This window comes from Nitrospira sp. KM1 (assembly GCF_011405515.1).
Taxonomy (GTDB): Bacteria; Nitrospirota; Nitrospiria; order Nitrospirales; family Nitrospiraceae; genus Nitrospira_C.
Genome location: NZ_AP022671.1, coordinates 4,321,082 through 4,378,752 on the forward strand (window position 1 = coordinate 4,321,082; position 57,671 = coordinate 4,378,752).

55 protein-coding genes (2 of these 55 running past the window's edge) are annotated in these 57,671 nt (G+C 55.5%); 31 read left to right on the forward strand and 24 right to left on the reverse strand.

From position 1 onward, the window contains the following. The 5 genes from W02_RS20445 to W02_RS20465 all read right to left on the reverse strand — a co-directional run. Positions 1-610, reverse strand: the 5' portion of a protein-coding gene (locus tag W02_RS20445) for an FHA domain-containing protein (RefSeq protein WP_173051109.1). It extends 98 nt beyond the left edge of the window; only the first 610 of its 708 coding nucleotides appear in the window; its start codon is at positions 608-610; its stop codon lies beyond the left edge, outside the window. Between the two features lie 19 nt (positions 611-629). Next, positions 630-1,445 (reverse strand): Stp1/IreP family PP2C-type Ser/Thr phosphatase, encoded by an 816-nt coding sequence (locus tag W02_RS20450; RefSeq protein ID WP_173051111.1) that lies wholly within the window; start codon positions 1,443-1,445, stop codon positions 630-632. A 9-nt stretch (positions 1,446-1,454) separates the two neighbouring features. Beyond that, positions 1,455-2,690 (reverse strand): serine/threonine-protein kinase, encoded by a 1,236-nt coding sequence (locus W02_RS20455; RefSeq protein WP_197742084.1) that lies wholly within the window; start codon positions 2,688-2,690, stop codon positions 1,455-1,457. Between the two features lie 260 nt (positions 2,691-2,950). Next, the gene (locus W02_RS20460) at positions 2,951-3,799 is read right to left on the reverse strand and encodes a PHP domain-containing protein (RefSeq protein WP_173051114.1); all 849 of its coding nucleotides are present in this window, start codon (positions 3,797-3,799) and stop codon (positions 2,951-2,953) included. Further along, on the reverse strand, positions 3,796-4,731 hold the full coding sequence (locus W02_RS20465; RefSeq protein WP_173051116.1) for a dihydroneopterin aldolase: 936 nt from the start codon (positions 4,729-4,731) through the stop codon (positions 3,796-3,798). Before W02_RS20465 ends, W02_RS20460 begins: the two co-directional genes overlap by 4 nt. Before the next feature lie 190 nt (positions 4,732-4,921). On the opposite strand from W02_RS20465, the gene moaC reads away from it, so the two are divergent. From moaC to recN, 10 genes are all read left to right on the forward strand, one after another. Beyond that, complete coding sequence (gene moaC, locus W02_RS20470; RefSeq protein WP_173051118.1) at positions 4,922-5,413, forward strand: cyclic pyranopterin monophosphate synthase MoaC; 492 nt, start codon at positions 4,922-4,924, stop codon at positions 5,411-5,413. Between the two features lie 8 nt (positions 5,414-5,421). Beyond that, positions 5,422-6,117: a molybdenum cofactor biosynthesis protein MoaE gene (locus W02_RS20475; protein ID WP_173051120.1), complete on the forward strand. Its 696-nt coding sequence runs from the start codon at positions 5,422-5,424 to the stop codon at positions 6,115-6,117. Next, positions 6,096-7,175 (forward strand): GTP 3',8-cyclase MoaA, encoded by a 1,080-nt coding sequence (gene moaA, locus W02_RS20480; RefSeq protein ID WP_370467950.1) that lies wholly within the window; start codon positions 6,096-6,098, stop codon positions 7,173-7,175. The genes W02_RS20475 and moaA overlap by 22 nt, the downstream gene beginning before the upstream one ends. A gap of 77 nt (positions 7,176-7,252) precedes the next feature. Then, entirely contained in the window at positions 7,253-7,942 is a 690-nt protein-coding gene (locus W02_RS20485) for a sulfite exporter TauE/SafE family protein (protein ID WP_173051124.1), read from the forward strand. Positions 7,943-8,017: 75 nt separating this feature from the next. After that, positions 8,018-8,854: an acetyl-CoA carboxylase, carboxyltransferase subunit beta gene (gene accD, locus W02_RS20490; protein ID WP_173051126.1), complete on the forward strand. Its 837-nt coding sequence runs from the start codon at positions 8,018-8,020 to the stop codon at positions 8,852-8,854. A 28-nt stretch (positions 8,855-8,882) separates the two neighbouring features. Further along, positions 8,883-10,175, forward strand: a complete 1,293-nt coding sequence (locus W02_RS20495; RefSeq protein WP_173051128.1) for a folylpolyglutamate synthase/dihydrofolate synthase family protein — start codon at positions 8,883-8,885, stop codon at positions 10,173-10,175. Position 10,176: 1 nt separating this feature from the next. Next, the gene (locus tag W02_RS20500) at positions 10,177-12,633 is read left to right on the forward strand and encodes an LPS-assembly protein LptD (protein WP_173051130.1); all 2,457 of its coding nucleotides are present in this window, start codon (positions 10,177-10,179) and stop codon (positions 12,631-12,633) included. Positions 12,634-12,658: 25 nt separating this feature from the next. Next, positions 12,659-13,198: a hypothetical protein gene (locus W02_RS20505; RefSeq protein WP_173051132.1), complete on the forward strand. Its 540-nt coding sequence runs from the start codon at positions 12,659-12,661 to the stop codon at positions 13,196-13,198. Positions 13,199-13,275: 77 nt separating this feature from the next. Further along, positions 13,276-13,623: a thioredoxin gene (gene trxA / locus W02_RS20510; protein ID WP_197742085.1), complete on the forward strand. Its 348-nt coding sequence runs from the start codon at positions 13,276-13,278 to the stop codon at positions 13,621-13,623. A 26-nt stretch (positions 13,624-13,649) separates the two neighbouring features. Then, the gene (recN, locus tag W02_RS20515; protein ID WP_173051136.1) at positions 13,650-15,335 is read left to right on the forward strand and encodes a DNA repair protein RecN; all 1,686 of its coding nucleotides are present in this window, start codon (positions 13,650-13,652) and stop codon (positions 15,333-15,335) included. Between the two features lie 9 nt (positions 15,336-15,344). Here the strand turns inward: recN and W02_RS20520 are convergent, their stop codons facing one another. The 8 genes from W02_RS20520 to W02_RS20555 form a co-directional block, all read right to left on the reverse strand. Next, entirely contained in the window at positions 15,345-16,496 is a 1,152-nt protein-coding gene (locus W02_RS20520) for an HD domain-containing phosphohydrolase (protein ID WP_173051138.1), read from the reverse strand. 204 nt (positions 16,497-16,700) lie between these two features. Further along, on the reverse strand, positions 16,701-18,116 hold the full coding sequence (locus W02_RS20525; protein WP_173051141.1) for a sigma-54 dependent transcriptional regulator: 1,416 nt from the start codon (positions 18,114-18,116) through the stop codon (positions 16,701-16,703). A 30-nt stretch (positions 18,117-18,146) separates the two neighbouring features. After that, positions 18,147-19,415 (reverse strand): ATP-binding protein, encoded by a 1,269-nt coding sequence (locus W02_RS20530; protein ID WP_173051143.1) that lies wholly within the window; start codon positions 19,413-19,415, stop codon positions 18,147-18,149. Between the two features lie 69 nt (positions 19,416-19,484). Beyond that, a complete protein-coding gene (locus tag W02_RS20535) occupies positions 19,485-23,672 on the reverse strand; it encodes a PilZ domain-containing protein (RefSeq protein ID WP_173051145.1) in 4,188 nt (1,395 codons plus the stop codon). A 304-nt stretch (positions 23,673-23,976) separates the two neighbouring features. After that, positions 23,977-24,975, reverse strand: a complete 999-nt coding sequence (locus W02_RS20540; RefSeq protein WP_173051147.1) for a hypothetical protein — start codon at positions 24,973-24,975, stop codon at positions 23,977-23,979. 77 nt (positions 24,976-25,052) lie between these two features. After that, positions 25,053-25,934, reverse strand: a complete 882-nt coding sequence (locus tag W02_RS20545) for a nuclear transport factor 2 family protein (protein ID WP_173051150.1) — start codon at positions 25,932-25,934, stop codon at positions 25,053-25,055. A 55-nt stretch (positions 25,935-25,989) separates the two neighbouring features. Next, entirely contained in the window at positions 25,990-26,766 is a 777-nt protein-coding gene (locus tag W02_RS20550) for a PP2C family serine/threonine-protein phosphatase (RefSeq protein ID WP_173051152.1), read from the reverse strand. Further along, positions 26,763-27,566: a ribonuclease H-like domain-containing protein gene (locus W02_RS20555; RefSeq protein WP_173051154.1), complete on the reverse strand. Its 804-nt coding sequence runs from the start codon at positions 27,564-27,566 to the stop codon at positions 26,763-26,765. Before W02_RS20555 ends, W02_RS20550 begins: the two co-directional genes overlap by 4 nt. Positions 27,567-27,678: 112 nt before the next feature. Between W02_RS20555 and W02_RS20560 the strand changes: the two genes are divergently transcribed. Genes W02_RS20560 through W02_RS20585 form a run of 6 tightly spaced genes read left to right on the forward strand, consistent with a single transcriptional unit; the run spans position 27,679 to position 30,463 of the window. Continuing rightward, a complete protein-coding gene (locus W02_RS20560; RefSeq protein WP_173051156.1) occupies positions 27,679-28,062 on the forward strand; it encodes a cyclophilin-like fold protein in 384 nt (127 codons plus the stop codon). A 3-nt stretch (positions 28,063-28,065) separates the two neighbouring features. Further along, positions 28,066-28,347 carry a DUF507 family protein gene (locus W02_RS21855; RefSeq protein ID WP_173051158.1) on the forward strand — a complete coding sequence of 94 codons (282 nt, stop codon included), beginning with the start codon at positions 28,066-28,068 and terminating at the stop codon, positions 28,345-28,347. A 28-nt stretch (positions 28,348-28,375) separates the two neighbouring features. Next, positions 28,376-28,651, forward strand: coding sequence for a DUF507 family protein (locus W02_RS21860; protein ID WP_173051160.1), 276 nt, complete (start codon positions 28,376-28,378; stop codon positions 28,649-28,651). Between the two features lie 7 nt (positions 28,652-28,658). Further along, positions 28,659-29,114, forward strand: coding sequence for a tetratricopeptide repeat protein (locus W02_RS20575; protein ID WP_173051162.1), 456 nt, complete (start codon positions 28,659-28,661; stop codon positions 29,112-29,114). 30 nt (positions 29,115-29,144) lie between these two features. After that, positions 29,145-29,612, forward strand: a complete 468-nt coding sequence (gene bcp, locus W02_RS20580) for a thioredoxin-dependent thiol peroxidase (protein ID WP_173051164.1) — start codon at positions 29,145-29,147, stop codon at positions 29,610-29,612. Positions 29,613-29,629: 17 nt separating this feature from the next. After that, positions 29,630-30,463: a hypothetical protein gene (locus tag W02_RS20585; RefSeq protein WP_173051166.1), complete on the forward strand. Its 834-nt coding sequence runs from the start codon at positions 29,630-29,632 to the stop codon at positions 30,461-30,463. An 18-nt stretch (positions 30,464-30,481) separates the two neighbouring features. Here W02_RS20585 and W02_RS20590 read toward each other — a convergent pair whose 3' ends face one another. After that, the gene (locus W02_RS20590) at positions 30,482-31,027 is read right to left on the reverse strand and encodes a hypothetical protein (protein WP_173051168.1); all 546 of its coding nucleotides are present in this window, start codon (positions 31,025-31,027) and stop codon (positions 30,482-30,484) included. 92 nt (positions 31,028-31,119) lie between these two features. Here W02_RS20590 and W02_RS20595 point away from each other — a divergent pair, with 92 nt between their 5' ends. After that, positions 31,120-31,518, forward strand: coding sequence for a DUF423 domain-containing protein (locus W02_RS20595; RefSeq protein ID WP_173051170.1), 399 nt, complete (start codon positions 31,120-31,122; stop codon positions 31,516-31,518). Positions 31,519-31,539: 21 nt separating this feature from the next. Here the strand turns inward: W02_RS20595 and W02_RS20600 are convergent, their stop codons facing one another. Next, complete coding sequence (locus W02_RS20600; RefSeq protein ID WP_173051172.1) at positions 31,540-32,454, reverse strand: hypothetical protein; 915 nt, start codon at positions 32,452-32,454, stop codon at positions 31,540-31,542. Between the two features lie 85 nt (positions 32,455-32,539). Beyond that, entirely contained in the window at positions 32,540-33,340 is an 801-nt protein-coding gene (locus W02_RS20605) for a dienelactone hydrolase family protein (protein ID WP_173051174.1), read from the reverse strand. A gap of 155 nt (positions 33,341-33,495) precedes the next feature. On the opposite strand from W02_RS20605, the gene W02_RS20610 reads away from it, so the two are divergent. Then, positions 33,496-34,482 carry a Gfo/Idh/MocA family protein gene (locus W02_RS20610; RefSeq protein ID WP_173051176.1) on the forward strand — a complete coding sequence of 329 codons (987 nt, stop codon included), beginning with the start codon at positions 33,496-33,498 and terminating at the stop codon, positions 34,480-34,482. Here the strand turns inward: W02_RS20610 and W02_RS20615 are convergent. Both W02_RS20615 and W02_RS20620 read right to left on the reverse strand, forming a co-directional pair. Further along, complete coding sequence (locus W02_RS20615) at positions 34,479-34,658, reverse strand: Lrp/AsnC ligand binding domain-containing protein (RefSeq protein ID WP_173051178.1); 180 nt, start codon at positions 34,656-34,658, stop codon at positions 34,479-34,481. The genes W02_RS20610 and W02_RS20615 overlap by 4 nt on opposite strands. After that, positions 34,627-35,274 carry a hypothetical protein gene (locus W02_RS20620; RefSeq protein WP_173051180.1) on the reverse strand — a complete coding sequence of 216 codons (648 nt, stop codon included), beginning with the start codon at positions 35,272-35,274 and terminating at the stop codon, positions 34,627-34,629. Before W02_RS20620 ends, W02_RS20615 begins: the two co-directional genes overlap by 32 nt. Before the next feature lie 164 nt (positions 35,275-35,438). On the opposite strand from W02_RS20620, the gene W02_RS20625 reads away from it, so the two are divergent. From W02_RS20625 to W02_RS20635, 4 genes are read left to right on the forward strand one after another with little or no spacing between them, the layout of a single operon-like run. Beyond that, a complete protein-coding gene (locus W02_RS20625) occupies positions 35,439-36,194 on the forward strand; it encodes a magnesium chelatase domain-containing protein (RefSeq protein WP_255458543.1) in 756 nt (251 codons plus the stop codon). 19 nt (positions 36,195-36,213) lie between these two features. Continuing rightward, on the forward strand, positions 36,214-36,897 hold the full coding sequence (locus W02_RS21865) for an ATP-binding protein (RefSeq protein ID WP_255458603.1): 684 nt from the start codon (positions 36,214-36,216) through the stop codon (positions 36,895-36,897). 12 nt (positions 36,898-36,909) lie between these two features. Continuing rightward, positions 36,910-37,125, forward strand: coding sequence for a hypothetical protein (locus tag W02_RS20630; protein WP_173051181.1), 216 nt, complete (start codon positions 36,910-36,912; stop codon positions 37,123-37,125). 35 nt (positions 37,126-37,160) lie between these two features. After that, entirely contained in the window at positions 37,161-37,586 is a 426-nt protein-coding gene (locus tag W02_RS20635) for a hypothetical protein (protein ID WP_173051183.1), read from the forward strand. A gap of 12 nt (positions 37,587-37,598) precedes the next feature. Here the strand turns inward: W02_RS20635 and clpB are convergent, their stop codons facing one another. Then, positions 37,599-40,193 carry an ATP-dependent chaperone ClpB gene (clpB, locus tag W02_RS20640; protein ID WP_173051185.1) on the reverse strand — a complete coding sequence of 865 codons (2,595 nt, stop codon included), beginning with the start codon at positions 40,191-40,193 and terminating at the stop codon, positions 37,599-37,601. Positions 40,194-40,318: 125 nt separating this feature from the next. Here clpB and W02_RS20645 point away from each other — a divergent pair, with 125 nt between their 5' ends. The 5 genes from W02_RS20645 to W02_RS20665 all read left to right on the forward strand — a co-directional run bounded on the left by W02_RS20645 (position 40,319) and on the right by W02_RS20665 (position 45,850). After that, entirely contained in the window at positions 40,319-41,140 is an 822-nt protein-coding gene (locus W02_RS20645; RefSeq protein ID WP_173051187.1) for a hypothetical protein, read from the forward strand. Positions 41,141-41,276: 136 nt separating this feature from the next. After that, entirely contained in the window at positions 41,277-42,812 is a 1,536-nt protein-coding gene (locus W02_RS20650) for a cell wall metabolism sensor histidine kinase WalK (RefSeq protein WP_173051189.1), read from the forward strand. After that, positions 42,809-43,603 carry a hypothetical protein gene (locus W02_RS20655; protein WP_173051191.1) on the forward strand — a complete coding sequence of 265 codons (795 nt, stop codon included), beginning with the start codon at positions 42,809-42,811 and terminating at the stop codon, positions 43,601-43,603. Before W02_RS20650 ends, W02_RS20655 begins: the two co-directional genes overlap by 4 nt. 17 nt (positions 43,604-43,620) lie before the next feature. Then, complete coding sequence (locus W02_RS20660; RefSeq protein ID WP_173051193.1) at positions 43,621-45,039, forward strand: sigma-54 dependent transcriptional regulator; 1,419 nt, start codon at positions 43,621-43,623, stop codon at positions 45,037-45,039. A 469-nt stretch (positions 45,040-45,508) separates the two neighbouring features. Further along, on the forward strand, positions 45,509-45,850 hold the full coding sequence (locus tag W02_RS20665; RefSeq protein WP_173051195.1) for a DUF4282 domain-containing protein: 342 nt from the start codon (positions 45,509-45,511) through the stop codon (positions 45,848-45,850). Positions 45,851-45,859: 9 nt separating this feature from the next. Here the strand turns inward: W02_RS20665 and W02_RS20670 are convergent, their stop codons facing one another. Further along, on the reverse strand, positions 45,860-46,153 hold the full coding sequence (locus W02_RS20670) for a hypothetical protein (RefSeq protein ID WP_173051196.1): 294 nt from the start codon (positions 46,151-46,153) through the stop codon (positions 45,860-45,862). Positions 46,154-46,202: 49 nt separating this feature from the next. Here W02_RS20670 and W02_RS20675 point away from each other — a divergent pair, with 49 nt between their 5' ends. Further along, positions 46,203-47,396, forward strand: coding sequence for a substrate-binding domain-containing protein (locus tag W02_RS20675; protein WP_255458544.1), 1,194 nt, complete (start codon positions 46,203-46,205; stop codon positions 47,394-47,396). A 145-nt stretch (positions 47,397-47,541) separates the two neighbouring features. Here W02_RS20675 and W02_RS20680 read toward each other — a convergent pair whose 3' ends face one another. The 4 genes from W02_RS20680 to W02_RS20695 all read right to left on the reverse strand — a co-directional run bounded on the left by W02_RS20680 (position 47,542) and on the right by W02_RS20695 (position 51,954). Continuing rightward, positions 47,542-48,435 carry a response regulator transcription factor gene (locus W02_RS20680; protein ID WP_173051198.1) on the reverse strand — a complete coding sequence of 298 codons (894 nt, stop codon included), beginning with the start codon at positions 48,433-48,435 and terminating at the stop codon, positions 47,542-47,544. Between the two features lie 51 nt (positions 48,436-48,486). After that, positions 48,487-49,281, reverse strand: coding sequence for a hypothetical protein (locus W02_RS20685; protein ID WP_173051199.1), 795 nt, complete (start codon positions 49,279-49,281; stop codon positions 48,487-48,489). Between the two features lie 54 nt (positions 49,282-49,335). Next, entirely contained in the window at positions 49,336-51,114 is a 1,779-nt protein-coding gene (locus W02_RS20690) for a hypothetical protein (RefSeq protein ID WP_173051200.1), read from the reverse strand. Positions 51,115-51,297: 183 nt separating this feature from the next. Further along, positions 51,298-51,954, reverse strand: coding sequence for a hypothetical protein (locus W02_RS20695; protein WP_173051201.1), 657 nt, complete (start codon positions 51,952-51,954; stop codon positions 51,298-51,300). A gap of 305 nt (positions 51,955-52,259) precedes the next feature. On the opposite strand from W02_RS20695, the gene W02_RS20700 reads away from it, so the two are divergent. From W02_RS20700 to W02_RS20710, 3 genes are all read left to right on the forward strand, one after another. Continuing rightward, on the forward strand, positions 52,260-56,552 hold the full coding sequence (locus W02_RS20700) for a filamentous hemagglutinin N-terminal domain-containing protein (protein ID WP_173051202.1): 4,293 nt from the start codon (positions 52,260-52,262) through the stop codon (positions 56,550-56,552). 223 nt (positions 56,553-56,775) lie between these two features. Then, the gene (locus W02_RS20705) at positions 56,776-57,519 is read left to right on the forward strand and encodes a hypothetical protein (RefSeq protein ID WP_173051203.1); all 744 of its coding nucleotides are present in this window, start codon (positions 56,776-56,778) and stop codon (positions 57,517-57,519) included. Between the two features lie 43 nt (positions 57,520-57,562). Next, positions 57,563-57,671, forward strand: the 5' end (the start) of a protein-coding gene (locus tag W02_RS20710; protein WP_173051204.1) for a hypothetical protein. Its footprint extends 1,424 nt past the window's final position; only the first 109 of its 1,533 coding nucleotides appear in the window; it begins with the start codon at positions 57,563-57,565; its stop codon lies beyond the right edge, outside the window.

A 57,671-nucleotide genomic window follows, 5' to 3' on the forward strand; every position in this document is an offset into this window, starting at 1 on the left:
TGGTCACGGCGCCGTTGACGAGCGGAGGCTTCTTCGGCTGAAGAGCAGTGAGATAATATCGGCCTCCACGGCAGGAAATATGAGCGATCGATTTAGGGGCAAACCAGCCCATCAGACGTATGGAGGCACCATTCTCTGAACCGATGACGTTCACAGGTCGTGTTAGCACGTACTCTCGCCTGTCTGTTTTGCCGCTGTTCACGAGAACCTTGGCCTTGGTTGCCGCTGCTCCTTGCGTTTTGCTGATGACGATCGTGTGTTCGTCGGTGGATACCGGTTGCGGTAGGAGGTGATTTGCTATCGCCGCTTCTTGAAAGATCATGCGATGTTTGCCGATCGTGATCACGTCGGTATCGCGCAGTTGATGCCGTGTAATGCGTCTACTGTTGACCGATGTACCGTTCGTGCTCTTGAGGTCTTCGATGAAGTAGACCGATTGAACTTTGACGATCCTGGCATGGTAAGCCGATACCGTATGATCGTCGACCGAAAGATCGTTGTCCGATCGTCTGCCGATCGTGAGTCCGCCGTCCGCGATCTCAAGCGGGTGAGCCGTTTGGCCGTCGAGTTTGACGAGCACAGTGGCGTGAGCTGCGGTCGAAAGACCCATGGCGAACTCCTTTCGGTTGTCACGCGTTCGGAAGCAACCAGTCCTGACGGATTCGCTGCCACAATCGCATAGATTCAACCGAGACGATCAGCACGGTGGTATTGTCGTCGCCGCCTGCTTGATTGGCCATCGCTACCAAGCAATCCGCGGCGTAGGCGATGTTGAGGCAATGGCCGAGTACATCTCCGATCTCTTCGGAGCGTACGCCACGTGTCAGGCCGTCGGAACAACAAAGCAGCCGATCGCCGCTAAGAAGCACGATGTCTCCGATATCAACTTCAACGGCACTCTCGATCCCGAGCGCCCTCGTGATGATATGTCGCTTCGGTGAGCATTCCGCTTCGCGTTCGGTCATTCCCCCGTTACGGACCTGCTCCGCGACCCAGGAATGGTCCTGAGTCAATACTTGTAGAGATCCTTCTCGGAATAAATACAATCTGCTGTCGCCGACGTGTGCGAAGAAAAGCCGCTCGCCAACAATGTACGCCGCCACCACCGTGGTTCCCATGCCTGTGAGGCCGGCTTGGCTCCAGGATTCGTGATGGATGGCTTGATTGGCTGACCGGATAGCCGCTGCGAGTCGGTCATACTCACAGGGGACCGAGCATTGTTGCCCGCTGGATGATGAGGAACCATCGGAGAACAGCGATGTTGCCAGCGTGCGCCTGATAGTGTTGACAGCCATGGCACTGGCAATTTCTCCGGCGTTGCTTCCTCCCATACCATCGCAGACGACATAGAGCCCCAATGCGGGCTCTGCCAGAAAACAATCTTCGTTGGTCGTGCGTTTGAGTCCGATATCCGTCTTGACGCTGTGGGATATTTCGATGGGCAAGAATATTCCTCAGGCGGCAAGACTATGGAGGCAGGCCTGCAGGTCTTGCGATAGCTCTGCGGCCCGGCGATAACGCTGGGGAAGGTCCTTTTGAAGGGCGCGTGTCACGATTTCCTGACACATCGGCGGCAGATCCTTGCGAATCGATTGGAGCGCGGGAGGATGGTGATGAGCAATGGCGAATAGAAGGGCCGGCAAATTATCAGCCATGAACGGCGGTCGTCCGGTCAGGAGTTCGAAGAATACGATGCCAAGTGAAAAAATATCCGATCGCCCGTCGACCTTCTTGCCGCCGATTTGCTCTGGAGACATATAGGTGGGGGTGCCGAGGACCATGTCGGTCTGCGTTCTGCTGCTCGACGCCATCTTCGCAATTCCAAAGTCCATCACTTTGACGGTGCGGTCCTTGGTTAACATGATGTTCGCGGGTTTGATGTCGCGATGAACGACTCCCTCTTGGTGGGCATGGTCCAATGCATCTGCCACGGTGGCGAGCACTTGAATCGTTTCCATTGGGGGAAGCAGATGGGGAGGTCTTGACCATTGTCTGAGCGCTTGACCGTCCAGTAGTTCCATCGCGATGTAGCCCAGATCGTCCTGCTCGCCCGCATCGTAGATTGTCACAATGTTGGGATGGGAGAGCTTGCCCGCAGACTCGGCTTCGCGAAAGAATCGCGCCTTTACTTCTTGCAGCTTTTCGCTGTCGTCGATCTGATCCAGCCGCATCGTCTTGATCGCAACGAATCGCTGGATCGTCGGATCCTTCCCCAAATAGACGATGCCCATGGCGCCTCGTCCCAATTCTTTCAGGACCTTGTACCGACCGAGCATTGCGGGAGCGGAACCGTTGATCGCCAATCCGCTGTTCGAACTTGAGACAGATGGCATGCCGGTGGTTTCTTCCGGTTGGCCGTCGCTTTCCATGGCGGAAGCGATGCCTGTGCGCTGTGCGGGAACCCGAGGTGTAAACACTTCACAAAACGATTCAAAATGCCGAATCCACGTCAGGGTGAGCCAGAGACCGACACCGATCAAGCTGGCCGAATAGGCCCAGAGGTATTGTGCAATGCCGAGGCGGTCGATCAGCGGGAGTCCCACTCCCCTCAGCGCTTTGTCGCCGAAGGTCAGGATCATGAGCATTGTGATGGGGATCACCATGTGTCGAACAAAACGCGATCCACGTGAGGCGTCAGGAAACCGTTGGCAAGCATTCATGGCAAGAGAAAACACAAAGGTCAGCGCCATGAGGTCGGCGCTTAGCCTGATCAGCGCAGCAGGTGTCAATTGGAAGAAGGGAAGTGGAACGGATTGTGCTGAAAAGAAGCTCCCAAGTGTAGGGCCTGCCAGAAGGGAGAGCATTATTCCAGCGAGATGAGGAAGTATCCAGTTCCAGGCGTTCAGCATGTGGATGTCGGGGTGAGATCCGGAGCCGTGTTTAGTGTATCGGAACGGATCGGGGAGTCAACGAATTGGAGGAATGGAACGCAAATGCATCTCTGGAACGATTACACTCGGGCGGCAGCGTTCTTGAGCGGGTCCAGAAGATCGGGATTGACGGTCAGACCCCCGCGTCCGGTCCCGACTGCAATGTCCGGCTTGGTGAGACCGTGAAAATCACTCCCGCCGGTGATGAGCAATCCCAGTTCCCTGGCTAAATTCAGGTAGGTCGAGGTCTGAGACTTCGTGTGGGTACTGTAGTGAACCTCAATGCCTCCCAAGCCGGCATCTTTCAGACCGGTGACGCAGACTCGCAAATCACCTTCCGATTTTTTCGCCCATGTTGGATGGGCGAGTACCGCCACGCCTCCGGCGTTCTTGATCCAATCGATCGCTTCCGAGGGCGGCGGTAGTTCGCGGGCGACGTAGGCAGGCTTTCCTTCGGCGAGATAACGATCAAAGGCCTCTTTAGCCGAGTTGACATATTTCTTTTGCATCAAGAGCTGCGCAATGTGAGGACGCCCGACGGCTTCCGTCCCCGCCAATGTTTTAACCTCTCCATAGGTCACGTCAAGACCTTCGGCTCTCAACCGTTCAATGATCAACGGATTACGGCGATGGCGGCTCTGCCTCAATGTGGCCAAACGCCGATTGAATTGTTCGTCCTTCCAGTCCATGCAATAACCCAGTATATGGAGTTCGTTTTGACCGTCGAAGGAGCTGATTTCGACCCCCGGAATGACTTCGACGCCGAGTGCGGCGCCCGCGGTCATGGCTTCCGGGATACCACTGGTTATATCATGGTCGGTAATGGCCAGGGCCGTGACACGGGCCTTTTGAGCCAGAAGCACGACCTGCACGGGAGGCAGGCTTCCATCAGAGTGTGTGGTATGGAGGTGCAGGTCGATGCGACTCATGAGACCACGTGAGTACCGGCTTTCTGAGCGATCAATTGGGCGGTGAAGGCCGTACCGGAGTCAGGGGTACCCTCATGTTCCCCTTCGTCATAGGCAAGGACCTTTAGGGCGGAGGTCAGGCGCAGAAGTTCATTATGAGCCAAGCAGAATTCCCAGCGTCGGGGATGCCGATGGCGGAAGTAGTTTTCAATGCTGAAGGTTTCGTACACCAGGATGCCATTTGGTTTCAACGCATCGATTATCCATGGAAATAAGGGGCGATAGAGATAAAATGACACCACGATCACGTCATAGCTGTTTGCCGGAAACTCAGGGCGCTCATCTGTCGTGCGCTCCAAATCTATTGGTTTGACGGTCAGGTGAAGATGCCGCAGTGCAGCTGCAGCCGATAATTTCGTCAAAGATTCTGTATCGCGGTCGAGTGCCTCCACGTCAAACCCATGTTCTGCTAGATAGAGGGCGTTACGTCCGGATCCTGAAGCGACATCGAGCGCGCGACCTTTCGTCAATCGATGCAGGTGCTGCGTTAAGAATCTCAAAGGGCGCACGCCTGATTGATCGTGCTGCTGCGCCACTCTTCCCCGTTCGATGTGTATCCCCACTGATTTCACCTTATCCGAAAGCGGCGGCGTGAGCTTTCGAAGCCATAATTTGGCCTTTTCAATGGGAAATTCGTCGAACAGCATCGAAAGGAAACACTCGGAGAGCGATTCAAGAAGTATCCATTCTCTGCTTGAGCCGATCGCAACAATTCGAGACGTCACCAGGGAATAATCAATCGTATCCGTCAAACTCCCTGACTGAGCCGCAAGACCAATTTCACCTTCCAGCTCCATATCGATGGCTAGGGCTTGGGGTGTCCGTCGTTCATCTGGAGTCACCCCACAACGCGCCTGAAATTCCAGGCGTTCTACTACAATTTTTGTAGCCATCGGTCCTATTGTCATGGATTGGATTTCAGAGTGTCAACTTGTCAAGTGCGGGGAGCCCAGCCGTCATGATCGAAGAGATAGGTCTCACTAAATAGGGAAAGGGGCGTCCCTTGACTCCCATTTTGGAGGCCACCTATAATGACCGACATAATGGATGACTGTCCCATAACCGGCTGATTCACCGAGGAAAATGGAAGAGTTTACCCATTTTAACGAATCGGGACGGGCTCGCATGGTCGATGTCAGCAACAAGGGACAGACCGAGCGGGTGGCCTCGGCCCAAGCAACGATATACCTCCAGCCGGAAACATTGGAAAAGATACAACGGGGACGAATCGCCAAGGGTGATGTGTTGGCGGTTGCCCAGGTTGCCGGAGTCATGGGAGCGAAGAAGACCCCGGACCTCATCCCGATGTGCCATCCAATTCTCCTTTCTAGCGTCGATATTTCCTTCAAAGAAGAATTGCAGCCCGATCAGGAGGGCCGATGTGCCATCATTCTCACCGCGACAGCGAAGACGACTGGGCAAACGGGTGTAGAAATGGAAGCCATGACGGCCGCATCCATTGCGGCGTTAACCATTTACGACATGTGTAAGTCTATCGACCGGGCCATGAGCGTCCGTGACATTTGCCTGCTCTCAAAGGCGGGTGGCAAATCCGGCCTGTATGTACGGGAGTGAGTTGTACGATGGTGAATGTTCGACTATTCGGTATGACGAAGTCTCTTGCAGGAAACCAGACCGCGTTGGCTTTTGAGCTGACGAACGGTCGGCGTGTTCAAGATCTCATGGCCTTGATCGACGAACAATATCCGATGATTGGAGAACTGATACAGAAGAAGAAAATTCTCATATCTGTCAACCATGAGATTGCTGCAGACGATGTGGAAGTCATGGACGGGGATGAGATCGCATTATTGCCTCCGTTTGCCGGTGGCACTCAGATGGAGACTGCCGACGAAACGCAATTCGTTCGCGTCCAGCGGGATGATTTTTCTATCGACGAAGAGCTTCGTCGAGTCCGCAGAAGATCCACCCGCATCGGAGGAATTGCCGTGTTCCTCGGAACCGCTCGGGATCGATCGAAGGGCAGGGACGTGGATGGCATCACCTTCGAACATTATGAAGGGATGGCGCAGAAAAAACTGCGGGAGATCCGAGATCGAGCCCTGAAGGATTTTGATATTCTCGAATTGTTGGTCGTGCATCGCTATGGCGAAATCACCATCGGCGAAAACATTGTGTTGATCATCGCCGCCGCAGAGCACCGTGCGGAGGCATTCCGTGCTTGCAAATGGTCCATTGACGAACTCAAACAAATCACTCCGATCTGGAAATTGGAACATACTTCCACGGGAGAGGTATGGGTCGAGGAGCACCCGTAACCATGACCGTGTCCAGCCATCAATCCACCGTGACCGATGTGTTGGGACGTCCGCTGCGCAGTTTGCGGCTGTCGGTGACGGATCGCTGCAATCTTCGTTGCGCCTACTGCATGCCGGAAGAAGAGTACGTCTGGCTGCCTCGGGAGAATCTCCTGTCTTTCGAGGAAATGGCGACACTGACGAGTTACTTTACCGATCTCGGAGTGGATAAAGTTCGTTTGACGGGAGGAGAGCCTCTGCTTCGAAGGGATCTCCCTCGCTTGATCCGTTTGCTGCTTCAGAACCGGCACATTACCGAGATCGCATTGACGACCAATGGGATTCTCCTAGCCGACCAGATTCAGGCACTGTATGAGGCCGGTCTTCATCGAGTCACGATCAGCCTCGATACGCTGCGGCCCGAGCGATTTCGTCAATTGACCCGTAGAGACGAATACGCGCGAGTCCTCGAGGGGATTGAGTCTGTCGGGCGGGCGGGATTTACGGGATTGAAATTGGATACGGTCGCCATCAAAGGATTCAACGACGACGAATTGATCTCCCTGATAGAGTTTGGAAAGCACTATCAAGCGGAAGTCAGATTTATCGAATATATGGATGTCGGGGGAGCGAATAATTGGTCTGCGGACAAAGTGCTCCCGCTGGAATCGATGCTCGCCATCCTTGGAAAGCATTATGGAGCGATCGAGCCGATCCCAGGCCGGGGGGCGGCTCCGGCACAACGCTTCCGTTTGTCCGATGGAACGAGTTTCGGCGTGATTGCTTCAACGACGACCCCGTTCTGTGCTGCGTGCGATCGCAGCCGAGTCACTGCCGATGGGATGTGGTATCGATGCCTCTATGCCACAGTCGGAAACGATTTACGCCAACCGTTGCGTGATGGCATCTCGGCGGAGGATATGCGCGCGTATATCCGCCAGGGGTGGGAGGGCAGACGCGATAGAGGAGCTGAAGACCGTAAGGCCCTCGAACGTGTCGGAATGCGTGAGGCGAGGCTCATCGGAATCGAAAAGCTGCGAGAAGATCCACACCTCGAAATGCATGCCCGTGGCGGCTAGTTGCGGATCACATACCGTCGCTCGCTCGACCGTAATCAATCCTTCGTCAGTGACGCTTCATGTTGGATTCCAGTTTTATGACGACGCTCGCCCTGGGTTTCGTGTTGGGGATTCGACATGCCTTGGATTCGGACCACATTGCCGCTGTATCGACCATACTGGCTCAGCGGCCATCGTGGCGCGCCTCCGGTCTAATCGGATTCAGTTGGGGAATTGGGCATACTCTGGTGTTGTTGCTTGTCGGGTCCGTGGTCCTGCTGTTCCGTGTCACCATTCCGGAGGCCTTCGCCGTCGGGGCGGAATTTGTCGTGGGAGCCATGCTCGTCGCATTGGGGTGCCTGCTTGGGTTCCGACTACTCCGCGAGCGCTGGCATGTCCATGCCCATGAGCATGGTGGTGAACAGCATGTGCATCTTCACAGCCATCGTGTCGAGGCGCATCACGAACACACGCATTGGTGGAGTGACTCTATCCGGCCGTTGTGCATTGGAATGGCTCACGGGCTTGCCGGGTCGGCCGCACTTCTCTTAATCGTGCTCGCATCAGCCCATACGACTTTAGAGGGAATCGTCTATATTGTGGTGTTCGGCATTGGTTCGATAGCGGGCATGATGCTGATCGGGTACGCCCTCAGTATTCCGGTGACCTGGTCGATGACGTTTGGTCGATCTGTTTTTCAGACAGTGCAAGGAATCGCGAGTCTCGGCAGTATCGGATTGGGTTTCTGGATAATTGCGGAGATCATCAAAGGCGCGATGGAACAATAAGAGTATATCGGGGATTCCGCGTGCGTGATACGGCCCGCTGTGGTATTCTCCGGTCGCAAATCGAATGGATATCTGATGGCCTGGTTTAAGAAACAGAAGTCACAGGAGCCCGAGCAACCCAAGCGAACCAAAATCGCAGAAGGGATGTGGCTCAAGTGTAATCACTGCCGCGAGATTGTGTATCGCAAGGAAGTCGACAGAAACAATAAGGTCTGTCCCAAGTGCGAGTATCATTTCCCGATCTCGGTTATGGAACGGATTACGTTGCTGGTGGATTTCGGAACCTTCAAGGAATGGGACACCGATCTGGCCCCTCAGGATCCGTTGAGTTTCCAGGATACAAAATCCTACAAGGATCGTCTGAAGGCACAACAGGAAAAGACCGGGCGCAAAGACGCTATGGTGATCGGGGAAGGGATCATGAACGGGCGCCGAGTTGCACTCTGTGTCTTTGATTTCGGTTTCATGGGTGGAAGTATGGGATCGGTTGTCGGCGAAAAGATCTGCCGCGCCATTGATCGTGCGCTCGAGGCCAAATTGCCCGTCATTCTCGTGACGGCATCCGGGGGAGCACGAATGCAGGAAGGCATTCTATCGCTGATGCAGATGGCCAAGACGTCCGCTGCAGTGGCCAAGCTGGGCGAAGCCAAACTGCCGTTTATCTGTCTGCTGGCCGATCCGACATTCGGAGGCGTCACGGCAAGCGTAGCGATGCTTGGAGACGTCATTATCGCCGAACCAAAAGCCCTGATCGGGTTTGCCGGTCCTCGTGTGATTGAGCAAACCATCAAACAACAATTGCCCGATCAGTTTCAGCGGGCGGAATTCCTTTTGGAGCACGGCATGATCGACATGATCGTGGAACGCAAACAACTCAAAGAAACACTCAGCACCCTCGTCGCCCATTTCTAGTCCCGTTCCTGCCTGCTCGGCACGCGCCATGACCTACTCGGATGCCGTCGCTTCTCTTTACCGTCTGCAGAAACATGGTATTAAATTGGGGCTTGAACGGATGGCGGCGCTGTCCGATCGTCTCGGACATCCGGAAAGAGACTTTCTCTGCCTGCACATCGCCGGCACAAACGGGAAGGGGTCTACAGCCTCAATGACCGCGTCCATTTTGGAGGCGGCCGGATATCGTGTCGGTCTGTACACCTCTCCCCATCTCGTGGATTTCCGAGAACGAATTCGTATCAATGGAGAGATGATCCCCGAGTTGGATGTGGCGAAATTGACCGCGAAGATTCTTGCGGAGGACCAGTCAGACGTCTGTCCGACATTCTTCGAATGCACGACAGCGATGGCGTTACGATACTTTGCCGACCGACGGGTCGACGTTGCCGTGTTGGAAGTCGGGTTGGGGGGACGATTCGACGCGACGAACATTGTGGCTCCGGCAGCCTGTGCCATCACCACGATCGCGTTGGACCATCAAGAATATCTTGGCGACACTCTTTCGGCCATCGCGTTTGAAAAGGCAGGAATCATCAAAGCTCGTGTGCCGGTCATTGTGGGATCCATTGAAGGCGATGCTTTTCGCATGATCGAGGATGTGGCGCAAGAGCGGCAAGCGCAGCTCGAGTGTTTGGGAAGGGACTTTGCCATTCAGGGAACCCGAGAACACTTTGCCTACAGGGGCACAGTATGGGAGCTGGATGGTTTGTCGTGCACGTTGGACGGAGCCCATCAACTCGATAATGCCGCTTGTGCAATTGCTCTTCTTGAAGCGTCTTCTTCGCGAGGCCTATCTGTCACCGAGGCCGCGGTGCGCAGAGGTCTGCAACAAGTCAGATGGGAAGGCCGTTTGGAGCGGATCGAAGAAACTCCTCTTTTGTTACTGGACGGAGCGCATAACCCTGCAGGCGCAGGGGCACTTGCGGCCTATCTCCAGACCCTTCGGGTTGATCATCCTCGCCGCCGGATCATTCTCGTATTGGGCATGATGCGCGACAAGGATCATTCCGGTTTCTTTGCGCCTCTCAAGAGCGTGGTCGACCACGTGGTCCTGACGCAAGCCGGTCTCGCGCGGTCTTCAAGCGCGCACGATCTGGGACAGGAATTGGAGTCCGTGCTTCCCTCCTGGACATTGGCCGCAGGATCCACCGAAGCCGTGGCGATGGCGAGGAGACTGGCGTCGGCCGACGATGTCATTTGTGTGACCGGATCACTCATGCTGCTCGGAGAGGTGAAGGCATTGTTGCGTGGCTGTGAGCTGTCGCCTCTTCAGGGTTGACATGTCGGGCTTCCCGGTTCTTGTCCGTATGGGTATGGCCTGCTGGGTATGCCTCGCGGTTCTGCTGGGGTTGGGGCCGATTGCTCCGGCTTCCGGGGCGGATGGCGTTCCCTCTGCTTCGGCGTCAGGAAGTCCCCCCCTCGATGTCACTGCCGACCGCATCGATTATCTCCAGGACAAGGAAATCTACGAGGCCGACGGGTCCGTCGTCGTCAAGCAGGGATCGCTGCGTCTCACCGCGGATCACATGACCATTCATTCGCTTCCCGGCGTGCTGGTCGCCACCGGGCACGTCAGATTGCTTGATCCGAAAGGCGATCTCGCATCAGATCGGTTGGAGTTGAACGTCAATACGGAGGCCGGGGTTCTGACGCATGGGCAGGTCTATTTGAATTCTTCCAATACATTGGTGGAGGGCCGCCTGCTGCAGCGATTTTCCGAAGACCATTACCGGGTGAAGGACGGACGATTCACGAACTGCGATGCTCCGAAGGGAGAAACTCCGGCGTGGCGTTTCCAGTTCAAGGATCTGGATATCGACGTCGGTGACAGCGTGGCTTTCAAAGATGGGTGGCTGTGCGTGACGGACATCCCTGTGCTGCCGATTCCAACCATGACCTATCCGTTGTCCATCCGGAGCACAGGGTTTCTCATCCCAAACGTCGGGTACGACAACCGATTCGGCATGCACGCGCAAGAAAGCTTTTTTTGGGCGATCAACCCGAGTCAGGATCTCACCATCTCGCCGTCCTACTATACTCGCCTGGGCTATGGCAGCGACTTCGAGTATCGCTACGTCATCGATCGTTTGTCGCGTGGCCAATGGTTCCTCAGTTACCTGCAACAGACTCAATTGCCCAACGTCAGCGGTGTGACGAATACAGGGCAGGATCCGAATATGGCCAGAGGATTGATCAGCGGAACGCACACGCAGCAATTTACGCCTGATTGGCTTCTGCGCGTACAGGCCAATTTAGTCTCGGATCCGAACTATCTGCAGCAACTGAGCAATTCGGGGACGCAGCGGGCGCTGCCCAGCGCTGAAAACAATCTCTTAACCACCCGGCGTCTTCCTTATGGAAACGTGTATTTACTCGGGCAATATCTACAACCGTTGCAGTCCGGAGGCGACGACACATTCCAGCGATTGCCGGAGATCGGCTACACCATGCCGAATGTCTCGCTGTTCAACTCACCTCTCCTTCTCGGGGCGGATACCAACTACGTTAACTTTTTTCGGGAAGAGGGATTCACGCAAAACCGCGTCGATGTAGTTCCCGCTCTCGCGACTGACGTGATCGATTTCGGTCACATCGTGGGTTTCACTCCTCAAACGAAATTCCGTGAGGTGTATTACACACGCGGGGCGGTCGATTCTTCCAGTCAGCATCGAGAAACATTCTGGGCTGCCATGGAAGCCACGTCCAAGTTGAGCCGTCGATACATTGCCGATGACGGCAATGCGCTCCTGCATACCATTGAGCCGAGCGTCATATACGAATACGTGCCGTCAACGAATCAATCCCAGTTGACGCAGATTGATCAAGTCGACGACCTACCGAAAAAAAATCTGGTCACCTATATGCTCCGCAGCAGAGTCCTGGAACAGGAGGGCGCCCGCGGCTTCAATTGGCTGGACCTCACGCTGGCGCAGAGTTATCACGTTGATGGCGTGCAGACGCAAGCCCGTGATTTTACTCCCGGAGTCGTCCCTCCCTTGGGCAGCGTGACGCAACCGCTTCAACCCGCCACGACCCCGGTCGCTGGTAAGAAATTCTCCGATCTTTGGATGCGAGCGGTCATTGGAAACAACCTTCCGCAGATATTGCCCTCGCAGCTCGAAGGTCAAGGGTTCGGCCGCGCCCTCGGTTCCGGGTACAGACCGGTGATCAACAAATATCTGACCGTGGACGCGTTTTTCGATCCGTATCGGTCCACGGTCAGCCAGTTCAACACTGATCTGCGATTTCAGCAGTCCACGCATTGGTATGTGGACATCGGTCAACGATACACACGTGACGGCAACCGCGTGCGTCGCGGTGACATCTGGAATCCCATTTCATTCAATGAAGTCTACGCGCCGACTGCAGAAATCCAATTTCTTACAGCTGGAGGTGGATTCCGCACCCCATGGGGATGGACCATCGGTGGAAAGGGATATTACGATATCAAGAACGGGAAAAGTCCAGAGTATGACATTGTGGCACTGTACCAGAACCCATGCAAATGCTGGTCCCTCGGGCTGTATTATTTGCAATTCCCCGACCGAGCTCAATACAACTTCATGTTCAGTCTCACGGGAATCGGATGGACGGAGAACTACGGTACGGCCGTGCTGCGGACTATTCTTGAGCCCTTGTTATACGGGGAGAGAGGATTGCCATGGGCAGCGCCCGGTGGTCCTTACGGACGTGCGGAAACTCCTATCCCACCTCCCGGCGGAGCGGGAAGGCGATGAAGATCATCTGGTTTCGGTGCATCCGATGCACTCGATAGAGCAGACATGGCGGGGAGTTGTACGGGGATGGATGTTGTTAGCCTGTTTGCTCTGCGGTCCCGCACCGTGTTGGGCTCAACGCAACGACGTTCCCCTGACCAACCTGCAACGCGCGAAGGTGCATCTTGGCGCCGGAGATTTTAGACGCGCGATCGATGACTGCCGTCGCGAAGTGGATGTCAATCCATCCGCCCAATCATATCTTTATCTGGCATACCTCTACCAGGCGCTGGATGCCTATGTGGAGTTCCTGGCGAAGTCGGATCACTGGGTTGTTCTGGAATTGGTGTATGTCAGCTTCGTTACCACGAAAACGGAAGAGTTGGTTGACTCAAGGGATGTGTTGACGCGAATCTCGAAAGAGTTGTTACAAACAGGAGCCCGGCAACAGGCGGATATCGCTGCGTCCATGGCATCGAAACTCGATCATGGGATTGTGATGAGTATCTGGCCGCAACAAACAGTCTGGAGGTCCGAAAGACCTGACGCGTGGTGGTTCGGCGCGCCCCCTGAATGGAAATGGTGATTTGACTCGACTCGGAGGGCTGGTATACGATGACTCCTGGTCAGTTGGAGAGAAAACTAGGCGAAGGAGGAGCAACCGTGGGCGGCGATGCACTCAAGGTCGAGGATGCGACATGGGATTCCGATGTGATGAAGGCTCAGGAACTGGTGATGGTCGATTTTTGGGCCGTGTGGTGCGGTCCTTGCCAGATGGTGGCTCCGTTGATAGAGGAATTGGCTAAGGAATATGCGGGAAAGGTCAGGGTCCGTAAGTTAAATACAGACGAAAACCCTGAAGTGGCCGGTAGATACCAAGTCATGAGTATCCCTACCATCTTATTCTTTAAGAACGGCCAAGTCGTCGAGAAGCTTGTCGGCGCCCGTCCCAAGCGGCAATTCAAGGAAATGATCGATTCATTGCTGGCCCAGCACGCCGGTTCAGCCTGATCCTATGCCGTAATCCCCTCCTTCTCATGCTCGTCGAGTTGCGCATTGTCAACTTCGCGCTCATTGAGCACATACAACTGCAATTTCAAACTGGATTCACCGTCTTTACCGGTGAGACAGGTGCTGGGAAATCCCTCTTCATAGACGCTGTCGGTCTCTTGGTCGGCGGAAGAGCATCCGTTGACCAGATTCGTACGGGGGCTGACGAAGCCACGATCGAGGCGTTTTTCCATCTTGAAGACGATCACCCTATCATTCACACACTTCGGGCCGAAGGTACGCTTCAGCCGAGCGACGCCGATCTCATTCTGAAGCGCGTGATATCCAGGTCGGGACGCCATAGAAACTATCTGAATGGAAGCCTTTGTCCCCTGAGGGTCCTGGAAGCTCTTGGAGGCAACCTCGTCGATATTCACGGACAGCACGAGCAGCAGTCCCTGCTGTCGGGGACAAAGCAACTGGAGGCCGTGGATGCATTCGGCGATCTTCAAGAGTTGAGAAGCCAGTATGAAGAATTCCATCGAACCTGGAAGAATAGTGTCGATCGCTTACAATCGCTGAAAAATCAAGGCGCGGAGCGAGGTCGGCGTGATGAGCTGCTCCGATTCCAACTCCAGGAGATCGAGCAGACGGCCCCTCAGCGCGATGAAGAGGCGTCTCTTCAAACTGAATACCAACGACTGCTGCACGCCAGTCGTTTGCGTGAATGGACGGAAGACGCCCATGCGTTATTACAATCGGACGATGCCGGGGCATTGACGACCTTGGGAAAGATCGGACGATTGCTCCATGAAATCGGTCAGACGGATCCGGATATGAAGGACTGCGGCCAACAGTTGCAGGAAGCCGCTGTGGCGTTGAAGGATCTTGCCGGACGTCTCAGGAATTACGCGGATTCTTTAGAGGCGGATCCGCAGCGTCTTGACGTTGTCTCGGCGCGGTTGGATGCGATTCGCCGACTGGGGAAAAAATATGGGGGATCTGTGGAGGCAGTTCTCTCCGCCGAAGAACGGATCCGAGCCGAATTGGCCATGCTCGAAAATCTGGACGGGCAAATTGGTGAACTCACGGTTTCCTGCGATCAAGCCGCGAAGCGGATTTCCGCGGTGAGCACGCAACTCTCTAAAAAGCGCCGTGAAGCGGCTGTACGCCTGACCGGTCAGGTCCGAGCCGAACTATCCGCTCTGAAAATGGTGCAAACCGGGTTTCATATTTCGATGGAACGGGATGACACACTGGACGCCTGCGGTCCGACAGGCTCAGACCGCGTGGAATTTCTGCTCAACAATAATCCTGGAGAACCGCCCAGACCGCTAGGACGCATCGCCTCCGGCGGAGAACTCTCAAGAATTATGCTGTCGTTGAAGACGGTCTTGTCCAAACGGGATCGGGTACCGGTCGTCATTTTCGACGAGATTGATACTGGAGTCGGCGGCGCGGTGGCGGCTGCCATGGGAATACGCCTGCGGAAACTGGGCATGTTTCATCAAGTATTTTGTATCACCCATTTGCCGCAGGTGGCATCCCAGGCTGAACACCATTTCCTGGTGAACAAACGGGAGGTCGGTGGGCGCGTTACGACAGTGATCGAGTCGCTGAACGATACCGGTCGTGAGGCCGAGGTCGCTCGGATGTTGGGAGGTGTGACGATTACCAGAAAGGTTCGTGAGACGGCCGCGGAGTTGATTAAGAATTCGAAGCAGAAAGGATAAACGATGTGATCAGTGATCCGAACGCTGCGAGGGGCTGCTCGCGATGGCCATAGCCGGCAGTGAGGCTTTACATTCCTGAACTACCTGAGTAAATACCGGGATCAGGGTTGGAGCAAAAGCCCGTCCCGCCTGAGCAGTCATGAACATGCAGGCGTCCTCGATCGCGAGCGAGTCCCGGTCGGGAAGATCCGCCGTCAGATGGTCGAACGTTTGGGCGAGAGAAACGATTCTGGCCAATAGGGGTATGCCCTCACCCGATAAACCATGAGGATAGCCCGAACCGTCCCACCGCTCGTGATGGTACGAGATGATTTGACCCACCTCCGCTGGCAATCCCAATGGAGCTACAAGTTTTGCTCCCACCTCTGTGTGCTGCAGAGAAGGACCGGATGTCCCAAGCGCGGTCATCGCGTCCTGCGCAAAATGATCGTTGTCCAAGGCAATCTGGCCGATGTCATGGAGAAACGCGCCGAGCGCTAGGGATTTTTGCTCGTTGCTCGACAGATTGATTCTATTTCCGAGGAGCGTGGCATAAAAACTTACGCGGCTGCAGTGATTCAGGAGGTGTCTGTCCTTGGCTTCCAAGAGATCCGAAAAAAGAGGGAGTAATTCCATCCCTTCCTTCATGGACGCCGAGGGCTCGCTTCCGGATTTACCTATTACGCCGTAGCCGGCTTGCAGGCGGCTCCACGTCTCTCGACATTCGTTTTCCTTATCCCACCATCCAGGTGAGGAGTGAATGAACGTCCGTAGAAAGTCCAGCCGCTGTTTTTTCGCAAGCGTTTGATTGACCAATGTCACCAACTCGGTGACATTGAATGGTTTCAGAAGGTAACCCGCTGCACCGTGCCTGATCCCATCCATTGCGGATTTCAGACTTCCGTAGCCCGTAATGATAATGACCTCGACATTCGAATGGTCATGTTTGATTTCCTGTAGAAGGTCAATACCTTGGCGATCAGGGAGTCTCTGGTCCAAGGTGATGAGGTCGACTTGCTGATTATTGAGGACGTCGAGGGCGGCGCTGGCGGATTCTGCAGCTTGAATATTGAAGAACGGGCGGAGAATGACCTTGAGTGCGTCACGAGGTCCTGCTTCGTCATCAACGACGAGCACCGTGGGCTTATATTTCGTAATATCCTGGGTAATCGCTGTGGTCATCCTGTGCTTATCTTCCCTTGTAACGTGTGAATTAAAAGCAATTCCCATTCCTTTTCAGCAACTTATGAGCGCTTTCAAGCAGATGTAGTGTGGACGCACCGAGCTTACTACATATAGACGGTCCTGTGGAAAACGCAGTTGAGAGGGAGTTGCTGCGCTGCTCGGATTGATGCAGAAACGACTCAACGGATTGGAAAACCTGTGTTATTCCTGCACTAGTGGTTCAGGATCGGTAGTGGCTTCTGTATCTGGTCTGCCAATGCCTAATGCATCCATCCGGTATTTCAGCATTCGTCGGCTGATGCCCAATTGCTGGGCGGCGTGAGTTTGAACGTAATTGTTCTTTTTCAATGCATCCAGAATGATCTCGCGCTCGAATTCCATGACGGCTTTTTCCAAAGAGAGCCGCCCAGCGAGCGTGTCGTCACGAAGAGAAGTGGAGCGGCTATCGTTTCGAAGAATCGTCGGTAAATGTTCCGGCGTCACCGTATCGCACCCTTTGGACCAGATAAACGCCTGCTCGATGATATTTTCCATTTCCCGAACATTGCCCGGCCAAGAGTATCTCGTGAGCAGATCGATCGATTCTTTCGAGAAATCCTGGCTTGAACGATTGTCTTCTTCGAGACGTTTGGAGAGGAAGTGCTTGGCAAGGAGTGGAATATCCTCGCCTCGTTCGCGCAGTGGGGGAAGGTAGAGCGCAATAACGTTCACACGATAGTAGAGGTCCTCTCTGAACTGACCTTTCCGCACCAATTCTTCAAGGTTCTTGTTGGTGGCGGCGACGATTCTGACATCAACCTTGATCGCTTGCACTCCGCCGATTCTCGTAAACTCCCGCTCCTGGAGCACCCGCAACAGTTTGGCTTGCGTCATGGGGCTCAGATCGCCAATTTCGTCGAGGAACAACGTTCCGCTGTTCGCAAGTTCGAATTGCCCGACGCGGCGAGCCGTCGCATCGGTAAAGGACCCTTTTTCGTGCCCGAACAGCTCCGACTCGATCAATGTTTCTGGGAGCGCGGCACAGTTCAAGGCCACGAAAGGACGGTCTTTTCGTCCACTGTTATAGTGCAGCGCTTTGGCAACGAGTTCTTTCCCCGTTCCGCTTTCTCCCGTGATGAGCACGGTCGTTCGACTATCGGCGACCTGTTCGATCTTTCCGTAGATTTCCTGCATTGGGCGGCTTTTCCCAATGAGATTGTGAAACGCGTAGCGTTGAGTTACCTGCGCCCGGAGGCTCTTGACCTCGCGTTCGAGATCCTGGGAATTGAGAGCACGACCCACAACGATACGGAGCTCATCGACATCGAAGGGCTTTGGCAGATAGTCAGCTGCCCCCAGTTTCATGGCATCGACGGCGGTCTTCACGGATTTTGTGCCGGTCAGCATGATGACGGGAGTGGCGTTTTGCTCGGCACGAAGGGCTTGCAAGACTGAAAGACCATCAGTCCCCGGAAGGATGACGTCGAGCAGGACTAGATGGGGTGCTTCCTTATGGAAAAGATCGAGACCTTCCTGAGCGTCGGCAGCCTGAATCGTCTCATAGGTAGGCTCGAGAACCGTTTTTAAGGAAGAGCGGATGCGGGATTCGTCATCAATCAGCAGAATTCGTTTTTTCACGCTATCGTTCGCTCCCGTCAATTGTTGAGGTTATTCCGGAATGGCAGGAAGGCTGATCACAAATGTCGTGCCCTTGTCTACGGCACTCGTGACGCGGATTTCACCATGGTGCTCTTGGATAATCTGGTGCACAATCGTCAATCCCAATCCCGTTCCTTCGTGTTCGCCGCTTTCATGTTTGGTCGTGAAAAATGGGTCGAAGATGTGTTCAAGATTCGTCTCCTGAATTCCGTGTCCGGTATCCGAAGTTTCAATCTGAACCCATGATTTTCCGCCAGGCCTGTCCCGCTTGGTTGTCCGGACACGCAAGGTTCCTCCTCGCGCGCTCATGGCGTCCAGGGCATTGAGAAAAAGATTGAGAAAGACCTGTTTCAGTTGTTGACGGTCCAGCATGACACGGGGCAGGTCTTGTGCCAATTCTTTTTCGATCTTGACCCCGTGACTATCGGCCTTGACGTCGATGAAATATAGACAGGAGGAGACGATATCGTTGATATCTTCCTCCGTCAGTTTGGGCTCCATGTAACGGGCATAATCGAGAATCTCTTCGATCAAACGCTCGATGCGATAGACGTCGTCAAGCACGATTTTGCTGAATTCACGAATGAAGTCGGGATCGTCCTTTCGTTCCGGCGCCAGTTGGATGAATGTCTTGATCGAGGTGAGCGGGTTCCGAATTTCATGGGCAAAACCTCCGGCGATCGTTTCAAGAGATTTCAACCGGTCAGTTCGTTTCATCAGCAGGTGGGAGCGATGTAGATCATCGTACAGGATCAAGGTGTCGATGGCATTGGTTGCGGCCTGTGCGAGCGCGTTCAGGAGAGGTTGAACGGAATTGCGATCTTGAGAAGGAAACGACGACTCGCTCAAGAGCGAAAAGGCCATGAGTCGGCTTCGACTCATATGCGGTAATGCATATATGGCGTTAAAAGGCGAGAGCATCTCGGCAAGAGAGCTTCCGAGATCAGTCTGTTCTTGATCACGAAGGTCCTGGCGATGCGCCGATCTGGCGGCATTGGTCAGATACTGTGGAAGCGCATGGGTGGTAGGGAGAGATGAAGGAAATTCCTGACCCTCATTGAGTCCCACCACGCTGCTTCGACGGTAGCATTCATGTTCACGATCCAGGAGATACAGAGCCCCTCTGGTTGAACCGGCTGCGCGACAGAGTGCCTGGATCGCGCATTCGCTCAAGGCGCCCAATTCAGTGATAGATCCCATTTCAATGGAAAAACTGGTAATCAATTCCAGCGGATCAACGGGATAAGTCTGATGAGAGAAGTCAGTTTTGGGACGCATGAGACCAGGCCGGGTGTTGTTCAGTTATCGGTGCTGTGTTCAAAGATGTACGGGGGAGTATACACCGGCCTATGCTGGGGAGCTAGTGGAAATACCTTTCCCAACCACGACCATGAAAGCCTGTCCCCCAAGGACGTGGCTGATTCGAAACGAGTGATGGCCTGATTGACGCAAGAGAGATGAAAGCACGTGTTGTTCGAAGGTATTTAGAATCCCATGCTTGATTGCTTCCCTTAACCTTCCCAGAAGGTGTAGCACAGGCTGAGCTTGTGCGCTGAACTCATCCTGATTTCCCAGACGCAGATGGTGTCGATAGACATGAGACAGGTCGGTGCGCGGGTGAAAAGTCGTAAACACGAGGCGACCATCAGGACGTAATACTCGTGCCCACTCTGATAATGTTACACGCGTCGATGCTGCAAACGGGAGTGACAGATTCGAAATAATGCGATGGACAGAGTGAGATCGGAATGGGAGCGGTTGATCCCATTCTCCTTGCACCCATCGAAGGCGTAGCGCAGGGGGAGCACTGCCGCCTTCGCTCAGCCCTGCATTCAATTCCTGTTGCAATGCCAGAACGTTTCTCCGTGCATGGGTGAGCGTTTCGCTCAGGCGTCGTACTCCGACGAGAGAGGGCAATGGAGGTTGGACAGGACCGCGCTGCCTGACCCGATAGGTATGGTTGATCAGTACGGCACGGGAGAGATCGCTTTGACCGATTCCTACATCGACGACTACCGTTCCGGAGGCCAGAGAGCCGAGAAAGGCGTACAGGTCGTCGAGCAATTTTCGGTACTCGTGGACATTAGTCAATTGTGCAACATGTTGGCCGAGCCTGATTGCCAGCGCGTGACGGCTTGCCTGGGAGGTGCCATGATGGAGACGCGTTTGCTCCATCGCCACGCGTTGATGGCGTGCGAGCTCGTGGGCCGTTTCCGCCACGGATGTCGTCTGGATCTTCAATTTCAAGCCGGCGGCAAGGTGTTCCATGATTTGTTTGAACGCCGCCGGCTCGACTTCCGGAGAAGGTCGGCCATGATCGACCAGCGTGGTCGGCACGGTCGTTATGGACGTATGAGGGCTCAATACGGATAGAAATCCATGAGGGAGATCAGGGGGAGGCAGTGAGGGGGTGTCCATTGGAGACAGGATCATCTTCAGCGGCGATTGCAGAAGTCGCAGGTCTTCCAATGTAGACGAGAGGTCGGTGAGGCGACCTGCAATGACGTCCCCGACAAACTGATCGACGTTAATATTGAGTCCGAAAAGGTTGGTGATCCCTCGCCGAAGACCATAGCGATGATCAGCCACAAGATCATGACCGTGAACAGCCATCAACAATGCCCCAACATCTACGATGGGATTGTTGAGGATGATCAGCTCGAGGGGCCGTATATGCGCCGCAAGCTTCAGGGCAACTCGCGCGCCGAGATCGTTCGCCAACAGTGCGATCGGCGCGGTCGGCCACGTATGAGCGGCAAATTCCAACACCTTGCCCAAGTCGGTTTGCATACTTCGGAGTGTCGTGTTCTGCAGTTCCCCATCGCTTCTCCCTGCATGGTTGGTGTGGTCGTAGCGAAGCACCCGCAATCGGTGGCTGGCCAGGTAATAGGAGAGAGCGGAATAATCTGAAGATGTTTGACCGAATCCGGGCGCGATCACGATGATCGGCGTCTCCGCGGCGAGTGGCTTTGCCGGGTGATCATCGGTCATGGCGATGATCTGACCACGATGATTTCTGCATTCACGGTAAACGCTGATGACGGCATCCCGGTCCGCCGCATAGTGATCAGGAGGCGGAGATGCCAGGTGTTGTTTAATCAGCCTTGCCAATTCACGCTCAGCGAACGGCGTCAGCGAGACGAAACGAACTCCGATTCTGGCAGTGTGCGACGGGTCCGGAGGATACGGTTCCTGGAGTGCCGTCGGATCGACAGTCGTCCGTACAATGTACGCGGGTAGGGCGGAGTCGGGTGCTCCGGGTTCGTGAGAACCAGAGACATTGCCGGTTTGAGCAGGAGGAAAATGCAGAATAACGCGACCGCTCAGTTGGAGAGGGTCGATCTTCGCGATGACGCCGGCTCCGTCCCGGCTGATATCGCAAATGTGCGCGACGAGACGATTGCCTGGCTCCTGATATCCGGATGCTTCGATCCGGACGGGCAGAGCGAGTTGAACGCGAACGGATTCCCGTCGCTCCTCATCCTGCGGTGCCTCCGATACGGCAGGCGGGGATTGCGGAGGAATCTCTGTATCCGTGGCGAGCAACATATCGAGCGACAGCGCGACGGATCGATCCTTCGCTGCTGCTACCAAAGAACTGAGAATCGCGGCTTCGGCGGGACGGAGCGGGTCGAACGCAATAACGAGTGCCGTGTGCTGGAGACCCTGTTGCTTTAGACCCGATGACGGGCGAATGTTGGCAGAACCGTTCAATTCCAGGATGCCGGCCACAGTTCGTAAAATGACGTATACGTCTTGATTCACGATGGCGGGACAGTCTGCCGGCAGGGTTAGGCAGGCACCTCCCTGACCGATGTTCACCACGAGGCCGTCCCAACTTGCTGCATCAATGATGGCGTGGGCGGGCAGCGAAGTCGCCGTGCGCGGCCACCGTCTTTTTTCGATAGGCACGGGCTGCCGCTCGGATGCATGCACAGAGGACGGGAGAGGTACAGGTGGCTGATTAGCGGATTTCGGGGCAAGTGGGGCCGCCTGAATGACTTGAGGCTGAGCCAGACTTGCACCATGGCCGGTCGGCAGTCGGATGACGAGTCGGAACGGCCCAGTCGAGGATGCGGACATCGCAAGTGTGCCGCGGATTTCCTTCACCAGGCCGAAGAGGCGGAGAAGATCCGTCGGGACGTCAATCGCCTGTGGAAATTCCGGAAGCGCATTCTGTTCTGACTCGGTGACGATGATGTCAATCTCACGCAAAGGGGGTTGCGGTTGTTCATCGACTCGTTGGCCGCTGTCAGGAGACGAGGCATGACTGTCAAACTCGATGGACAGCGCGCGATTCCTCCCCGCCATCTGTACGTACGCCAGCGCATAAAGAAGAGCATCTCGCATGACCCCTACGGTTTTGTCCTTATCTCCGTGGAATGCCGGCAACCCTGAGAATTCAGCTACGGAAATCCCCTCCAAGGTCCTCGATGTGTCCGAAGCGATGAGATCTACGATCAGGTCACGGATCGATAAGCCGGATCCAAGGCCAACGGGCGGTTCAATTGGATGCAGCAGCCGGTTGCTCAGGTCTGAAAGGGCGTCGATATGAGATGCTAATTGCTCGATGCGCTCCTGCAAGCGCACTTCGTGCAGTGAGGAAAGGAGTTCTTGCAAATGGGTACGGAGAGAGGACAACGAAGTTTCCAGACTCAAAGATATAGGCGCCTGTTCTTGATGGCGAATCGAAGGATCCCTTTCTTGAAACATCTGAGGTTGATCCTGGACCTCCATTGTGGGCTGCCGGGGCCGGTCGGACAGATCTCGGATCACACCGACCGTGCCGATGAACCGGCGATGAGAATCATACAGCCCTCGAGCGCTGATCTCGACGATGATAGGAAAGACTGCGCCGCTTACGTCAGGCTTGTGCTGTAGTATCAATCGAAACTGTCTGGCGCTCCTGGTTCCCGAGCGTCGTTCATTGAAACGGAACTTTGCGTGCGGTTGGCTATTCGGCGGACACAGTCTTGTATAGGACATGCCGAGCAATTCGTCGATCCGGTATCCCAGGAGTGAGGTCACACCTGGACCGAGACTGATGAAGAATCCGTCGGCGTCGAGCTCGTACGAGACATCAGGTAGGGATTCCAGCAACTGGCGGTGCCGAATCGTCGCATGCTCGACGGCAAGATGCAGGTCCCGTTTGTCGAGTGCTTCTCTCGCGCAGAATAACAACTCGGTGAGAAAAGCCGGCGACTGTTTGGCCAGATAGAAATCTATGCCGGCCTGTAAGGCATGAATGGCAGATTGCGCGTCGGTCTTGTGGCTTTGGAGAATCAGCGCCGCCTGCTGCGCATGCAGTTTCAGATCACTGATCAGTCCTGGATCATGTTCGGAAAGACAACCGCCGTCGAGAAGGATAATACTCCAGTCGATTCGAGCGGACATGAGTGTGCGCGCTTCTTCCGCCGAATACGCCGCATCGATTCGACAATCCGGGAAGAATCCTCGAAGACTGATCGTCGCGAGTTTGGTTTCTTCGGCGTTCTCATTGATGATCAAAATGAATACCGGCGTTCGCGGCGGCATCGATAATATCCTGATACGCTGGAAAGCCTATTGAATCGGGTCCCGCCACTGCCGTATGACGCACGCCGGCATAACGATCCTGATGAATCACCTGCCAGGCCGAGAATTCAATACACGAGCTGCGCGGGGTCGCTATGTGAATAGCATACGGTCCGGCAGGAAACACAGTCCAGGAGAAGGGAAAAGCGTTCCCGCTTTGGTAGGGGGAAGGGAGGACAGAAATGCGAAACCAGCACAAAAAAGAACGGGTGGGGGCAGAGGTCGACTCCGATGGTGGTGATGGCCCACCAGAGTCTCCAAGCTCCTATTGCTGGGCCTGAGCAGTGTTGGTAGCCGGGCAGGCGCCAGGGGTCATATATAGCAGGTAGTTCCCCATTCCGTGCTGAAGCTCCTCTTTCTGAAGAGGATGGTGATGGACCATGACCATTTCATAGTCATCGGCTTTTGAGACCGGAAATCCCTGCCCGTTCTGATAGACCTGATGAGGTTGAAATTCGAGGAACTTTCCGTCCTGTTCCACGTCCGGAACGGTTCGGAGAAGGGTTTGTTTTCTCGTTTTGTTTTCCAGCGCGATCATCAACAATTCATCGTGACCATGGGGATACGCGAACTTCACGCAACCGTCCATCAAAAACTTCAATGGGGCTGCGTGCACTTGGACTCCAGGCTTGATCTCAATCCCTTCATCTGTCTGATCCGGGCCGCGTTGTGCGAATTTGCTATAGCACACCACATTCACGCCCACCTGGTAGACGTCCATTTCCTTCACCGGCGCCTGCTCCGGCGCCATGTACATGGTAAAGCTGGCCATGACATTCTTGGTGGGAGGAGCCTTATGATAAAAAGCCACTACTGACATGAGATGCTGCCCTTTGGCCAACTTGACCCCATATCCATCGGGAAATTTGGCTTCTGTCATTTCCAGACCGGCACCGCTGAAGAAAAGGGGCTCCCCCGGACAGGATACGCTCGGCTTATCGTTGTTGAGCATCAAAATATGGTGCAGATAGTTTCTAGGCAGTGGGACCCCCTCCTGCGTGAACACTGCCGATTTGAACCCGACCATGTACATATCCTTGGGAAGCTGAAATACATGTTTGGGCATCGAGGCCGCCAGATCTCCTTCATGTCCGGAGGGAAGGTCGATCGGGCCGAACGTCAGTGTCACTGTATTGTCCTGAATGCTCACGACGGTCGTCGTTTGGTTCTTAAGAGTGGGAACGGCATGATGATCATGCCCGCCGTCTGCAAACGCCGATGTAACCAAACCCAGGGTCATGACGACCAACACGATCAGATTCATATATCCTCCAGCTGAAAAGGGAAGATCCGAGGTGAGTAGATGAATGCGGGGTCTGTTTGCTGAAGAGTCGAGAGGCCTCATCGCGCAGACGGAACCGGAGTCATTCGTTTCCATTGATATGTGCCGCCGTGTTCGCGAGGTGGAATACTCTTCTGACTTCCGACGCGGGTATACCACCAGACTCCCTTGGCTTGGGTCCCGTCTTCAGACAGGAGAACCTCGAAGCCTCCTTCTCTATCGTTTCCCGGCTGGTGCCAGGTTCCCTGCCAGAGACGGTCTGAAAATTTTGTGGTGACGAACCGGCCGCCATGCTGCGTGTAGGGGCCGTTCCCGGCTTTGTCGAGGGTCGCTTTATAACGCTTATCGTCTTCCACCTCGAGAATATCCCACTCGCCGCTCAAGTCAAACGAAAGAGCTGAAGAGTTCGATGCCAGCGTACCGGCTGCCGGTTTCTGTGCTTCATCGGTGAGACGTACGGCCCCACCAGAGTTTCTGAACGATTCATGCCAGGAGAGCAATACCCAGTGACCTTCGCGCCGCTCCAACACCCCGGTCTCCCGTAGCGGAAGCAACGATTTCTGTCGCTCACTGCCTTCCTTGACCGTACGGATGTAGTCCAGTTCCATGGTGTACCAGGCCAGATCGCCTTTGGTCCACACCTTCAGCTCTTTGATCGGTAGATCAAGCGAAACTGCAGATGAAAACTCCTCAAGCATGTCGCGTTCGAGATCCGCCCATCCGACATACTTACGTCCCATAATGGTATAACTGGTGATATCGTCATCGTGCGCCATCAGTCGAGACAGCGCCGCCATGTCCTTTTGGGCATTTGCACGGACCATGGCACGAATGGCAGCTTCCGCGCCGAGATCCTCCGCGGCGAATCCAAGATTTAACCCTGCCTGGAACAAATTCAACGTCAGCAAGCACAAACTGATCCGTATGAGTTGACGCAACATGACACTCCGCTTGTTAGGAGGGGATGCGTGAGGCTACATGGGCGCTCACGCCTTGTCAATGGCCGTCTGCAGGATATGGCGGCCTGGATGTGCACACGACAACAGTCACATTATCCACCCCTCCTCTTCGCAGGGCTTCGCCGACAAGACCATGGCATGCTTCCTTAGGAGTGTGACGGTACTGGGATAGGATCTTGGCTATATCATCATCCCCGAGCATCTTGGTGAGTCCGTCGCTGCACAGCAATAGTACATCGCCCGGAATGAGCGGGACCGATACGTAATCCGGTCGGGGCGTCGAATCGATGCCGAGCGCACGGGTCAGAATGTGACGCTCTGGATGGGTAGCAGCAGCCGATGCATCCAGCAGTCCGTTGCGGATGTATTCTTCAACAACCGTATGGTCGCGGGTAAGTTGATTCATGAGATTTCCGTGCAGAAGATAGGCGCGGCTGTCTCCCACGTGTGAGATATGCGCAATGGGAGACGGCGTTGCCGTAATTGCGACGAGGACGATCGTCGTTCCCATGCCTCGGTTCCATGGTTGAAGATTCCCCCGATCCCAAATTGCCTGATTGGCACCGACCAGCAGGTTGGACAACGCCTGTTCGGGTGCTCGATACAGATGTTGGGTAAACTCAAGAGCATGCAATACTTTCTCGCGGACGATTTCTACTGCTGTGTTGGCCGCCAGATCCCCGGCAGGATGTCCTCCCATCCCATCGGCTACGACCCAGATCCGATGTTCATTGAGTACAGCGAAGGCATCCTGATTGGCGGTGCGCACATATCCCGTGTCGGTGAGGCCGGCTCCGACCCAAACGTCTGTCATGGAGTTCCGGATGGCGGGGCGGTCTTTCCCGCCTGGATGCCCACCGACGGTGGGCCGTACTGCGTAACCATCCGATCGAACAACAAGTCCGCCAAGGGTTCGAGATTCTTCGTGTCGGCGGTATTGTAGCGCAGTAAGAGCTCGAGGGAAGACGTATCACCGCGTCTCCATTGGTGCCATAGACGTACGGCGTCCCATCCATCCAGTCCCTCGAGGGTCGAATCTCTTTCAATCAGCATCTCCCGTTCTATTCCCTTCAGCCCTCCACGCAACCCCAACCGTCTGGCGGCAAAGCAAAGGTCGAAATGTGGTTTGTCGAATTTCAGACGTGGGTATGTTGCCCGGAGGTACGGTATATCAAAACCTCGGCCAAAAAACGTGACGAGGATATCGGTCTGCTCGAGCTCGGCCTCCATATATTCCTCCGCCAGGTTTTCCCCGTGAATCAGGCTCGTCATTCCTCCATTTCGATAGAGGCCTATGACCGTGACTTGGCCCACTCCAGCTGGAAGACCCGTCGTCTCGATATCCAGGTAGAGGGCCCTATGACGGAAGGTGCCATACAAACGCCAGTGATCACGGCTCTTGAGGCAGGTACCAAAATACGCGGCTCGACCCGCTTCGAGCTGCGAAGTCGCGACGAGAAGGTCCTGATCATACCAGGATTTTCTGGCTGCAGACAGTGTGGGAACTGCGGATTGCTGCAGGAAATTTGCCCAATCGGTCACGCCGATTTCCCAAAGACGCCGCTCCATGGCAGGCCCCAGTCCGTTGAGCAACACGAAGGTGGAAGTCAGCATGATGCGGGGATTGTAGCCTTGATTTCATGTGATAAACAAGCTAAAGTCCGCGATAGGAGCGGCGTTTCGAGATTGTGAAAAATTGAGTGCATGAGGCGTGCATGAGGCGTGCATGAGTGAATCAATAAAAAAGATACGAATCACGGTCGGTTCTGTCCAGGTCGAGGCGGAATTGAAAGGAACAAGGACGGCCGGAGAGGTCTATGCGGCGCTGCCGGTTGAAGTTCCCGTCAACTCTTGGGGAGAAGAGTTTTATTTCAAACTGGGAGGGGTGAAGGATCATCGGGAAACCGCCACCAATCAAGTAAAAGTCGGCGATGTGGCCTTTTGGGGGGCCGGGCAAGTCGTCGCAATCTTCTTTGGTCGAACGCCCATGAGTATGGGCCCCGATCCTGTTCCTGCCGACCGTGTGAACATTATCGGTCGCATCCTCGGTGACGCGACGATTTTCAGACGAGTCATGGAATCTCCGACCATCAGAATGGAACGGGCGTGACGGATGCGGCTCTCCAAGGAACGGGTTCGACATTTGGCAGAGGCGCTTACGGCCAAGTTGGAAGCAGAAGGACATATCGTCTTATCGGGGCCGCGCCAATCGTTTGTGGACCTTCTGGACCGCACCGTGACCGATGAATTATCAATTGAGGACAAACTGAACGCCGAGGTTCGACAGCTGCTGAAGACCTACGAGCATGAAATCGAACGGGGAAATGTCGATTACCAGAAGATGTTCATGATGTTAAAAAGCAAACTGGTCCGCGAACGAGGTTTGGTTCTTTGACGGAATGCATAGTGCCGGGAGTCCTGGTATGCTGAGCGAAGACAAAACGACCCACCTCTCGCATGTGATTCTCAAGGCCGTCAAGAGTTCGTCGCATGTGGCGGTCAAAACCGATGATAGCCGGGTCTTGAAAGACATCAAACGTGTGTTGACTGTGGAATTGGCGCAGGAAGCTGAGATCGACAGGAAGACTCGCGCCAAGCTCGCTTCGTATTCGAGAGGGATCGTGGAAGGCAGTCAGGAATGGGACGTACTCTACCGCAAGACATTCGAGGAAGAGACGCGAAAGCAGGTAAAGGGATAACATGCTTATGAAGCCGATTTGCACAGGTAGAACCGCTGTATCGATCATTCTCGTCGTCATGATGATGGGAGGATCGCTCGCTTGTGCGAAGAAGGTCAAACCGCTCGTGCCTCTCACCCTCGAGTCCCGTGTTCCGCCTCAGGCGGTAACCCTGACGGAACAAGGGACTCAAGCGTTTCAAGGGAAACAGTTTGAAGAAGCCAAAGGGTACTTTTACCAGGCTGTGACGGCGGCACCAGAGTCCGGGCAGGCCCATTATAACTATGCGCTCGCGCTCAATGCGTTGGGCGACACGGAGCAGGCGAGACAGCAATTCATCGAAGCGGCGAATCTGGCTCCTGGAGACAAAGTCATCTGGGACTCTCCGGCGTTACGGCAATACGGCAACCCGCAATCGCCGAAGGCCTTCAAGGAACACCCCACGACCAATAGTCGGCCGACATTTGGCGGCGGGCCCCGGTAGAAATTTCGATTAGTCGAGGAGGATGAACGAATGGCAAAATCCTTAGATGTCGGAGACAAGGCGCCCGAATTGTCACTCCCGGATCAACACGGCAAAACGGTCACGCTGAGCAGTTTCAAAGGCAAGCAGGTGGTGCTCTATTTTTATCCGAAGGACGATACCCCCGGCTGCACGAAAGAATCCTGCGATTTTCGGGATGTCGAGTCACAGATTATGCGTGCGGGTGGCGTGATTCTCGGGGTCAGTCTCGATAACAAGGAATCGCACCAGAAGTTTGTCAAGAAGTACGGATTGCCGTTTGCACTCCTCAGCGATGAGGATGCGTCAATCTCCAAGGCCTATGGGGTTTATAAGGAAAAAAACATGTATGGCAAGAAGTATTGGGGGATTGAACGGAGTACGTTTGTCATCGACTCCGCGGGAAAGCTGAAAGCGGTCTTTCGCAAGGTCAGTGTAGACGGACATGCGGACGCCGTCTTAACCGCCCTGAAATCCTAGGAAGGCATTTAGGGCAGATGCGGTGTTTCCTGTCCTTTTGTGCGTCCACCTCGTTGATCCTCATCACGCTTAACGGCCTGCTTGGAGCCCTGCCTCTGGCCGGCGCCGAACCGAAAGTTCCCGCGCAGCTTCATGTCCGTGATGCTCTGACATCCCCCGGCCGACCGGTCGTGATCGAAGCAGCCCTGGCCGTTGAGACTTCCGGAACGGAACACCCCGCTGCCGGAGAAGTCCTTGAATTGATTCAGGAGGGCAGGCCTCTCGCCAGCGCGCAGACGGATTCCGCTGGCCGGGCGGTGTTCCAATACACGCCGAAGGTCCGCGGCTCGGTGTCATTGCTGGTACGGACCTCCGAAACCTCGCGATTATCGGCAGAGGCCGCCACGACCGTTGCCGCTTGGGAGCACCGTGCTCCACTGCTTGCAGTGGAGTGGTCGGCGATGATTGCCGATCCTGCAGAACAAACTCCGTTCCCGGTTGCCGCGGACGAACTCGGGAAACTGTCTCAGTTCTATTTCAACCTCATCTATGTCGTGACCGAGCAGGAGGCCGCTGGAATGCCGTTTACGGCCGATTCGCGTGCTAGACGATGGTTGGCCTCACACAAGTTTCCGGCTGGGTACGTACTGGTTCTGCCGCCGATAGACACAGCGCTGGGGACCAAGATCGATGAACTCCGGTCGGAAGGATGGACGACTCTGAAGATTGGGATCGGACGTAGCAGAAAGTTTGCCGAAGCGTTTCTTCAGCGTCGGCTGGAAGCGGTCATGGTGCCGGAACCTCCGCCGGGAGAAGCGCCGAAGAAAGCGAAGGTGGCAAAGGAGTGGATTGATGTGAGGAAGAAACTCTAGCGAACGCCGGACCTTCCGTTACCATTTTCCCAGCCAATGACGGCATCCGGCATAGTAGGCGAACACGGCGATTCCCAAAATGACTACAGCGTGTACGATGTGTTGAGTTTGGATATCGGGTGCAATCCACCGACTGATGAACAAGAGCCCTGCGGCGACGACGGTGACGGCCAAGGTGGTGCGTTTCGGACAGGGGCGGAGACGGCGGCCTTCATATGCCAGAATGATCCATACGACCATCCATCCGAGCGCTCCGATGATCAGAGCGCCAATCATATCCGTCATGCTCAATAACAGACTGTCGACGATCAGGTCGAACGGCTTACGCGTGGTCAGTTCGGGTCCGATCCGCATCCACTCACCGAAAGTCAGAAGAGCCAATACGACGATGATGCCGACGGCGAAGGCCTCCTTCGACATCCCGTAGTCGCGGTCGGACTCCGCATGGCGGTGGCTGAAAGAGCTGGGGAGAGACGTCCGCTTGTGCAGCAGATCATACCCGCATTCGCAGACAAGGCAGGTATCCGGATTCGTGGCTAAACAGCGTGGGCATTCCATAGTCATCGCAACCGTTATCGCCTTCTATACTGTTCCCAAACCAATTATACCGCGGCGCCATCCCTCATGAGCGTCCGCTTTGTCCCAGGAGAATGGTCATGCATGGACGATCGTCAGCATCTCAGTTCCTTTTCCTCGGATGCCTCTTCGCGGCCGGCGCCGTGGGGGCCGGGGCATTCGGCGCGCATTCCCTCAAGCATGTGCTCGATGCGTCCATGCTGACCGTCTTTGAAACAGCCGTCCGGTATCAAATGTATCATGCTCTCGCGCTTTGCATTGTGTCTTGGGCGATGGACCGGTATGCAGACCCCCGACTTTCTTCAGTGGGATGGTTGTTTACCGCCGGGATTATCGGCTTTTCTGGAAGCCTTTACGCGGTTTCGCTGTTGGAAATCCGTTGGTTGGGGGCGGTCACCCCTCTGGGGGGCGTCGCTTTTATCACAGGCTGGATCCTGCTGGCGTGGCGGGTAAGACAACCCAGAGGCAATATGCAGTAAACGTCTGAGAACTGCGCGGTCTCACGAGGCGCACTTTCCCGTCCGCTTTCCGCTGACGGAACCCCACCCGCCTTGGGAGTTGACGAACGTCCCTTCAAGCCGTTGAGCCTCTTTGGTGAACAAGAGGCTATCCTCTTGAGTCCTTCCCCCGGACTCCCAGCGGAGGTAGACGGTATCACCCAGAACGATGGCTTCGGCAAGACCGGGTATCTTGTCTGCCTGTCGGCCGGGTGGGGAGAATTCCAAGGAAAGCTTTTGTTCCTGATGATGCTGCTGATGGTTGTGAACCACCCAATGCCACGTGCCGCAGAGACGTGCCTGACCCCGCAAGCTACGTATGCGATCTCTCCAGGAATTCAGTCTGAACCATTCGGTCATTGCGAGTTGGCTGGCCTCGGTCATGGACCGACCTGCCAGGAGAGCGATGCCGATTGAGTCGGTGGCAGCTGGAACTGAAAGATCAGTTCCTGAAGGGGAAGTGTGGAGAAGCGTGCTGAAGGATGGTAGCGAACCCAGCGAATTCAGCCATGTGGAGCGCGATGGAGCAATCTGAGGCAGGGAAAGACGGTGCTCCGCATGGGTCTCGGCGGCCGTCACAACAGAATCCGAAAGGTCCCATACGACGAGTGCCGCTGCGAGCCGCTGCGCCGACAGGTTGATTTCAGATACCATGAGTTCTTTTGAGAGCTTCGGGGGCAAACCTTTGGCGCTGATGGTGCCGGCGGCATCCTTCAAGCCAAGCGACGGGCCCAGAAAATCGATAAAGAGCTTCAATGCGGATTCGTCGGACTCGACATCGCGAAGGCGGTCTCTGTTTGCCTGGATGACAGCCTGCCAGTCGGGGAGATCGTCGCTTGCACGGACTTCAATGGGCACTTTCGCGACCAGCAGGACAACAAGAATCGATAGGCTTATGCGGATGAACATGGCCGGCATGCGGCTGACCTTGCCAAGATGAAAGGTGGAGGAAGGGATCGAGCGATCCTCGTGAATCGACGGTTGTTGCACGATAAAAAGCGCGCTATGCCACCTGAAGGCATGATTTTAAGAACGCCGCGGTGGCATTCCAGGCCTGGGTGTGAGTATCCTCGCGGTAGCCGTCGGGACGGAGCTCGTTGCTGAACGCATGCGGGGCATCCGGGTAAGTTAGGATCTCGACACGTTTGTCATAGTCGGCTGCGGCCTTACGGAGTCGGTCAACGTCGTCCGGAGCGACCCATGTATCGCGACCAGGCTGGTGGTATAGGACCGGGCAATACAAGTCCTTCAACAGGCTGTCAGGCTGAACCATTCGTCCATAGTATGAGACAGCCGCCCGTAGACGCTTGCGTTGGCAGGCGAATCGCAGGGCGAAACTACCGCCCATCCCGAACCCCACAACCCCATGGATATTCCGTTTGACGTGCTCTTTCGTGTTGAAATATTCACAACAGGAATTGATGTCTTGAATAACCAGCGATTCGGTGAGTTTATTCATCAGGGCTTCCGCCACTTCGCCGTTGGCCGTCACCATTCCCCCGAGTCGCGCATAAAGATTGGGAATGATCACATTGTAGCCCTCACAGGCCAGTCTGGATCCGAGATCCTTGATCTGTGAATTCAGCCCCCACCATTCGTGCAACAGGACGATTCCCGGGAAGACGCCCGGAACCTGCGGCCAGAATTGAATACATTCAACCTGCACATGTTTGGTCACCCTAGTCCGGATGTATGGATCAACGGCCGCGTCGGTCGCCGTTGGAATAGCCGCCCCGCTTGGAAAGCGGCACGTTCCAGTTCCGATCTGTTCTGGGGTGAAGGGGGCGGTAGTGGAAGTTGCCACGGCGTCAAAGCTCCTTATCGAACATGCAGGAAAAATATTATGTTAATTGTCTCAAGATACTATAGGGAGCGGTTCGACGGATTGTCAATCGCAGCGCACTCGGATTACAGATAGGAGATTTGGATGCTCACAAGAAGAGCAAGTGGGAGGAAATCATGATCGTGTTGCCGAAAGGACCGATCGGTGTCGGTCTCGTCGGGGTCGGGAGACACGGAAGCCGGTATGCACGATATTTGGCCAAGGATGTGCCGGGCGCCGTTCTTGCTGCGATTTGTCGTAAGCGAGTGGAAGAACAACTTCCCTTCGATAACGTTTCCGTATACGGGGATTTCCGTGATCTGATCGCTGATCCGCGTGTTCACGCCGTCGTCGTGGTGACCTCACCGCTATTGTGTCATGACATTTGCCTCGAGGCAGTGCGAGCGGGAAAGCCGGTTTTGGTTGAAAAACCGTTGGCGTTCAACGGTGCCCAGGCCAGATCGATGGTCGCTGAAGCGGACCGGGCCTCGGTTCCTCTCATGACCGCGCAGACCATGCGGTTCGATCCGACCATTCTCAAACTGAAAGAACAGCTCGGGCTAATCGGTCGCCTTCAGACTGTAACATTACGAAGCCACATCGAAACCAAGGCCAATGTGCTGAGCGATCATGGAACTCCTGTAAGCCTGGGAGCCCTGTTGGAACTCGGGATCCATATGTTGGATCTTGTACGCTTCGCCACCGGCGAAGAAGTCGCTCGGGTGCAAGCGGTGCTTGTTCCGCCTGCTGATGAGGGGCCGGAACAGGCAGTTCAGGCGCGAATGCTGACGGCTGAGGGTATCGAATGTCTCTTGGACGTGGCGCGGGTAGAGGGACGACGACAGGGGTGGAGTGAGTGGGTAGGCAGCGAGGGGATGCTACGGGCTGACTGGTGCTGCCGAACCGTTAGGTATACCGATCGTCACGGTGAATCAACTGAATGGATCGTCGAGCCTGAACCTACGGTGCTTGCCGTTCTCATGGCATTCATCCGCGCCATTCGAGACGGAGTTCCACCGCCGATTACCGGCGCAGATGGATGCCGTGCGGTCGAATTGGCGGATGCCTGTTATCGATCATCCGAAACGGGCGGAGCCTGGATGGACGTGGCTTCCCTCGATTAACTGTCCGCCACGATGTGGGTATCGGTTTCCTCGACGCCTTCGATCTGATGAATTTTAGTGATGACGACGTCCGACAGCGCACGTTCATCATTGACACTGATGAACAGAAAGATATCCGGTTGACCGAAACAGGAGTGGGCTTGTTCAACTCCCGTGAGCTTCCGAAGAGATTGCAAGACGTCTTTTGTCCGTCCCGCCTTGACCTTGATCAGAATATAGGCCTTGGTCGCCATGAGGTCGCTCCTTTCTATGGGGTCCTCCGCTGCCCGGCATTTCCCGTCGCCGCTGGGTAAACACCCGGTGAATGTCCTGCCCGCGTTGATGAAAGCTGGCTTGCGCGCTATCGAACAGCTTCAGTAAATACTCGAAGTCACGAATGTGCATGTTGAACGATGAAAAGGCCTCATCCAGACGAAATCGTTCATTTCCCGGGAGAGTCCCATAATACGAACTCATGGCCTCCAGCGTTTGTGATGACCAGCCATACCGCCTCAGATCGTCGATCTGTTGTTGATCGATCCCTTCCTTGGTGAGGGCGTGATCGAGAAACTCGGATACCGCTCGGTCGGAGCTCTTCATAAAGACGGACTGAAATTGAATGACCACCTGGATGACGCGATTCGCCTCTGGAGTGCCTTCAGGCGGAAGGACATCGGCATCTTGAAGTGTGGCGAGCAGGGCCATGGAAGCACCAACCGCAGTGCTCGGGGTGCGACCGGGCATTTGACCCTGGGCAGGACCCGTGAGAAACCCTGCGCAGATGGCGATCGTCAGAATAGAAAGAACCTGCATGGACGAATTATACAGAAGGTCGAAAACAGGAGCCACCCAGGAGTCTGTGCACGCAATCTGTATGAATGGAACCATTGAATTGATGCGCCGCCAAGGAAATTCTTGAAGCAGTTAGGAAGCCTTCTTATAATTCGATACCTCAACATTACTCATAGGAGCCTTTCATGCTTGCCAAGGTCGTGAGCGTGGCGTTGGCCGGACTCGATGCGAATCTGATCGAGGTCGAGGTGGACATTGCTGGCGGACTTCCTCAATTTTCCGTCGTCGGGCTTCCTGACGCGACGGTGCGAGAGAGCCGTGACCGAGTCCGATCGGCTCTCAAAAACACAGGCTTTCATTTTCCAGCCAAACGAATCACGGTCAATCTCGCCCCTGCGGACGTAAAGAAGGAAGGAGCGGGACTCGATCTGGCAATAGCCATAGGCATCCTCATAGCCGAAGATGTCGTCCCCCAGGAAGGTTTGTCCGGACGTGCCTTGGTAGGAGAATTATCACTTGACGGTCATATCAAATCGATTCCCGGAGCGCTGTCGATTGGGATGGCGTGCAGGAACGGCTACGGAGTTATTATGCCGGCCTGTAATGCGAAGGAGGCGGCGATCGTCGGTGACGTTGCCGTGTATCCGGTGCATACGCTGCCGGAGGTTGTAGCGTTTCTCAGAGGAACGAAGGGGATCAGCCCCATGGAATGCGACCGCAGCCAGTTCTTTTCGATGCGTCCGGTGGAGGAAGACGATTATGGCGATGTTCGGGGGCAGGATCAGGCCAAACGGGCGTTGGAAGTTGCCGCAGCGGGCGGTCACAATGTTCTGATGGTAGGGCCTCCCGGCTCCGGGAAAACGATGCTGGCCAAGCGGCTTCCGACTATCTTGCCACTGTCCGCTTCTCACCGTCCGGCCGTTTCGCGCGCCTCACCATAGCATTTCCGATGCTGGGCTCATCGGCGGCGGAGCGGTTCCGCGGCCCGGCGAAGTCTCTCTCGCCCACAACGGGATTTTGTTTCTGGATGAATCTCCTGAATTCCGCCGTCCTGTTCTGGACGGTCTCAGACAGCCGTTGGAAGATGGATATGTCGTGTTGACCAGGGTCAGCGCCTCACTGCGTTATCCCGCCCGGTTCATGTTGATTGCTGCCATGAATCCCTGCCCATGCGGATTTTATGGCAGCCGTTCGCACGAATGCACGTGTACGCCTCACCAGGTCAGACGGTATCGAGCTCGGCTGTCCGGGCCGTTACAGGATCGTCTGGACATCCATGTCGAGGTTCCTGCCGTGTCGGTCCAAGAACTCCAAGGGCAGGAGGCGGCAGCCGAAACGTCCGCCGTGATCCTCTCTCGTGTCGTGGAGGCCAGACGGCGTCAGGTGGATCGATATGCGAAAGACGGCATCCATACGAATGCCCAGTTGAAGCCGCGGCTGCTGAAGCGGTATTGTGGCCTGGACAAGCCTGCGCTGGACCTCCTGCAACAGGCAATGGTCAAACTCGGTCTCTCAGCCCGCGCTCACGGACGCATATTGCGGGTGGCACGGACGATCGCCGATCTTGCGGGTGCGGAGCGCATTCATGCGATTCACGTTGCAGAAGCGATTCAGTATCGCAGTTTGGACCGGCGCCTGGAGTGAGAAGAAGGCGACATGATGCCGACCGTCAAGGTGTTCATCTGGTGGTTTATCGTTGGTGCGACGATGGCCTTGGCGGTGATCATGCTCCAAGGCGGTATTCGTGAAGTGATGCAGGCGCAAGGGTCTGTCTGGGAATTGAAGCTGGTGGAATTGCTGACGACGATTATGGGCGGAGGGTTGTTGGGCGGCTGCATTGCGCTCATTCTCGACCGCATCAAGAAATCCTGACAGGTATTCGTCATTATCGAGAACGAGGAGCAATCATGGACCTGGAGATTGGTTCGAACCTGTATCGAAACACCGACGGCACGGTAGAAATTCAGGGGATCCCGCAGATTCAGATTTCGCTGAGAGAGCCGGCCAAAACCGTCCTTGTGAATTTCGCCCTCTTTGACGGAACGGGCAAGGTGATGGCGAAACTCGTTGACAGCACGCTCATGTTCAACGAGCGGCGCGCCTATGAAGTATCCAAAACCTCAAGCCGCGTGACGCTGACTCATACGGATTCGAAGAAAGTCGTGCTGGAAATTGCGCTCAAGACTCCGAACGTGATTGCGTTGACAAAAGGCAGCTTTCACTCGGTCAAGGGTAATCTGGTCGAGGTATCCGACAAAGAATGGAAGATCGACCGTCAGCAAGCCAGCGGCACCACCGAGGACGCGGCGGGTGGTGCCGTCAGAATCGGATGACCCGATGATTCATCACGATGCGACCGGAGTGATGGAGATCTGATTGTTCTTCACATCGACTGCGGCCGTTTGCCCGTCCCGCAGTTCTCCTTTGATCAGTTGGCGGGCGATAGGCGTTTCCAATTCCTGCTGAATCAGCCTCTTGAGAGGTCTGGCCCCGTAGACGGGATCGTAACCGCGCTCTCCGAGGTACCGAAGTGCCGCCTGCGTCGCCGTCAGCGTGATACGACGCTCCGCCAACCTGCTTTTTAGCCGCTCGAGTTGTATCTCGACAATCGTCGTCAGTTGATCCGTTTCCAATGGATGAAATACCACCGTCTCGTCGACGCGGTTGAGGAATTCAGGACGGAAATGACGGCGAAGCTCGTCCATGACGACGGCGCGGACATCCTCGTATGTCGATCGGCGCGAGCGCTGGGCTTCGAGGATTTGAGGACTGCCGATGTTCGATGTCATGATCAGGACGGTGTTCTTGAAGTCGACCGTCCGGCCCTGTGAATCCGTCAGACGCCCGTCGTCAAGCACCTGAAGCAGCACATTGAAGACGTCATGATGCGCCTTCTCGATTTCATCAAAGAGGATTACTGAAAAGGGTTTTCGACGCACGGCCTCGGTCAGTTGTCCTCCCTCTTCGTACCCCACATATCCCGGCGGCGCTCCGATCAATCTGGCGACGGTATGTTTTTCCATGTATTCGGACATGTCGATTCTGATCAGATTGCCTTCGTCATCGAACAGGGTCGCAGCCAGGGCTCTGGCTAATTCCGTCTTACCGACGCCAGTGGGACCGAGAAACAAAAATGAGCCGATCGGTCGGTTCGGGTCTTTAATTCCTGAACGCGCGCGCAGGACCGCATCGGCTACGGCCCGGACCGCTTGATCCTGCCCCACGACGCGCTGATGAAGCAGCTCTTCCAGCTTGAGAAGTTTCTCCATCTCGCCTTCCATCAACCTGGAAACCGGTATGCCGGTCCATCGGCTGACTACGGCCGCGATGTCATCCTCGTCGACCTCCTCCTTGAGCAGTCGACTCTCGCCTTGTTTCTTCCCCAGCTGTTGCTGTTCGATGGACAGTTCGCGCTCGAGACGAGGCAACTCTCCATACCGCAATTCCGCGACCCGGTTCAGGTCGTAGGCGCGCTCCGCCTTTTCGATCGCGAGTTTCACTTCTTCGATGGCCTCGCGATGCTTGCGCAGTCGTGCCACGGAAGCCTTCTCGGAGTCCCACCGGGTCTTCAACGCCTGGAGATCCCGCTGCTTTTCATTCAATTCCTGCTCGAGGGCGGTCAGCCGCGCGTGACTGGCCTGATCTTTTTCCTTCCGTAGAGCTTCTCGTTCGATTTCGAGCTGCAAGACCTTTCGAGAAACCTCGTCCAATTCGGCGGGAAGACTATCGATCTCCGTGCGCAGGCGGGCCGCCGCTTCATCAACCAAGTCGATGGCCTTGTCCGGTAAAAAGCGGTCGGCGATATACCGGTGCGAAAGTTTCGCTGCCGCCACGAGAGCGGCATCCTTGATCCGGACGCCGTGATGGACCTCATAACGTTCCTTCAGGCCGCGCAGAATGGAAATCGTATCCTCCACGGTCGGTTGATCCACCAGCACCGTTTGAAATCGACGTTCGAGAGCCGCATCCTTCTCGATATGCTTTCGGTATTCGTCCAGGGTCGTGGCCCCGATGAGATGCAGTTCGCCACGGGCCAACATGGGCTTGAGGAGATTGGCAGCGTCCATCGCGCCCTCTGCAGCGCCGGCTCCGACAACCGTATGGAGTTCGTCGATGAACAACAGGATCTGCCCCTGGGAAGACTGAATCTCCTTCAACACCGCCTTGAGACGCTCCTCGAATTCACCGCGGAACTTCGCACCTGCGACCAGCGCACCCATGTCCAGCGCGATCACCCGTTTTTGTTTGAGTCCTTCGGGGACGTCACCCTTGACGATGCGGATGGCCAGGCCTTCGACAATGGCCGTTTTCCCGACGCCCGGTTCGCCAATCAACACAGGATTGTTTTTGGTTCGACGCGAAAGAATTTGAACGACCCGGCGGATTTCTTCGTCGCGACCGATCACGGGGTCCAGCTTGCCCTGGCCGGCCAGCTGAGTCAGGTCGCGTCCATACTTTTCGAGTGATTGATAGGTGCCTTCAGGGTCCTGTGTCGTGACGCGTTGATTCCCTCTTACCTGTTGAAGCGCCGGGAGGAGCCGATCCCGGGTCAGGCCGAGCTTCTTGAACACGCCGCCCTCCTGGACCATAGCGAGAAGGACATGTTCCACGCTGAGAAAATCATCTTTCAATGCCCGCTGTTCATCTTCGGCCTTGGTCAGCACGTGATTCAGACGGGGAGTAATGTGCAACTGACCCGGGGCGCCAGTCGCGCCTTGAACTTGAGGGAGCTTGGCGAGCGCCTGCTCGGTGGCCTGCTTGACCGCCTGTATCGACACGCCGGCCTGTTCGCATAAGGATGGGACGATGCCTCGCTCTTGCTCGAGTAAGGCCAGCAGCACATGTTCGACGTCAATGCCCTGATGGCTTCGTCTCATGGCATGAGACGAGGCGGTCTGAAGCGCTTCCTGAAGTTTAATCGTCGCCCGATTCATATCCATGTGGCCTTCCTCCCGTATCGCCATATCTATGAGCAATCCATAAGCATAAGTTCAGTCAAGTCAACGCCATGAAGAACTCCGCTTGACCCTGGACCAGTGGCCCGCTATTGTCCATCCCAGTCATTATGATCTCTCCGACGCTCGCCCTGTACCACAAGGCCCTTCAAAAGACCTGGCAATCTCTTCAACGGGGGTGGGTCACCATCCTCGCGGTCGTCGGGTTTGGCTTCCTCCTTGTGCTCGCGACACAACTCGCGGGCGGCCTAGGTATCGCCGGAGGATTTCTGCTCGGAGCTGTGAACGCGCTGTTGGTTGGAGCGACGTTGAGCTTGATCGAACAGTCGGTCGCCTTTGCCCGGCGGTTGACGATGCAGGATGTCTTCGACAGCTTTGGCCGGTATTTTTGGGATGTCATCGGGGTCGGGTTCGTGTTGTGGATTCCATTGATGGTGCTCGACATGGGGATGGAGGCGAATCCGTATGGACAATTCCTTTCGTATGCCGTCCTGCTTCTCGTCTTTCTTTTGCTCAACCCGGCGCCGGAAGTCATCTATCAGGTCCGGCACGACTCTCCGTTGGATGTCTTCAAGAGCTCGTATGACTTTGTCATGGAAAATTGGATTGAATGGTTCATCCCCATCGCCATTCTCCTCATTCCTTTGGTGCTCTCTCCGATGGGCCTCAGGTCGGTCTTCTCAATATCCAGCCGCGCAGGACGCGGAGCGGGACTCGACTTTTTCCAGATCCTGATACTCCCGTTCACGATCCTGGGCGGCTGGCTGGACTATCTGGGCGTCCCCCCCGCCATCAGTTCTTACGTCGTGTTGGTGCTGACACCGCCCTTAGCCGTGGCCATGATGTTATTTCGTGGCCATCTCTTTGCATCACTTGTGAACTCCTCCCGTCGTCAGCGGCAATTTGCCTCGCGGATCGCCGGAGACGAGTAAAGTCTCCAAGAGACGGGGTACGGCCGCTTAAAGCCCCGCGGCAGCCGCAAAAACCGAATTTGACCCTTATAGAAAATTGAGGCTCCCCCGCGTGATTTCTTTATGGAAACCCTTGAGAACTGCTGCGAATTAGTGTATGGATTTACCTACACCAAAGACAGTTATTAAAACCAGTCAGCCCGGTGAAGGGACATCCCTCGTGCGGCTATCGATTTTCTGGCGGATCGTACTGACGTCTCTTCTTATTATCGTTGTGATGGCCGGCGTCAACCTGTACGCCCTGATTCAGCTCAGGCAACTATCGGCCCTCAGCACGAAGATGGCGGTTCAGCACTATCCGGCCATCGAAGCGGCAAAACGATTGTTGACGCTCGCGTATGTCCAGCTCAACAGCGAAAAGAAGTATCTGGCCGTGCGGGATGCCACGTTTCTCGAACATTTCGATGAAGAGGTCGAAGAATTTCGGAAAGGCATCGACACGCTGCTGTTGCAGGAAGTTTCCCCGGAGGGAATCCAGCTACTGGAGCATGCCAAACGACTTCAACAAGAACGGTTGGGTATGTTCCACGCCGATTTGGATCAGCCTCAACGTGCTGTCGTCGCCCTGTCAACGGCCTACGAAAGCCGGCGCAATTTGGTGATGGATCAACTGACGACGACGATGCAGCACTATATCGATTTTCATGAATCAGGGATCATCACCGGCGTCAGGCGATCGCGTGAGAGTTCCGCGCAAGCCGAGGCAGTGACGGAGCAGCTCGTCTTGTTGGCTCTGTTATTTGGAATCGGATTGGCGGGGATCGCGAGTTATACGATCTTACGTCCGCTCCGGCAATTACAAGGACATATCAAGCAGATCGGGCAGGGTAACTTTCGGGCATCCCTGAACATTCGAGCCCCGAGTGAACTCAGAAACCTCGTCGATACGGTCAATTGGATGGGAGGCAAACTTCAGGAACTCGATGACATGAAGGGGGAGTTCCTGGCCCATGTGTCCCATGAATTGAGAACGCCCATGGCCTCGATTCAGGAGGGCACCCACTTGCTGCTGGATGAAATCCCCGGCCCGTTGGTGCCGGAGCAGCGCACGACGCTGAGAATCATGGCAGACAGCAGCAGACGCCTCATTCATCTGATTTCGACCATTCTTGATCTTTCCAAAATGGACGCGGGGATGATGGAGTACCGAATCGTCGCGACCGATCTCAAGCGCATTGCCGACATCTCGGTCAACAAGATCCGGTTGCTCGCGGATGCGAAGCATGTGCAGCTCGTAGTGGAAGCGCCGGCACAACGTGTGTGGGTCAAAGCCGATTCAGTGCGCATTGAGCAGGTGTTGGACAATCTGTTATCAAATGCCTTGAAGTTCAGCCCTGAGGGAGGCATTGTGAAGGTCTTGATGCGGCCCGACTTGAAGGTGGGTGTGCTCGAGGTCTCTGTGTCCGATGTCGGGCCGGGCATTCCAGCCGACGATCTGCCGCATATATTCGAGCGGTTTTACCAAGGACGAACGTCATCCAAACAGTCGCTGCCCGGCAGCGGACTTGGCCTGGCCCTGGCCAAGAAAGTCGTGGAAGCGCACGGAGGTCGGATTTGGATCGAAAGCGAAGTGAAGAAGGGAACGACTGTACGGTTTGTCCTACGCATGACGAGGCGGGTGGAAGCAGCATGAAGTCATTGCTCCGGTTGGGCGGCTCTGTGGGGTATGCGATGTTCGCAGCTTTGGCCATAAGCGGTTGTGCATCATGGGCACCCACGCCTTCGGGGACATCCCCATTTTTCACTGTGGAACCTGCCGAAACCAAGGCCATGCAGACGATGGCAAAAAAACAGGATGCACTCGTCGCAAAATGCGCCGAACGCAATTCATGTGACCAGGCCTATTTCACACGCGCACTTATCGCCCTGTACGAAAGTCATGACAGCGCAGTGAAGTACTTCGAAAAGGTGATCGCGACATCGCCGCGCAGCCAATTGGCGGCTACGAGCAAGATGTGGCTGCAATTGCTCCAACAGTATCCGAATCCTACAGAGCGGTCATGGACGACTTCCGTGATGGCTGCTCCTGCCGTATCCGATGGACAGATTGTCCTTGCACAAGCTTCGGATCGGCTGGTGCGGGATTTGCTTGATAGGGAATTGATCATTCAACAGTTGCGGGCGATGAAGGATTCCGATTCTCAGGCCATCGAAGTGTTGCAGCGGGATTTGGCTGAGCGGGAACGGAAGGCCGATGCCTTGATCGGTAAAAAAGATCCTCCTCCAAAGGTTCCGGGAGAAAGCGGCACCATCCAGTCGCTTCAAAAGCAACTGGTGGAGCGCGAAAAAAAGATCGACGAATTGTACAACCAGTTGGAAGCGCTCAAGCGTATCGATCAGGAGACCAGGGAAAAGATCCGTCCTATTCGCCCGCCGTCAACGGTTGCTCCGCTGACGGCGCCGGAACTGGCGCCAACACAATAAAGGAAGTCGAGCACACCATGGAACAAGAGCACATTCTCGTTATCGATGATGAAGAAGGTCTGTTGCAGCTCGTAAAGATGCGGCTCAACGCAATGGGGTTTGCCGTCACCGCGTGCACGAACGGCCATGATGCCGTCAGCGCGGCCAAAGTGAATCGGTTCGATCTGGCGATCACCGACCTCCGTCTGCGGGGGGAGGACGGGCTGGATGTGACCGAAGAACTGCTGCGGATCCATCCGGGATTGCCCGTGATTATCCTGACGGCCCACGGAAGCATTCCGAACGCCGTCGAAGCCGTGCAGCGCGGGGCGTTCGGGTACCTGACCAAACCGTTCGATGACAAAGAGCTGAAATTGAAGATCGAGGAGGGATTGTCTCCCCAGCGGATGACGCGCGAGATTCAGCGGCTGAAATCGCTGGTCAACGAGCTGTATGGAATGGAGAACGTCGTGGCGCGCAGCCCGGCGATGCAGCGGTTGCTGCAACAGGTGGTGCAAGTCGCCGATTCCGATGCCACGATGCTGCTCTTCGGTGAAACCGGGACTGGAAAGGAAGTGTTTGCCCGGGTGACCCACGCCAACAGCCGGCGAAGCAAGGGGCCGTTTGTCGCGCTCAATTGCGCGGCTATTCCTGAAACCCTGTTTGAATCGGAGCTGTTCGGGCACGTCCGAGGTGCCTTCACCAGCGCACTCGGTCCAAAGAAAGGGCTATTTCAAAGCGCGCACGGAGGAACGTTGTTCCTCGATGAAATCGGCGAAATGCCGCTATCGATGCAGGTCAAGCTCTTGCGCGCGGTGCAGGAACGCGAAGTGCGGGAGGTCGGAGCGGAGCAGGCGACCAAGGTGGATGTCCGGATCATCGCGGCCACCAATAAGGATCTTGGCGAAGCTGTCAAGAATGGGACGTTTAGAAACGATCTCTATTACCGTATTTCGGTCGTCCCTCTGTTCATTCCTCCTCTCCGTGACCGGCGAGACGACATACCGATCCTGGCGCAGCATTTTCTCGTCGCAAGCGCCAAGCGCGCGAACAAGGAGGCCCGCGGGTTCACGCCCGCAGCGCTGCACCGGCTGGTGACGAACCTGTGGCCTGGAAATGTGCGTGAACTCGAGAATGCGATTGAAAAGGCCGTCGTCATGTCCCGGCAGGATATGATCACTCCGGATCTGCTTCCTTCGATCGGGACGACGCCGGATTCGCAGCTCAAGCCTCTGACAGAGGCAAAAGAAGAATTTGAAAAGACGTATTTGAAGAACGTGTTGCAATTGACCGGCGGCAACATCTCGAGAGCAGCCCAGCATGCCGGACGGTATCGCGCCGACTTTTACAAAATGCTCAAGAAGTACGGACTCCATCCCTCTTCGACGAAAGTGAAGGCGGGGCCGGAGGTCGAAGAAATGGAGGAGGAAGCCGATCTGACCGAGGCGGAGCGGTAGCGGTCGGGTTCCTCAGTGCGTGAGGCAAGAACTCAATGTCGATCTTTGCCGCCTGTGACTTTTGGTTCGTTGATCGGATCCATCGTGTTGAGAATGGCATTTCCGCAGGTGCGTCTTCTCACGCCTGACCGAATAGCCTGCCCACCTGCGTTTACGAATATCGGCCATCGTCCCGTTCGGCCGCGGATCGCATCTCGTTACTGAGATGATCGGCGCGGCATGGCGCCCTCCGGTTCCTATCACCCGGCAGGAGGCTCGAACAAGAGCATGACCGATGGTATGCTCGTAATATCGTCATCGGAATTCCGCCGCACAGAGCGCATGACGATCTCCACCTGCTCAGCGGGACGATCAATTCCCTTGGAAGCGGATCTCTTCATTGCAAAGGTGAATGATGAAATGTCCCAATTGTTTGACCGAAAATCCTGATGAGGGAGACCAGTGCAAATCATGCGGCATGAGATTCAAGGTGAAACGCCGGCCGTCTGCTCCGCGCCATGATTCCATCGCCGAATACTTCACATTCAGACACATGGTCGCGCCGTTTTGGATCAGAAGTGCCTATGTGCTCGGGCTGATCACCATCACCGGCGCCAGTATGGCGGCCATGCTGTTGCCGTACATGGTGACCTATTCCGAACATGATCACATGCTGGTTCGTATAGGCAGCATGGTCGTGCTCGTAGTCGGCAACATCTTGTGGCGGATACTCTGCGAGATGGTGATCGTCCTGTTCAGGATGCACATGCTGTTGGAGCGGCTGGACGACAGGGCTCGATGGCTTGCGGGGGTCGATACATTCGACAACTGAGCAGCCCTGTTATCCACATCGATTTGTATCACCGATATCTGCTCCGTTAGAGGCATATCCCGGCAAGAGTTTCCGTGTTCGATAATCCTTCTCTTCACATGTGAGTTTTCCTTCTTCACGCAGCGGCGCTGCAATCCCGATCATGAAGTCGGTGACCTGTTCCGGTTTATAATCACGTGGAAGGCCGGACAAGAGATCGGATTCAGTCCTCTTATTAGGAACGGCGGCGAGAAATCCTTGCATGCGATGGGTTTGTGTTATGCCGAGCGATTGAGAACGCTTGGTTGTACGCCGAATGCGCATGATTTACTATACTTGACATTAGGTAATGTATAACTGTATTTCATCATGTATGGGAGAGCGTCATCGAGCTGAGCCGATCAGCAACATTGACAATAACCTCAAATCTCTGAGGGCGGCCAAGGGCATGTCCCAAAGCGACTTGGCCGATTCAGCCCAAATCACTCGGCAAGCGGTCTGCGCAATTGAGGGCAATCACTATCTTCCGACTACCGCGGTCGCGCTTCGTCTGGCTGGGGTATTGGGATGCCGCGTCGAGGACCTTTTCAGCCTGCGTGCCACCGGCGAAGTGATCGAAGGAGAACTCATCGGGGAACTCGGCCAGGTGGACGTCAATCACACCTCGGTGCGGGTGAAAGTCGCCCGTGTCGAGGATCATTACGTCGTTCGTCCCGTACGTGCCTTGGGAGAACTTCTCGCGTATATGGTGCCGGCCGACGGATTGCTACTCGGCGGAGCAGTGAACGGACGTGGAGCCGGCAAGATCGGCAAGCGGGTGCGTGTACAACTGCTCCGGGACCGCCGTGTGATCGAACAGGAAATTGCGATTGCCGGGTGCGATCCCGCGATCTTCCTGGCAGGGGAATACCTCCGGCGCTATAAAGAGACCGCGACGGTGACCGGATGGACCATGGGAAGCAGCGCGGCGCTTGAGGCGCTCAAGCGGCATGAGGTTCATATGGCAGGGCTCCATATCGTCGACGAAAAGACCGGAGAGTCGAACATTCCCTATCTTCGAAAGCATCTGCGTGGCGATGATTACCTGATCGTGACGTTCGCAGCCTGGGAGGAAGGGTTGATCGTGCGGCAGGGCAATCCCAAAGACATCCGCAAGATTGATGATCTGAGCCGCAGGGATATTACCCTCATCAATCGCGAAAAGGGTGCCGGTGCCAGGCATTTGCTCGATCAACGACTCGAAAAAGAAGGCCTGCAATCGCAAGACGTCAGGGGCTACGACCTGGTCGCAGATTCACATTTCCAGGTGGCACGCCGGATTTCAGAAGGATCTGCCGACGTGGGAATGGGCGTTCGTTCTGCGGCAAATCTATTTGGATTGGACTTTATTCCACTGCAGCAATCCCGCTATGACCTTGTAGTGCCAAAGTCCTACCTCACGGCATTACCAAGCATCGGAAACTTATTGGAAGCCATAGTGAGCCGCCAGTTCCGCACGGAAATCGAGGCACTGGGAGGATACGACACAAGGGAAACCGGAAAGATCCGCCAGTTGCGCGTGCAATAGATAGGCTCTGTGAGAGCCCGCCATCGGACCTCAGATTCTCTCAGGATTCTGTCAGCCGGCAGATTGAAGCGGTTGCCGCAAGGGCGCCGCATGCGCTGAAATCCGGGAGGCCTTCCCCGATCATTCTTCTTATAGACCGTAGCGATTAGAGTCCTTGCCCGGCGGCCGCTGTCTTAGGCTGGTGGCGAGCCGTGCCGGACTCCGCAGTCTGATGTTGCCAGCGCGAATCGGAGGAGGACAGGAGCGTTGCGGATCGTCCGGCCTTCGATGTGGCAGCTAGTGGAAGCCTGCGCCCAGGTACGGATGGCAGAGGGTAATAGTGCAGCGACGCCGGATCTTGCGCGGGCATGGTAGACCTGAGTTTGAACCCTAGGCCCTTGACGGTCATGATGAATTCCTGGTTAGTCCGGGCGGGGTTGAGTTTGCGTCTGAGCGAAGAAATATGCACGTCCAACGTATGAGGGAAAATGGCGAATCCTTCACCCCACGCCTGATCCAACAGGGCTTTTCTGGAAAGATAGTGGCCAGGCGCCGCCACAAGGCTTTGCAGAATACGAAATTCGGTCCTGCTGACTGAGACGGCTTGCGAGCCGACCGTGACTTCACATTTGTCCAGATTGACGGTCACACCGTTTGATACGAATTGGGTAGGAGCAGGGCGTTCCCATCGCTGGCGACGAAGAACAGCCCCGACCAATGCGACGATGACGGAAGGGCCGGCATTGCAGACCGCGTTGGTGGCGCCGTCCTCAAGGTCCATCGTGCAGTGCTGCTCGTCGCAACTGTCCGGATGATAGGTGATAGTCACCAAAGGTGGAAGTTTAGGCGATTCGAGACGAAGACGGGAAAATCCGGACTCACGACGGTCTACGACGAGAATTGCGGGAGTGGTCGCCTGCAATTCCTGAAGGGCTTCCTCCTGATTTCGCGCGCCACGAATTCCATAGCCGCCCTGCAGTAGCGCCCGTTGCAGGCTTGTTTGAAGGTGCGTGTCGCCCGATATCAGCAATACCGTACCGCGAAAAATCTTGGCTCGCATGGTGTGGATCCCTTCCGTGGTGTTACAAACGTGAACCACTCTCACGAATCTCTAGTGACCGGCGAACTCGCTCGAAAGGATGATGCAGCAACGAAATATCGGACTGTTCAGGTCTCGTCTGATGAATCCGTCGGTACGGTGGATCGAGATACGAACAGTCGTTCCTGCGCTCCATCCGGGATTCCGCCCTTCATCCATCTCCACCAGTGCTGCCATGGTCGCGTTGCCAAGAGTCAGGGCGATATGCTGTCCAATGGGCGTCAGGCGTATCACCGTGATCGTTGCGTGCAGCCAAACATGAGTCGGCGACTCATCAATGACGAGAGGGAGCGGAGGGGTCGGTTTCTGACGAGTGGGTAGGAGCCGAATATCGTGAGGATCGATGACAACATTGACTCTGTCCCCCGTCGACAGAGCCGGTTGCCCCTCGGAGATGGGACTTCGGCTCTTCAGGACAATATTGTCCTGATCAAGCCTGACGGTGGTCACGTTGTCGTAGTTGCAGTGGTAGTTCATCACCACGGTTCCGATCCAACGGTTCCAGCGTTGTTTGCCCCTTCTGAACGTCCCTGCCTCGAGATTGACCACGTTCTCCGCGATGCATACGCGGGCTTCGTCCCCGATTTGGACGGTCTCATGAGCCGGCGAATATCCCGTCCAGCGTACGCGCAGATGTGTGTGGTCGCCCACCCGCATGAGCAGAGCAGTGCGCGTCAGACCCTTGGTCCTCATCACGACCACGCCGGTGATGATGTTGGAGTCGGTTGGCGACAACACATTTCTGCCTGCGTCCGGCAGGAGATACATGCTCTGTTCCAGACGAAGCTCATGCTTCGGTGATGACATGAAACCCTCCTTACGCTCCGAACGATCCATGTGCTGCCTGCAAATCCGTAGTAGTTAGAAAAATAGTTGGTACTGAATCCTGATGGCGTTTTCGACCAGCGTGCCGCCGACGGCGTCGACGGGAATAGAGCCGTTAGGGTAATAGTTTTGCCCTCCTGAAGCCGTGCTAGAGCCATTGATGAGAGGCATGGGATTACTTCTGCCTATAGCAAACCCTCCGGTGCCCATTGCAATGTTTGTATAGGTAATTTGGATTGAGTGGTCGTAAGTGCCTCTCAAAAACCAATTGAGTGACACGTCAACTTGTTTGATCAGGTCACCTGCAGAACGCGTGTCTGGATCCCAGTAGGCATAACGTCCAGCCAATTCAAGGTACTTGGGGATGATGTAGTAACCGCTCTGGACATACCAACCCATTGCATTCCCTAGTGGACCGGGAGCTAACCCTGAGCATGAAAATGGAGAACCCGCGAGAAAGCCAGTTCCACTGCCTGTATTTACCAATTGAGACGAGTATTGAACGCAATCAGCACTTTCGTCCTTCCGAATAACATTCTTAAAATATAATTCTCCTTGAAGAGAAAAGCCGCGATACTTGAATACGCTGTCTACTGCCCAAGTTGAATAATCGACTACCCCCCAACCCAACTGCCGTCCGTTTCCTGTTGCAGCTAGCATCCGTCGAATATTCAAGTTCGCCAGATCGACGCCGATGAATGCATTGTTCGAACTGGTATTTACGCGAGGGTTATATGAGTAGCCACCGCCGACTGCTAGTTGAGGGGTTTTTGAATACGAAATGTCGCCTTCGCCATATCCCGGCCGACCCATGATGTTCCAGTTCAATCTGGCCGAGAACATGAGACGGTTTAGATCACGTCGAGTGTCCGCATTGAGATTGCGTTGCAACGGATTTGCTGGGAGGCCGGTATTGCTAATGTCTGTGCAATTCACATCTCCAGGAGGTAGAGGAGTGGTGCCCGTCTGCTGTCCTCCCGGACAGTTCTGTGTTACCTGTTCGCTCTCAAAGTTCCCCAGTCTTGTGAAGTTGGGTCCGGCTCCGCCGAAGACACCAAGATAATAGTTGAGCGGAAACCGCTCCTCGTCGTTCATGAGCGTCAGACCGATGTCTCGCCGATCCAGTCCGCTTGCTGTAAAGGCGTCCATGACGAGCGCACGCTCGGTGAACTGCATCGATGCGGTTGAATTGATCTGCGCGCGGTTGAAGTAGACGCGGTATTGCCCAATTTGGGCATTGGCCCAATCCAGCTTGGTATTGAGGATATAGAAATCATAGAGTTGCACCGAACCCTGTGTCTGAGCGCTTTCGTTCGTCGAGTCCATGCGAAGCTGGATGTAGTACTTCATGTCCGGATCGAAGACGTGCCCCATCAGATAGAGGCGCGCGCGTCTGAGTGCGATGGTTGACGCTTCTGCTTCTGAGCGATTCACCCGATAGTCCCCGAACACGCCGACGATGTCCGGGAAGTTCTTCCCGTCTCCCGGGTTTCTCCACGCCGCATTTCGATGCCGGTTGATGTACTGGGTGGCGACCCGTCCTCGGATGCGAAGGAGGAATGCATTGTCGTTGGTGCTGAGATTGAATCCTCGGTCGTACCAGAACTTGTACGAAGGCTGACGCGCATAGGATTGTTCTTCATAGTCGCGCACGAGAGCCCCGTATCGCTGCTGAGAGATGCGGCCCTGTGCCAGCGCATCATCGAGAAGAAATTTTGTGACCGGATCGATTCCATCGATTGGGACCGCAGGCTGCCGTGAGGGCCCCTGGTCCGAGTCTGCGCCGGCTGCAGGAGCTGTGTCAGCGAATGTCATTCCCATCACGGCGCAATACAGCATGATCCGGCATGCCGCCTTCCAGGAGAATTCCGCTGCCCATCTTCGAAACCGTTCCCGCAACGTTCCTTCGCTCCACTGGCGCTGACTTGTGACGGCGTCGCGTTCATAGGGACCTTTCAGCCGGTCCGATACGCGGCCAATAGATGAAGTCGTTCTCCGCTAAGGAGACGCACCGACCAAAAACTTGTTCAAATCAACCGCGGATGAGTTGAGCATCGGATCCATGACGTATTGGGCATGCGGTTCGAAATACACCGCATAGGCCTGCTCAGGCGTCCAAGGACTCGGATAGTTGGGATCGTAGGCATCGATACGACGGACCGGCTGTTCGACGTGGTAGTAATCCACCTTGAGATGAAAATAACGGTCGCGGACCTTGATCCATCCTCCGGTGACGTCCCGCCAGTATCTTGGGTTGCGACCAGGTGAGAGAACCTGGAAGCGAATGCGCTCTTGTGATTCGACCTTTTGAAGCGCCTTTTGGAGGACGGGGACAAGCGCTTCGAGCTCTCTTTCCCGAAGAAACTTCTTCGGTGGCTGGTCGTCGTTCAAGAAACGGATTGGAACTCCGGAAACCTGGCGAACCGAAAAGCCGCGGAGCAGTCGATTGAGTTGATCCAACGGAATGTCCGTTGCGGTGGATCGGACGCCCGCGTCCTCCGCATCGGGGTCGGTCTCCATCCGAACCACGACTCGGTCGTCTTCCTGGATGACCCGGGTGGTTTCTGGCAGCCTTGCGCAGCCGCCCGTCAGGGTGGTCAGCAAGAGCAGCAGGGCGAGAATGCGAATCGAGCAAACCGGAAAGCACGTCAGCATTCGGCGTCTCACGGCACACACAATCAGACAGAATCAAATGACACTGTGTACGCAGAAATTGAATTACACAATACATGACAATGATGTCAAGTATTGTAATGTATGTGTGCGTAAGTAAGCTATTATGGAATTTGTAATGAATTTGCGACATGTCATGGAGTCGGCATCTGGAGATATAAGACTTCTCTGAACGTGTTACGTCTCTCTCAAATGTGAGCAACAGTTATTGACGTAAACGACTGGTATGAAATATAGCTCACAAGCTATGAGGAGCGAAGACTGCCCTAGTCAAAGATCCGTATCGCGTGAAGACGGTTTTCTCGCGCAATTCCCCCTTACTGGTTCAGGGCCATACACCGCAGATGCATAAGACATTTGCACCTATCTGTAGTGCTCTGTGGATCATGGTGTTGCTGTGCGTCGATGCGTTGATACCGTGTTCAACGCGGGCAAACGCCACGACTGCCGGCAATCCAGTCACGCAGTTCGGTGGTGCAAATGTCACAGGGCTCGGCACGCCGAACGTGACGGTCAATCAGACCACTCCACTGGCAGGCATCAATTGGACGAGCCTCGGCAATAATCCCGGAGACGTGCTCCGCTTTGTCCAGCCTTCTGCAAGCGCAATCGCGTTGAACAGAGTGGTCGGTGCGGACCCTAGCCATTTTCTGGGCTCCCTGCTCGCGAATGGGTCCGTGATCGTCATCAATCCGAATGGCGTGTACTTCGGCGGCGGTGCCCAGGTGAATGTGAACGGATTGATTGCCTCTTCGTTGAATATGACCGATGCGGCCTTCCTGAGCGGAAAGTATTCGTTCGACGGCTCAGCGGCAAACGGCATGGTGCGCAATGAAGGCCAAATCAACGCAGGCCCGTATGGTGTCTATCTCATCGCTCCCAACGTCACCAACAACGGCGTGATTACGAGCGCCGGAGGCCATCTCGCGTTGGCCGCAGGGACGTCTGCGTATCTGTCCGAGCGTGCCGATGGGCGCGGACTGTTGGTAGAGGTCAAGGCACCGGCCGGCGAGGCATTGAATCTCAAGAGTCTGGTGTCCGACGGCGGCCAGGTGAGCATGATCGGGCGGTTGGTGACGCAAAGCGGGGTCGTCCAGGCGAACAGCGCGCATATGCGGAACGGAAAGATCGAATTGATATCGACCGACCGGACCACGTTGACGGCAGGCAGCGTCACGGCGGCAAACGGCGGTCAGGATGGTATTGCTGACGGCGGAAACATTCTCGTCAAGTCCGACCTTGCCAGTGGCCAAACGACATTCGAATCGGGTGCCAAAATCGACGTGTCAGGAGGGGTGAAGGGCGGGAACGGAGGCTTTGCAGAAGTGAGCGCAGGCAGTGTGTCGCTGGGAGGCCAATTTCTCGGTCGTGCAACATCAAGCTATAAAGGCGGGCGGTTCCTGATTGACCCCCTTGTTGTCGGCTCGACGGTCACGTGGGACGATTTGCAGGGATTCGTCGGAAGCGGCGCCTCCGACGTTGAATTCCGCTCGCCTGTAGGAACCGATCTTACTGTCAATATCGGGAGACTCTTCAATCTCATTCCGGTGGTTGACCCCAATACGGGAACCGTCATATCCGGATGGGCTCTCCCGCCGGGACAGGAAGGATTCCTTAGGTTCACGGCAGGAAAAGATTTAATTTTCATGCCCAACAGCTTTATCCAGAATGGATCAAACTCTACAGGTGTGTCTCCAGCCAAATGGAGCTATGTCCTGACGGCGGTCAATGACATTCAGTTCAATGGTGCAAGATTGATCACAGGCGGAGGGGGCAGCATGTCTCTTACCGCCGGCCGGGACATTACGTTGATTCCGACTAGCGGGGTTGGACAGACGACGCTGCAAACGTTCTCCGCAAATATGTTCATCGCTGCGGGAAGAGACTTAATCGCCCCGAGCGCTTTGGGAATCGGCGTCCAGCCTGGCCCGGGTGTCACGTATTCTGGCATTCGCGTGGATGGCCCCGGGAACCTCACGATCAATGCCGATCGAGATTTCCTCGGCGGGGCAGTCGGGAACGTACCAGGTGGTCCAGGATTTGTGTTGTCCGATGGAATCGCGAGGGTGAATGTGGGTGGCAATCTGGGAAGCCCGGCTAACTATGCGAATTTCACCCTGGGGTCTTATCGCGTAGATCCGGTGACGCAAGCCGTCACCTTCGGGAAGACCAGGGTCGAAGTTACCGTGGGAAATAACATCTACATGGGGTTGATGCAGGACCGCGGTCTATCGGATCGCGTTCTTGGTCAGCCGCTCCGTCCGGACATCATGAATACCTTCAATCCTCTCAGCTCGGCAAGCCTGCTCTCGGATCAGGGGAGCATTTTTTTAAAATCGAACACGCCGGATTTCGTCTCAGGAGGATCTCCGGATCGGAACATCTATCCTTCGTCGTTTTCCGCACTGGCGCCGAACGGAAATATCTCCATAGCCAGTCAGTTGCGATTCTGGCCCTCCGAGGTCGGAAGGCTGACGTTCCGGGCCGGTCAATCCATCGAAGGTCATGGGGGGCTTGGTTCCGGCGATACGCCCGCGATATCTCTAATATGCGACTCATGCAACCCAATTACGGATCCAAAGTCGATGACGATCTCACCGATTACCGTGACCGCTGGAAAGGATATCACCGATCTCAATCTGGAACTGGTCGATCCTTATCTAAAAACCATTAATGTTTCGGCTGGCAACGACATCAGGAATGTGTTTGGACTCTTTGCAGTTCCAGACCTCGGTAAAGATGTGATCGGCAATCCGATTTCTGCAGTGACCATTACTGCGAACGGGAATATTGATTTTGCAGGACGTTCGCAAGGCAATAATCCAAATCCCAGCTCAGGATTTCTCTTTGGCGGCACTGGGCTCGCTCGTGTCACAGCCGGTAAAACCTTGGATCTGGCCGTCAGCAATGGACTTACGTTCCAATTCCAACCGGCTGTACTTTCATCGGACAGCAACTCGAATGCGGCTGATAAGGGTGGCCTCCTGGATGTTGCCGTCGGGGGCGATATCAAGATGACGCAGTCCCGGATTCAATCCTTCAATGGAGGCAATTTGTTCGTCCATGGTTTGACGACGACACAAGCGCCGGTTATTGCAACGACGGGGCTCGTTTCTAGCGCAGTGGTCGGCACGATCATCGTGAACGGTCAACAAGTGCTGGCCATCGCCGGCGTTGCAATTCCAGGGCAGGACGGTATCGGCCCGATCCCAGTCAATTCCAGCAACCAGTCGCTTATCGGAAACCCTGTCTATTTAGTCGACGGGCGTGCGGCGCTGGATATTTCCGGATCGCCGGTCTTGCTCGCAGCGAAAGATACGATCGTCGGGCAGAACGCCATGATCATAGCGGGCAATGCCATGATAGGTGTGAACGGCAAACCGGTCGTGGTGGATTTGTCATCTACGAATGCCGTGTTGCCGAGTGATCTTGTGCACGGCACGGCAGTGCTTGACCGACCGCTGGTTCACTTGGCCGACGGAACCGTCCTCCTGGTTATCAACGGTAAAACGGTTACCTCGGTTCCCGCCGGGTCCGGTCCGATAGACGGACGACCGACTGTCAGCAATGGAGTTGTGACACTGCCGGTTGGTGGGAAACAAGTGGCCATGGTTGAACCAGTGGGTGGCGCGGTGAATGTCGGAACCAACGTGAACCGGGTGGATGACCGAACGGGTATTCTGACCGTGCGGGGCGGGGCGATCGATGTGAAATCCACCGGCAATATCGATGTCAACCTTTCGAGAATTGCCACGTTGGGCGGCGGCAACATCACATTGACTTCCACGACGGGAAATATCAACGCCGGGTCCGGCTCCAGAAATGACGTGACCAGTTTCGTCATCGAGCAACCAGGACCGAACAATCAGCCGATCCGGTCGTTTTTTTCGGTTCCCGGGAGCGGTATCTTTACCTTCCACCCGGCCGACGGCGATCTGCCGAATATTCCCCCGTTCAATCCGTTGTCGCCGTTCGAAGCCACGGTCGCGCTCCATCAGTTCCTCGGGCACGACGTGTCGTCGCTCGAACCGCTGATCCCGGCGGCGCATGAAGCCTGGGTTGAGCAATACAAGACGACGACCGAACAACTATTCGCCGGCTTCAAGCTCGGCGATATCACGTTGAAAGCTTCGCACGATGTGATCGTGCCGCCGGCCGGCATTCGCGGCCGCAACGTCAACATCGACGCCGGTCACAATCTCGATTTGCAAGGCGGAGAAATCAGAGGGATCACGAACGTCAACGTCGGAAACGCGCTCGTCGGAAGCCTTTCGAGCTTTATCGGGGTCTTTGCCGTCAATCTTGGCGGGATTACCGCAGGAACCGCCGGCAGTACGTTGACCTTGAATTCGATCAACGGAAGCGTGGGAACACTGACGACGACCCCGGCTGTCACGGCCAGCGTGTCCACGACGTCGATCACCGGCGCCAAGGCGGCTGATGACGTGAAACTGTTCGAACCTGTTGCCGAGTCCAAGAAGGTCGGCGGCGGATCTGGAGGAGGAAAGTCTCTGAGTGCGCCGTTGCGTATCAAGGACAAGGTCAGAATCAGAGTGGAGACGAAACCGCAGCCTGAATAACGAGTGGATTGAGACTGCAAGTGCGTCACGCGTAGGCGCATGCGCAGATGTGTGAGAGGGACAGTCGAATTTCTACATGGGCGAGAAGGGAGGGCCTGGCATACACAAAGAATCGCAGGACGTGTCATTGGATAAGTGTGTGGAATGGGGTTAATCGAAGTACGTCCGTCGTAATGGGCGGTCAGAGAGTCGCTTACGCGGACATGAGCAAGGAGGGTTGTGTATGGAACGCAATGGGTGGAAGCGCGGCGCCAAAATGCTTGTCGGAATCGCGGCAGGCGTGACGGCGCTCAGTGCCGTCGATGCCAGGGCGCTTCAATTTAACACAGGTGATCTGATGTTGGCTCTGTATGCCAACGGTCAGGAGTACTACCGGAACCTCGGGCCTGCTTCGACCGTCTTGGCTGGTCCGTTTTCCGTCGATATCAGCACCAGTTCATTGAATCCGTTGAGTGTGACCGCGGGTGCCGAACCGGTCCGCTGGTCATTGCTCAGCACTCAGGGGACCACGCAGCTCAACACGTTCATCAACACGGCCTCCCAGTTTACATCCGCCGAAATTAACGCCGCGGGCACCAATCAGGGGACCGTGGCGGTGAACTCGAATATGGCGGGATGGAGAAATGCGTTGGGTCTTGCCACAGGTCCGGGAACCGAAGCGGTGCTGGCTGCATCCAATCCTGCCTCATTCACGAGCAATTTCGGGGTGGGCGGGACATTGGGAGGCAACTTCACCGGAGCCGGCCAGCAGGGATTGTTCGATGAGACCCTGACTATCGTGATGGCACAGGCGCGCGTGGGGACGGAATTCAACGTCCTCAGTGATGTCGGCCGTGCGGTTCTTGCCTCGAACGGTCTGCTCACCATTACGCCTGTTCCTATTCCGGCGGCCGTGATTCTCTTCGGCACCGGCCTGATCGGGCTGGCAGGCATTGCCAGACGCGGCAGGGCGAAAGTGTCTGTGTAAAACAGTGTGTCGTCAACGAAGCGATTAAACAAGGAGTGTCGTGATGCAATGTCTATCCACAGTTCAAGTGGGACGGTATCTCGCTGCCGCCGCTCTCACGGTTGGAGTCATCGCGCCGTCTGCGGCGCAGGCAGATATCAACATCGTCGGGT

Coding starts and splice junctions, on each gene's coding strand:
- W02_RS20455 (WP_197742084.1), bottom strand. CDS start 2,690: ATGGCGCTGACCTTTGTGTTTTCTCTTGCCATGAATGCTTGCCAACGG.
- W02_RS20460 (WP_173051114.1), bottom strand. CDS start 3,799: ATGAGTCGCATCGACCTGCACCTCCATACCACACACTCTGATGGAAGC.
- W02_RS20465 (WP_173051116.1), bottom strand. CDS start 4,731: ATGGCTACAAAAATTGTAGTAGAACGCCTGGAATTTCAGGCGCGTTGT.
- moaC (WP_173051118.1), top strand. CDS start 4,922: ATGGAAGAGTTTACCCATTTTAACGAATCGGGACGGGCTCGCATGGTC.
- W02_RS20475 (WP_173051120.1), top strand. CDS start 5,422: ATGGTGAATGTTCGACTATTCGGTATGACGAAGTCTCTTGCAGGAAAC.
- moaA (WP_370467950.1), top strand. CDS start 6,096: ATGGGTCGAGGAGCACCCGTAACCATGACCGTGTCCAGCCATCAATCC.
- W02_RS20485 (WP_173051124.1), top strand. CDS start 7,253: ATGACGACGCTCGCCCTGGGTTTCGTGTTGGGGATTCGACATGCCTTG.
- accD (WP_173051126.1), top strand. CDS start 8,018: ATGGCCTGGTTTAAGAAACAGAAGTCACAGGAGCCCGAGCAACCCAAG.
- W02_RS20495 (WP_173051128.1), top strand. CDS start 8,883: ATGACCTACTCGGATGCCGTCGCTTCTCTTTACCGTCTGCAGAAACAT.
- W02_RS20500 (WP_173051130.1), top strand. CDS start 10,177: ATGTCGGGCTTCCCGGTTCTTGTCCGTATGGGTATGGCCTGCTGGGTA.
- W02_RS20505 (WP_173051132.1), top strand. CDS start 12,659: ATGCACTCGATAGAGCAGACATGGCGGGGAGTTGTACGGGGATGGATG.
- recN (WP_173051136.1), top strand. CDS start 13,650: ATGCTCGTCGAGTTGCGCATTGTCAACTTCGCGCTCATTGAGCACATA.
- W02_RS20520 (WP_173051138.1), bottom strand. CDS start 16,496: ATGACCACAGCGATTACCCAGGATATTACGAAATATAAGCCCACGGTG.
- W02_RS20530 (WP_173051143.1), bottom strand. CDS start 19,415: ATGCGTCCCAAAACTGACTTCTCTCATCAGACTTATCCCGTTGATCCG.
- W02_RS20535 (WP_173051145.1), bottom strand. CDS start 23,672: ATGCCGCCGCGAACGCCGGTATTCATTTTGATCATCAATGAGAACGCC.
- W02_RS20540 (WP_173051147.1), bottom strand. CDS start 24,975: ATGAATCTGATCGTGTTGGTCGTCATGACCCTGGGTTTGGTTACATCG.
- W02_RS20545 (WP_173051150.1), bottom strand. CDS start 25,934: ATGTTGCGTCAACTCATACGGATCAGTTTGTGCTTGCTGACGTTGAAT.
- W02_RS20550 (WP_173051152.1), bottom strand. CDS start 26,766: ATGACAGACGTTTGGGTCGGAGCCGGCCTCACCGACACGGGATATGTG.
- W02_RS20555 (WP_173051154.1), bottom strand. CDS start 27,566: ATGCTGACTTCCACCTTCGTGTTGCTCAACGGACTGGGGCCTGCCATG.
- W02_RS20560 (WP_173051156.1), top strand. CDS start 27,679: ATGAGTGAATCAATAAAAAAGATACGAATCACGGTCGGTTCTGTCCAG.
- W02_RS21855 (WP_173051158.1), top strand. CDS start 28,066: ATGCGGCTCTCCAAGGAACGGGTTCGACATTTGGCAGAGGCGCTTACG.
- W02_RS21860 (WP_173051160.1), top strand. CDS start 28,376: ATGCTGAGCGAAGACAAAACGACCCACCTCTCGCATGTGATTCTCAAG.
- W02_RS20575 (WP_173051162.1), top strand. CDS start 28,659: ATGAAGCCGATTTGCACAGGTAGAACCGCTGTATCGATCATTCTCGTC.
- bcp (WP_173051164.1), top strand. CDS start 29,145: ATGGCAAAATCCTTAGATGTCGGAGACAAGGCGCCCGAATTGTCACTC.
- W02_RS20585 (WP_173051166.1), top strand. CDS start 29,630: ATGCGGTGTTTCCTGTCCTTTTGTGCGTCCACCTCGTTGATCCTCATC.
- W02_RS20590 (WP_173051168.1), bottom strand. CDS start 31,027: ATGACTATGGAATGCCCACGCTGTTTAGCCACGAATCCGGATACCTGC.
- W02_RS20595 (WP_173051170.1), top strand. CDS start 31,120: ATGCATGGACGATCGTCAGCATCTCAGTTCCTTTTCCTCGGATGCCTC.
- W02_RS20600 (WP_173051172.1), bottom strand. CDS start 32,454: ATGCCGGCCATGTTCATCCGCATAAGCCTATCGATTCTTGTTGTCCTG.
- W02_RS20610 (WP_173051176.1), top strand. CDS start 33,496: ATGATCGTGTTGCCGAAAGGACCGATCGGTGTCGGTCTCGTCGGGGTC.
- W02_RS20620 (WP_173051180.1), bottom strand. CDS start 35,274: ATGCAGGTTCTTTCTATTCTGACGATCGCCATCTGCGCAGGGTTTCTC.
- W02_RS20625 (WP_255458543.1), top strand. CDS start 35,439: ATGCTTGCCAAGGTCGTGAGCGTGGCGTTGGCCGGACTCGATGCGAAT.
- W02_RS20630 (WP_173051181.1), top strand. CDS start 36,910: ATGATGCCGACCGTCAAGGTGTTCATCTGGTGGTTTATCGTTGGTGCG.
- W02_RS20635 (WP_173051183.1), top strand. CDS start 37,161: ATGGACCTGGAGATTGGTTCGAACCTGTATCGAAACACCGACGGCACG.
- clpB (WP_173051185.1), bottom strand. CDS start 40,193: ATGGATATGAATCGGGCGACGATTAAACTTCAGGAAGCGCTTCAGACC.
- W02_RS20645 (WP_173051187.1), top strand. CDS start 40,319: ATGATCTCTCCGACGCTCGCCCTGTACCACAAGGCCCTTCAAAAGACC.
- W02_RS20650 (WP_173051189.1), top strand. CDS start 41,277: ATGGATTTACCTACACCAAAGACAGTTATTAAAACCAGTCAGCCCGGT.
- W02_RS20655 (WP_173051191.1), top strand. CDS start 42,809: ATGAAGTCATTGCTCCGGTTGGGCGGCTCTGTGGGGTATGCGATGTTC.
- W02_RS20660 (WP_173051193.1), top strand. CDS start 43,621: ATGGAACAAGAGCACATTCTCGTTATCGATGATGAAGAAGGTCTGTTG.
- W02_RS20670 (WP_173051196.1), bottom strand. CDS start 46,153: ATGCGCATTCGGCGTACAACCAAGCGTTCTCAATCGCTCGGCATAACA.
- W02_RS20675 (WP_255458544.1), top strand. CDS start 46,203: ATGGGAGAGCGTCATCGAGCTGAGCCGATCAGCAACATTGACAATAAC.
- W02_RS20680 (WP_173051198.1), bottom strand. CDS start 48,435: ATGCGAGCCAAGATTTTTCGCGGTACGGTATTGCTGATATCGGGCGAC.
- W02_RS20685 (WP_173051199.1), bottom strand. CDS start 49,281: ATGTCATCACCGAAGCATGAGCTTCGTCTGGAACAGAGCATGTATCTC.
- W02_RS20690 (WP_173051200.1), bottom strand. CDS start 51,114: ATGACATTCGCTGACACAGCTCCTGCAGCCGGCGCAGACTCGGACCAG.
- W02_RS20695 (WP_173051201.1), bottom strand. CDS start 51,954: ATGCTGACGTGCTTTCCGGTTTGCTCGATTCGCATTCTCGCCCTGCTG.
- W02_RS20705 (WP_173051203.1), top strand. CDS start 56,776: ATGGAACGCAATGGGTGGAAGCGCGGCGCCAAAATGCTTGTCGGAATC.